The sequence below is a fragment of the Streptomyces sp. NPDC002573 genome, assembly GCF_042889625.1.
Classification (GTDB): Bacteria; Actinomycetota; Actinomycetes; order Streptomycetales; family Streptomycetaceae; genus Streptomyces; species Streptomyces gibsoniae.
In genome coordinates this window covers 125,459-183,129 of record NZ_JBIARC010000006.1, presented here as the reverse complement: position 1 = coordinate 183,129, position 57,671 = coordinate 125,459, and the positions used below count along the sequence as shown (strand labels likewise).

Below are 57,671 nucleotides of genomic sequence, written 5' to 3'. Positions count from 1 at the left end.
CAGCTCGATCTGGTCGGCCCGGCGAACGACCTCGTCCGGCACGGTCTCCCGCTGCCGCACCCCGGTGATGGACTCCACGACATCGCCGAGGGACTCCAGGTGCTGGATGTTGACGGTGGAGACGACGTCGATCCCGGCTGCGAGCAGTTCCTCGACGTCCTGCCAGCGCTTGGTGTTGCGGGAACCGGGGATGTTGGTGTGGGCGAGTTCGTCGACCAGGGCGACGGCGGGAGCGCGCCGCAGCACGGCGTCCACGTCCATCTCGGTGAAGGTGCTGCCCCGGTACTCGATCTCCTTGCGCGAGATCTCCTCCAGGCCGTGCAGCATCACCTCGGTGCGTGGCCGGTGGTGGTGTTCCACGAACGCGACGACACAGTCGGTGCCGCGCTCGATCCTTCGGTGGGCCTCGGAGAGCATGGCGTAGGTCTTGCCGACGCCGGGCGCCGCGCCGAGGTAGATCCGGAGCTTTCCGCGTGCCATGTCATCCCTCGAAGCGGTAGCCCATGCCGGGCTCGGTGATCAGATAGCGGGGGTGGGCGGGGTCCGTCTCCAGTTTGCGTCGCAACTGAGCCATGTAGACCCGCAGGTAGTTGGTCTTGGTGCTCTGGGAGACGCCCCAGACCTCCTGCAGGAGGTGCTTCTGCGTGATCAGCCGGCCGGGGTTGGTCACCAGGATCTCCAGCAGGTGCCATTCGGTCGGCGTCAACCGCACGTCCCGTCCGTCCCGCACGACCTTCTTGGCGAACAGATCGATGCTGAAATCCCCGGTCTCGACCAGTGTCGTCTCCGGGACGAGCGGAGTGTCCTCGGTGCGGCGGACGGCGGCCCGCAGCCGGGCGAGGAGCTCGCTCATGTTGAACGGTTTGGTGATGTAGTCGTCCGCTCCGGCGTCGAGCGCGGCGACCTTCTCATCGGACCCCTGCCGCGCGGACAGGACCAGGATCGGCACCCGGGTCCAGCCGCGCAGGGCCTTGATGACGTCGACGCCGTCCATGTCGGGCAGCCCGAGGTCGAGCATCACCACGTCAGGCTGGCGGGCGGCGGCCAGCCGCAGTGCCGTGGCCCCGTCGGGCGCGGCGTCGACGCCGTACTTGCGCGCCTGCAGGTTGATCACGAGGGCCCGCACGAGCTGCGGGTCGTCCTCCACCACCAACACCCTGGTCATGGGTGCGTGCCTTTCCTGTCGTGCGTCGGGCCGGGCGGCGCCGGACGCGAGGCAACCGACGTCATGACGGCGGGAGTTGACGGACCCGGGATGATTCCAGGCCGCCAACTCCCTCGCATGTCGCGTCATCCCATCAATGCTTTGCCACAAGGTCCTTGAGCGCGATGTTGAGTTCGAGGACGTTCACCCGGGGCTCCCCGATGAAGCCGAGCGTGCGGCCCTCGGTGTGGTCCTTGACCAGCTTCTCCACCGCCGCGACGGACAGGCCGTTCTTCTCGGCGACCCGGTGAACCTGGATCTCCGCGTAGGCCGGGGAGATGTCCGGGTCCAGGCCGGAGCCGGAGGACGTGACCGCGTCGGCGGGGACATCGGAGGCGGTGACCGTGTAGCCGGGCACCGAGTTGTCCTTGACGACGGCGGCCTTGGCGTCCTTGACCTGCTGGATCAGGACTTTGCTGTCGGCCGAGAGGTTCGTCGCGCCGGACAGCAGCAGCTTGTACTGGGTGTTGACGCTGTTGGCGCCGAGCCCGTTGGCCGGGCGGCCCTGGAACCACTTCAGGTCCGGGTCCGGGGTCTGCTGCCCCTTCTTCAGCGGCAGGTTGTACGACTGCCCGATCAGGGACGAGCCGACGACCTTGCCGTCCGCCTTGATCTCGGAGCCGTTGGCCTTGCCTTGGAACAGCGCCTGGGCCACGCCGGTGACGACGAGCGGATAGATGACGCCGGTCACCAGGGTCAGCACGAGGAGGGCACGCAGGCCCGCCCCGAGCAACCGGAGTGTGCTGGATACGGAGTTGTTCATGGCGGTCAGCCGATTCCGGGGATGAGGGAGATGAGCAGGTCGATGATCTTGATGCCGATGAACGGGGCGATCAGTCCGCCGATGCCGTAGATCGTCAGGTTGCGCCGCAGCATCTTGTCGGCGCTGACCGGCCGGTACTGCACGCCCTTCAGGGACAGCGGCACCAGTGCGACGATGATCAGCGCGTTGAAGATGACGGCCGACAGGATCGCGGAGTCGGGTGAGGACAGGCCCATGATGTTGAGCTTGTCCAGGCCCGGGTAGACGGCCGCGAACAGCGCCGGGATGATCGCGAAGTACTTCGCCACGTCGTTGGCGATGGAGAACGTCGTCAACGCACCCCGGGTGATGAGGAGCTGCTTGCCGATCTCGACGATCTCGATGAGCTTGGTCGGGTTGGAGTCGAGGTCGACCATGTTGCCGGCCTCCTTGGCGGCCGACGTGCCCGTGTTCATCGCCACGCCGACGTCCGCCTGGGCGAGGGCGGGGGCGTCGTTGGTGCCGTCACCGGTCATCGCGACCAGCTTGCCCCCGGCCTGCTCCCGCTTGATGAGGGCCATCTTGTCCTCGGGGGTGGCCTCGGCGAGGAAGTCGTCGACGCCCGCCTCCTCGGCGATCGCCTTGGCCGTCAGCGGGTTGTCGCCCGTGATCATGACGGTCTTGATGCCCATCCGGCGCAGTTCGTCGAACCGCTCCCGCATGCCGTCCTTGACGACGTCCTTCAGGTGGATGACACCCAGCACGCGGGCGCCCTGATCGTCCTTGACGGCGACCAGCAGCGGCGTACCGCCCGCCTGCGAGATGGCGTTGGAGAGCGTGTCCGCGTCCTCCGCCACGGTGCCGCCTTCCTCCTTCACCCAGGCGATAACCGAACCGGTCGCGCCCTTGCGGATCTTGCGCCCGTCGACGTCCACACCCGACATGCGGGTCTGGGCGGTGAAGGCGATCCACTCGGCGTGCGCCAGCTCGCCCTGGTGACGCTCGCGCAGGCCGTACTTCTCCTTCGCCAGGACGACGATGGAGCGGCCCTCGGGCGTCTCGTCCGCGAGCGACGACAGCTGGGCCGCGTCCGCGACCTCGGCCTCGGTGGTGCCCAGCACCGGCACGAACTCGGACGCCTGCCGGTTGCCGAGGGTGATGGTGCCGGTCTTGTCGAGCAGCAGGGTCGAGACGTCACCGGCGGCCTCGACCGCCCTGCCGGACATGGCGAGGACGTTGCGCTGGACCAGGCGGTCCATGCCCGCGATGCCGATGGCGGAGAGCAGCGCGCCGATCGTCGTCGGGATGAGGCAGACCAGGAGCGCCACCAGCACGACCATCGTCAGGTGGGTGCCCGCGTAGTCCGCGAACGGCGGCAGGGTCGCCACCGCGAGCAGGAAGACGATGGTCAGCGAGGCGAGCAGGATGTTCAGCGCGATCTCGTTGGGCGTCTTCTGCCGCGAGGCACCCTCAACCAGATTGATCATCCGGTCGATGAAGGTCTCACCCGGCTTCGTCGTGATCTTGATGACGATCCGGTCGGACAGCACCTTCGTCCCGCCGGTCACGGCGCTGCGGTCACCGCCCGACTCACGGATGACGGGCGCCGACTCACCGGTGATCGCCGACTCGTCGACGGAGGCCACCCCCTCGATGACGTCACCGTCACCCGGGATGATGTCGCCGGCCTCGCAGACCACGAGGTCGCCGATGGTCAGGGCGGTCCCCGGCACCTGCTCCTCGCTGTCACCCACCAGTCGGCGGGCGACGGTGTCGGTCTTGGCCTTGCGCAGGGTGTCGGCCTGGGCCTTGCCCCGGCCCTCGGCGACCGCCTCCGCGAGGTTCGCGAAGATCACGGTCAGCCACAGCCAGGCGCTGATCGCCCAGCCGAACCAGTCGCCGGGGTCCTTGAAGGAGAAGACGGTGGTCAGGACGGACCCGATCCACACCACGAACATCACGGGCGACTTGACCATCACCCGCGGGTCGAGCTTGCGGCAGGCGTCCGGCAGCGACTTGACCAGTTGCTTGGGGTCGAAGAGGCCCGCGCCGACACGTCCTTCGGCGGGCTTGTGCCCGGTGGGTACGTCGCTGTGCGGCGCCCGGGTCGGAGTGGCTGTGGACATCGAGTCCTCTGACTTCTCTATACGGGTGGTCATGACGCCAGCCCCTCGGCCAGCGGACCCAGCGCCAGGGCCGGGAAGTAGGTCAGACCGGTGATGATCAGGATCGCGCCGACCAGCAGGCCGGTGAAGAGCGGCTTCTCGGTGCGCAGGGTGCCGGCCGTGGCCGGGACGGGCTTCTGCTCGGCGAGCGAGCCGGCCAGCGCCAGCACGAACACCATCGGCAGGAAGCGCCCGAACAGCATCGCGAGTCCGGTCATGGTGTTGTACCAGTCGGTGTTCGCGTTCAGACCGGCGAACGCCGAGCCGTTGTTGTTGGCCGCCGAGGTGAAGGCGTACAGCACCTCGGAGAACCCGTGCGCCCCGGAGTTGAGCATCGAGTGCGGCGGAGTCGGCAGGGCCATGGACGCTGCCGTGAAGACGAGCGCGAGCGCCGGGGTGATCAGGATGTAGATAGCCGACAGCTTGATCTCGCGGGCGCCGATCTTCTTGCCCAGGTACTCGGGCGTGCGGCCGACCATCAGACCGGCGATGAACACCGCGATGACCGCCATGATCAGGATGCCGTAGAGGCCGGAGCCGGTACCGCCGGGCGCGATCTCGCCCAGCTGCATGCTCAGGATGGTGATGCCGCCGCCGAGGCCGGTGAACGAGGAGTGGAAGGAGTCCACCGCACCGGTCGACGTCAGCGTCGTGGACACCGCGAAGATGGAAGAGGAGCCGACGCCGAAGCGGACCTCCTTGCCCTCGTACGCCCCGCCCGCCAGTTGCAACGCAGGTCCGTGGTGGGCGAACTCGGTCCACATCATCAGCGCGACGAAGCCCAGCCAGATGGTGAACATCGTGGCGAGGATCGCGTAGCCCTGCTTCACCGAGCCGACCATCACGCCGAAGGTGCGGGTCAACGCGAACGGGATCACCAACAGCAGGAAGATCTCGAAGAGGTTGGTGAAGGGCGTCGGGTTCTCGAAGGGGTGGGCGGAGTTGGCGTTGAAGTAGCCGCCGCCGTTGGTGCCGAACTCCTTGATGGCCTCCTGCGAGGCCACCGCGCCGCCGTTCCACTGCTGCGAGCCGCCCATGAACTGGCCGACCTCGTGGATGCCGGAGAAGTTCTGGATGACACCGCACGCCACCAGCACGATCGCGGCGATCGCGGCGCCCGGCACCAGGATCCGGATCGTGCCGCGCACCAGGTCGGCCCAGAAGTTGCCCAGCTCACCGGTACGGGAGCGGGCGAAGCCACGCACCAGCGCCACGGCGACGGCGATGCCGACGGCCGCCGAGACGAAGTTCTGCACAGCCAGACCGGCGGTCTGCACGACGTGACCCATGGTCTGCTCGCCGTAGTACGACTGCCAGTTGGTGTTGGTCACGAAGGACGCGGCGGTGTTGAACGACTGCGCCGGGTTGACCGAGGAGAAGTGCAGCGAGCCGGGCAGAACGCCCTGGAGCCGCTGCAGCAGGTAGAGGAAGACGACACTGACCGCCGAGAAGGCGAGAACACCGCGCAGGTACGCGGGCCAGCGCATCTCGGTGTCGGGGTTGGCACCGATGCCCTTGTAGATCCACTTCTCGACCCGCCAGTGCTTGTCGGAGGAGTAGACCTTGGCCATGTAGTTGCCGAGAGGGATGTAGGCGAGCGCCAGCGCTCCTATGAGGGCGAGCAGCTGGAGGACGCCGGCGAGGACGGGACCCATGTCGTGGCTCAGAACCTCTCCGGGAAGATCAGGGCGAGGACGAGATAACCCAGCAGGGCGACGGCCACGACCAGGCCGACGATGTTCTCGGCGGTCACAGCTTGGTCACCCCCTTGGCGACGAGAGCCACCAGCGCGAAGCACGCGATCGTGGTGACGACGAAGGCCAGGTCGGCCATCGTGAGCTCCTGGGGGAGGTGCGGGAATCCGCGAACGGATCGGACACCTAGAGGAAACCCCGGCCTGTGGCCGGATTCGAGCGCCGTTGACGGCTCCCATACGGCGGCCCGTGCACCTTTGACGGAACTCTTACGGCACCCGTGCCGACCTGGCCAGACCGGCCGTCGACCGCTGCGGGCGATCACTACAGCCGGAAGCGCAGTCAGCAGTTGATCCTGGTACTCGACCGGTACGGCGTCGCCCCTGTGTGCCCTGCACGCCGTCTACGTCACCCGGGGACGTCGTGCACCCGACGGCTCTCTGCGGATCCGCTGCGGTCCCCTGTTCGGCCTCGCCGTACCGCCGGACGCGGTCGCCTCGGTCCCGGGCGACCGGCGCCACCCCGAAGGCCGCCTGATCACCCTCTCCGAGGACGGGGCTTCGATCTGATCGTGGGCAGCCAGACCTCGGTGACCCTGGAGCGCTGAACCGGCCACCCCGACGACCCACGGGCACTGGTCACCACACTCCGTCAGCCCGCCTGAGCACACAGGTCGGTCTTCGCCGCGACGTGCTCAGGCGCCGGCCCGGTTGTATGTGATGCTCAGGAATCGGCGAGCGGTTGCCACATTGAGCCTGGGGCGGTGTCCCTCATACGGGCGGCCAGGTCCGGCAGGGGATACGTCTCGATCGTGGATCCGTCCGCAGCCAGCGTCACGAGCGTATGCCCCGAGTCGCCCCCAGCGGGAAGCACTGCTCCCAGGCGGACGCTTGCGGTCTGCGGGCAGGTGTGAAGTTCGATGTCGACGGGGGCGGATGAGCCGTGGAGCTGCACCCGGTCCACGGACATCGTGGAAGCGCGCACAATCACACCGACCATCCCTGACTCAGTGCCGCTACAGACCCTGAGATGTCGGCCGGGAGGAACTGGCTCGCCACCCATGCCACAGTCGAAAACAGTGTCTCGGCCGCGGAGTATGCGTAGAAAGCTGAAAAGATTGTCACCTTCGGCGCTGGTGATCAATTTCCAGGTCTCGCCTGAGGGCAGGCTGCCCGAAGCGACGATACTCTGTTCGGGCGGCCCCATAATTCACCCTGTCCTGTCAGCGCGTTTCTCAGGCAAAATTCTCAGCGATGCACGGTGCACACGGATAGCCGACGAACCACTCCCAGACGTTGCACAGTGCCCAACTGGTCGCATTTCTCGCTCCCAAGCCGCGGTGTCACGCTGCGCTCGGCATCCCTGACAACAGACTGCCCGTCGCCGAGGGCGAAGTCTGTAGGGTTGGGGCCACATTTCGTGGCCTTCCGAACCCACGACTGAAGCTCGGTGGGTATATGCGACCGCAAGGGCTGCACTGAGTCGCGCCGCGTGTCACAAGTGTGATCATCAGCGCCTTCCGCTAGCGGCCGTGATGTGGTCGTAGCAGGCACTGTACCGAGCCGCCCTCATGGCCCATGCAGTCGTCGTGAGCTTCGGCAGGGTGCAGGTCGCACTGGTATTGGTAGGTGGTGTGCGTAGCCTCGTAGCCGAGCGCGTCGTTGATCGGCCTGATGTGGGCGTTGTTGTCGGCGGTGTCCGTGAGCAGGCCGTCGAGGTGGGGGTACCGTTCGCGGGCGTGCCGGACGGATGCGGCCTTCATCCACAGGCCCAGACCGCGTCCGCGGTGTTCGGGGAGGACGGCGGTGCCGTAGTGCTGGGCGTCGCCCTCGCCAGTGCCGGGAACGGCCAGTTCGGTGTAGCCGGCGATCGCGCCGTCCGTCTCACTGACGGCGGCGACGGTGTGCAGGACGTCGCCCCGTTTCTCGGCCGCCGCCACAGCTGCGCGAACCCGTTCCAGGTCCCACGGCACGGCATGGAAGTCGACACCGCCGGACGGCGTGTCGTTCATGGCGCGGCGGGACGCGACGAACGTGTCGGCGAGGGCGTCCGGGACCATGCCGTCCCAGGACGCGAGTCGGTATCCGGGATGCGGCTCCTCGACGATCCCGGTCAGAGCCGCGATGTCGGCATCGGCCAGAGTGAGCCGTGCGGAGGTAAGGGTCAGGACCGTGCGGAAGCCGCGGGCTGCCAGGAGCGTCTCGGTGGCGGAGCCGGCCTCGACATGCGTGATGACGCGCCGGCGGCCGTGCTCGCACGCTGCGGCCATCGCCGCGTTCAGGAGGCGCAGACCAGTGTCCCCGAGCGGCTCGTCCGGATGCACGTGCAGTTCCAGCCCGGCGAGGTGGTCCTGCCCAGCCCGGGTGAACACGCGGAGGAAAGCCGACCCGACAGGGACGCCCGCGATGTCGGACGCGAGCCACACCAGGCGGTGGCTGGAGGGACCGACGTCGGGGTCGATCAGCGCGATGATGCGGGCGGGCATGGCGTCTCCGTAGAGGGTGGGTGGCGGGGTGGGGCCCGGCTGCATGCCCCCGCGGACAAGGGGCGACTCTGCCCCGGATGCAGCGGCAACGGCGGCCCGGGAGCGGGAGTGACGGTACGTCAGTGCGTGGTGCGGGCCGCGCCGCGCAGCCTGCGCCATGTGTGGCTGACGGACGCCCGGCCGGCACGCCCATCGCCGGATCCACCGGTCTCCCAGTTCCGGGCCGTCTCAGCGAACGTCTCCGGCGGCGTCGTCGCGACCGGCCGCCGCGCCTGTGCGGCCCGGGCGGCACGCCGCAGGTCCTCCGGTTCGATCGTGTCGAGCTTCGCCCGGACGTGGTCGAGCAGGATGGTGCAGGCGTCGGCGATCGCGGTCTCGCCCAGTGGGCGAGCCGGGAGGTTCAGCCCTTCGGACAACCGCTGCTCCAGGGCCGTTTGCAGGTCCTGCAGGGAAATGTCGCGGATCGTCAGCGACAGGTGGGCGGACAATCCGGTGGCACCTACGGCGCGGTGCGCGAAGCCCCGGGGGACGTACAGCACGCTGCCGGGCTCCAGGACGGTGTGCAGGAGCCGCGGGGAGTGCTCGTCGTCCGGGAGCTCTCCCGGCGACCAGTCCGCCACCGCCGGCGCGTCGTGGACGTACCAGGTCTTGTGTCCGGCCGCCTGGAGGACGAAGACGTCGGCGTCGTCGCGGTGTACCGCGAGACCCTGACCGCCGGCGGGCGTGACGAAGAAGAACGCCTCGACGCGTCGGTCGAGTTCCTCCGACAACCGCGCCACCAGGTCGCCCGTCGGGGCGTGCCACTGGTCGACGTACCGCAGGAGCAGCGTCGCTCCGGTCCGCAGGACGGAGACGACCTTCGCGCGGTTGGCGAAGCCGTGGTGCGTCGTGCCGTTGACCACGCGTGACGTGGTGTAGCTCTCGGGCGGGACGACGACCTTGTTGGAGCGGACCATCTCCAGGTAGGGGGTGCGCAGCAGCCCTCCGTCGAAGGCGGCGTCCAACTCGTCGAGGTCGAACGGCGAGGCGAACCGCTCCGGTGTGAAGACCGCGGGCTTGCGCTGCCACTGCCGTCCGGCGAAGCTCTCGACGTCGCCGACCCAGCCGGCCAGCGTGGGCGATTCCATGGTGTTTCCCGGGGTGTCAGGGTGTTCGGTGCTCGCGGCCGAGGCAGTCCACCCGGAACGGGTCCGTGTGCGGGCCCCGGAGCGGGAGGGGTCGTGCGTCGTGGTCGCGCCGCGCTCGTCAGGAACGGGGAGCGGCGCCGGGTCGTGGCGCCGGGTCATGCCCCGGTCTCCGCTTCGAATCGCACGGAGAGCAGGGAACGCAGGGGGATGTGCGTCTCGTGCGGCGTGCCGTGAATGACGAGCCGGTTGTCGAAGGCGATGTCCAGCAGGCGCTCGGCCAGGGGCACGACCAGGTGCTTGGCCCAGCAGCGGGCACCGTCGAACCCGAAGGGCATGAACGCGGGTGTCCTCTCCGGGTCCGCCACGCCGGCCCACCGCTCGGGCCGGAACTCCAGCGGATCGGACCAGTGGTCAGGGTCACGGTGCATCAGGAGCGGGAAAAGCGCGAGGTCGTCCTCGGGGCGGATGTCGGGGTGGAGTCCGGTGTACGCGTCCCCACCCTTGCGGAACAGCATCCACGCGGGTGGGAGCAGCCGCAGCGTCTCCCACAGGGCTGCGGTGAGTTCGGCTCGGGCTCCTTCCTGCGGACGCGCCGGGCCCATGAGCCACAGGGCGTTCGCGGCCAGTGCGGCCACGCCGTCGCAGAGGGTGGCCGTCGCGCGCCGGTACAGCGCGATGGCCTGCTTTCTGTCCTGGGTGTCGGAAGCACCGCGGATCTGCTCGGCCAGCGCGGTGCCCCTGCCCTCGAGGTCGGATCCGGGCCAGACGGTGACGGCGCGGTCGACGATCCGGGAGAGCGTGTTGGAGCGCGTGACGCCGCGCTTCGACAACAGGGAGATGGGCAGGGGGTCGGAGGAGAAGAGCCACTCGCGCAGGTAGGTGGTGGCCGCGTCGGGCCAGGCGCCGGACAGCCCGTGCGCCGGGGGCGGGGGAGTGTGGATGCCCGCCATGACATCCTGCCCCAGCGCGCGGATCGTCCGTGTCGCGCTGTCGTGGTGGATGTCCGCTCCTGCGGCGGGCTTGTAGACCGAGCGCTCCGATGCCAGCACAGGGCGCGCGGCGACGATGTCGGAGATCAGGCGGAAGTCGGAGACGCCGACCGTGGTCGCGTCGATCCGGAAGACCTTCTCTTCCCTCGCCAGCAGGTCCTGGATCCGCGGGGCGTACACGACGCAATGGTCGCGCACCGCTGCCGGCGCCAGTTCTTCCACGAGAAATCCGCCTCCATTGAAGTGGCGATGAAACGCGTCCCCCTCGACCGGCGGAGACTTCCGAGCATGGAACGGGCAGGACCACCGCTTTGCGGCGTGGCCTGCGACAGAGTCCGACACGGTCGCGGCCGTCGTGAACCGCGGCGGCCAGGGGGGACTCTGTACCGCGCCGGCGGAGGTGGCAGCGTGGGCCGCGCCCTCCGCCGGCGGTGATGCGTCAGATGACGTGCAGCGGCCACGCGTTGGCGGCGAGCTCCTCGTCCTGCTTGAACTTCTTCACGAGCGCCTTGATCATCTTCATGACTACTCCATTCCATAGCACGCGGGCACGACAGAGCGAGGGGGCCCGCACCCTCATCGAAATTCGGCATTCCGGTCCGGAAACCGAACGGTGTCATCGAAACCCCGAGCGGAACCGAAAGCAACTGCCCCTGACACCCCCTTGACGAGGGATGACGCGATCTTGGCGGCGCACTCACGCCCCTCTGCACGACAGGGCGATCGTGGCGGCCTTTGCGGCGTAGGGGGAACTGCTTGCGGGCGCACCCCAGCCCTGCAGGGACGCACCCACGGCATCGGCCACGGCCGCTCCGAGATCCGCCGGATCAAGGCCGCCACCGTGCACAACCTCCTCTTCCCCGGAGCCTGCCTGGCCGTCCAGATCAAGCGCCGGCACACCGACCGCAAGACCGGCAAGACCACCCTCAAAACGGTCTACGCCGTCACCAGCCTGACTGCCGAGCAGGCCACCGCGGCCCAGCTCGCGGAACTCATCCGGGACCACTGGAAGATCGAGGCCCTGCATCATGTCCGCGACACCACCTTTGCCGAGGACGCCTCCCAGCTGCGGACCGGCAACGCACCGCGCGCGATGGCCACCTGGTGCACCCTCGCCATCGGAGCCCTCCACATGGCCGGAGTGAAGAACATCGCGGCTGGCCTCCGCCGCAACGCCCGCGACCCTCGCCGCCCCCTCGCACTCCTCGGCCTCGGGTGATCAACCGGACGCCACGCGACTACGCCGAAGCCCTGACCCTGAGGGGACCTTGACCGCCGTGTGATCCCGGTAACCGCCTTCGGATGAGGTCGGGTCAGGGCATCGAGGGCCGCTAGGGATGTGTGAGATTCCTATCAAGGGGCCCGGTCAGGGTTCGCAGGCTCCTTACCGTCGTTGTCATGGCACGCCACGACGAGACACAGGAGGGGCCAGCCGTTGAGGCGGCCAACGACCTGCGGTGGGCACAGGAGCTGATGACCTCCGTCCGCTGCGCGGGCGTACTGCTCGTTCTGCTGCTCCTGGTCGACTGGGGATCGGGGCGGCTCGCCCCGTGGCGCACCGCGCTGTGGCTGACCCTCGCCGGTCTGCTCTTCGTGGTGCTCTATCCCGCCCGGGTGTCTGCCGGCGGGAACTGGCTGGCCTCGCGCCGGCTGGTGCGTGAGCACCGGGTGCGGACGGACCTGCTGGTGTCGGTCCGGTGCCTGGACGACATCTCGCAGAGGCTCCTTCTGCGGGACGCCCTGGGCGGTCGCGTCGAGATCGATCCCGAGGTCCTGGTGCGCAACCCGCAGCTGTGGTTGCGCCTGGACGAGGGCGCACGAAAGGCCGCCGACGACGGGCTACTGCTGTGCGGTGCAACCGCCTTGCGGGGCATCCCCGGCGCGTTGACCGGGAGACCGCCTGCGCCGTGTTCAAAGCCTCCGGCCTGGAGTGAGTTCCGGGTCGGCTCAGCGGGCCGGCCCCGACGTGTCCAAGGCGGCCCCCGTCTGGTCGGCCAGGGTCGCCGCGACCAGCCGGGCCTGAAGCGGGGGTACGGGACCCTGCCCCGGGGTGAGCATAAAGCGGCCGAGGTAACGGGCGTTGCCGTGGACGCGCAGCTCGATCTCACCCTCGGGCCAGCCTTCGGCGTCCACGTCCCAGGAGCGCCTGCCCACCGTCACGCTGCCGTCGTCCTGCAGCCGAGGCGGCTGTCCCAGCAGGGTGCCGTACTGGAAACGGCAGGCGTTCAGGCGGAGCAGTTCGGTGAGTTCGCGGCGGACTTCGTCGACCACGGTGTCCGCGTCGAGGGTTGCGACGTGGTGGATGCGCGCGAGGTGGGCGGCGTCGGTTACCGTGATCACCTCCAGCCGTCGGGCGTGGGCCGCCAGTTGGGACACGATCAGACCTACCACCAGTAGCAGGACCGCCGTCTCGATGTCCCTGGAGGCGGTGATGTCGAACGTCTCGTACGGCCGCGTCAGGAAGAAGTCGAACCAGGCCGCCGCCGACAGCGCGGCCACGACGCCCGCCGTTCGGCTGCCCAGCGCGGCCACCGCGACGACCACCACGACGAGGATCAGGGCGGCGTTGGTGTGCGACACACTCGTGCGGAAGGGGACGAGGGCGAGGGCCACCAGGAAGGGGACGGCGAAACCGGCCGTCAGGGCGATCCGGTCGCGCAGCGGCCAGGTCCGGAGTGTGGCGCGGGCCCTTCCCCTACGGTGCAGCCTCCAGGTGCCGGTCACTGTGCTCATCACGCACCTCCTGCGTTCTGCTCGGTCGGTACGGCGCTCAGGGTCTGCGCGGCGAACGGCAGCGACACCACCATCGTGAGGCCGCCGCCCGGGGTGTCCTCGGGGCCGAGGGTGCCGTTCATGGCCTCGGTCAGACCGCGCGCCAGGGCCAGTCCGAGGCCGAGGCCGGTGGTGTTGTCGGTGTCGCCGAGCCGCTGGAAGGGCTCGAAGAGATGGTCGCGGCCCTGCGCGGGCAGTCCGGGTCCCCGGTCCACGACCCGCAGCTCCACCCGGCCGGCCAGGGCACTGGCGGTCACCAGCACCCTCTTGCCCGCCGGTGTGTGGCGGGCGGCGTTGGAGGCGAGGTTGGCGATCACCCGCTCCAGCAGCGGCGGGTCGGCGAGCACCGCCGGGATCTCCTCCACGTCCGCCACCTCGGCCTCCGGCACGTCCGCGAGCGCCATCGGCAGGACCTCGTCCAGGGAGGTCGGGCGCAGGTTCAGAGTAAGGGCGCCGGCCTCCAGACGGCTGAGGTCGAGGAGGTTCTCCACGAGGCGGTTGAGCTTGGCCATGGACTCGTCGGCGGTGGCGAGGAGTTCGTCGCGGTCTTCCGGTGTGAACTCGACGTCACGGCTGCGCAGAGAGGTGACGGCGGCCCAGCCGGCCGCGAGCGGGGTACGCAAGTCGTGGCCGACGGCCCGCAGCAGCGCCGTGCGCAGCCGATCGGCGGCCTTCACCGGCTCCACCTCCGCCGCCGCCTCAGCCAACCGGGCGCGCTCCACCGCCGAGCCGACGTGCGCGGCAAACGCGGCCAGCACCCGCCGCTCGGAGGAGGAGAGGGTACGGCCCCGAAGCACCAGGTACGCGCCCGGACCGGCCGGCACCGATGTGGCCCCCTCGGTGTCCGGCGGCTCGTCCGCCAGCTCCGCCGACTCCATGCCGAAGGTCTCGCGGGTGCGCTCCAGCAGAGCCGGAATCGTCGCCTCGCCCCGCACGATCGTGCCCGCCAGGGACGACATGGTCTCGGCCTCGGCGGTGGCCCGGGCCGAGCGCCGGGACAGCCGGAGCGAGCGGTCCACGACGCCGGCCACGGTGGCCGCGACGACCGCGAACACGGCGAGGGCGAGCAGTGCGTTCGGGTCGCTGAGCGTGAACCGGCCGATGGGCGGGATGAACCAGTAGTTCAGGAGCAGGGACGCCGTCACCGACGCGATCACCGCCGAGGCGACCCCGCCTATGCAGGCCACTCCCACGACCGCGAGCAGGAACAGCAGCGCCTCGCTGGTCAGGTCCAGCGCCCCGCGCACCTGCGCCAGCACAGCAGTGAGCAGCATTGGCAGGACGAGCCCGGCCACCGGTCCGGCGATCAGCCGGGCGGTGGAGAGCGTGCGACGCCGGGACGGCAGGAGGGTGCCGCGTCCGGCCCGCTCGTGGGTGACCCGGTGGACGTCGATGTCGCCGGACAGCTCGGTCACGGCCTCCCCCGTGCCGGGCCCGGTCAGGAAACGTTGCAGGCGACCGCGTCTGCTGGTGCCGAGGACGAGTTGGGTGGCGTTCTCGGCGCGGGCGAACTCCACCAGGCTGGTGGCCACGTCGTCGCCGACGACGGAGTGGTAGCTGCCCCCGAGGTCCTCCACGAGCCTGCGCTGCCGGGCGAGGGAGGCGGCCGAGACGCCCCCGGCCAGACCGTCGCTGCGGGCCACGTGCACGGCGAGCAGGTCGCCGCCGGCGGACCGTGCGGCGATCCGGGCGGCCCGCCGGACGAGCGTGTCGCCCTCCGGGCCGCCGGTCAGGGCTACGACGACCCGCTCCCGGGTCTCCCACACCCCGCCGATGCCGTGCTGCGAGCGGTACTCCTGCAGCGCCTCGTCCACGCGGTCGGCCACCCACAGCAGGGCCAGCTGCCGCAGCGCGGTCAGGTTGCCGGGCCGGAAGTAGTTGGCGAGGGCCGCGTCGATCTTCTCCGGGGCGTAGATGTTGCCGTGCGCCATCCGGCGGCGCAGCCCGTCGGGCGGCATGTCCACCAGCTCGATCTGCCAGGCCCGGCGCACGACCTCGTCGGGCACGGTCTCGTGCTGCGGGACGTGGGTGATCTTCTCGACCACGTCGTTGAGGGATTCCAGGTGCTGGATGTTCACCGCGGTGATCACGTCGATGCCGGCGGCGAGCAGTTCCTCGATGTCCTGCCACCGCTTGGGGTTGCGGCCGTCACCGGGGACGTTGCTGTGGGCGCACTCGTCCACGATCGCGACCTGCGGGCGGCGGGCGAGGACCGCGGCCAGGTCCATCTCCTCGAAGCCCCCGCCGCGATAGGTGCAGGAGGTACGTGGTACGACCTCGAGACCGTCGATCATGGCCTCCGTGTGCGGGCGCCCGTGGCACTCCACGAAGCCCACCACCACGTCCGCCCCGCGCGAGGCACGGCGCCGTCCCTCGTCGAGCATCCGGTAAGTCTTGCCGACCCCCGGAGCCGCCCCGAGGTAGACCTTCAATCGTCCGGGCCGTACGTCACTCATCGCCGCCGACGCGCTCCGCTCACTGGCTCAACTCCCCCGTGGTCGAGGGGGACTGCTCCTAAGGAAGCCCTTCCGAGGGCCGGGTGGGACGCGTGTTAGCGAATCCTTGGCACCTGCCCCGAGGACATTGACGCTGTCTTGACGTGACCTGGGCCGATAGGGTGACCGCGGTGTGCCGGGAAGTCTGGTCGGCAGGGGAGCCAGGGTGGCTCCCCTTTTCAGCCCCAGGGGGACGGCATGCGCAGCGTCGGTACGGTTCTCGCCTTGGTCATTCTGGCCACCGTGGTGGCGACCTTCGCACGCCGCTGGCGGATGCCCGCACCCTCCCTGCTCGTGGTCGCCGGTCTCGCCGTGGCCCTCCTGCCGGGCACCCCGCAGATCGAGATCAGTCCGGAGATCATCGGGCTGGTCGTCCTCCCGCCGCTGCTCTATGCCAGCGCCGAGGACATGCCCTGGCGTGAGCTGCGCGCGGTGTGGAAACCGGTCGGGATCCTCGCGATAGGGCTCGTGCTGGCCTCGGCAGCAGCCGTCGGCGCAGTGGCCGCGCTGGTGACTCCCCTGTCCTGGCAGATGGCGTTCGTGCTGGGCGCGATCCTGGCCAGCACCGACCCGGTCGCCGTGACCGCGCTCGGCCGGCGCCTCGCCCTGCCGCCCAAGGTGCAGGTCCTGGTCCAAGCGGAGAGCCTGTTCAACGACGCGACCTCCCTGGTGCTGGTCCGGGTGGCGGCGGGCATCGCGGTGGCGTCGGCGGCGGCGAACTGGGGTGCGGCAGGCAGCGAGTTCCTGCTGCTGGCCGGTGGCGGCACGGTGATCGGGGCGGCCGTGGCCGGTGTGGTGGCGCTGATCCGGCGCCGTACCGAGGAACCGGTGCTGGAGACGGTGATCGCCCTGGTCACCCCGTACGCCGCCTACCTGCTGGCAGAGGCCGCGCACACCTCCGGAGTGACCTCGTGCGTGGTCGCGGGGGTGGTGCTGGGCGGCCGGGGCGACCGGCTCACCAACGCCCGCATACGGCTCCAGCTGCACGCGGTGTACGGCACGGTGGTGTTCCTGCTGGAGAGCGTGGTCTTCTCGCTGATCGGTCTGGCGCTGCCCGCGCAGGTTCGGGCCCTGGCCGACGGCGACCGATCCTGGCCGGTGTACGCCCTCGCCGTCGCCGCCACGCTCATCGCCGTGCGGATGCTGTGGCTCGCTCCCCTGTCGGCGGTCGTGCAGCGCAAGGGCGGGATCGGCCGGATGAACTGGCGGGTGCCGGTGGTGCTGACCTGGGCGGGCACGCGCGGGGTGATGCCGCTGGCCGCGGCCCTGTCCATTCCCGAGGTCGCCAAGGACGGCACCGCTCTGGCGGATCGCCCCCTGGTCCTCGTCCTGACCACGTCCGTGGTGGTCGTGACGCTGGTCGTCCAGGGGTTCACCCTCGCCCCGGTCGTCCGCGCCTCCCGCATCGCCCTGGAGCCCGCCCACACCGAACGCGAGGAGGTCGAGGCCCGCTCCCGCCTCGCCCACGCCGGCCTCGCCCGCCTGGAGGAACTCGCGGAGCTGGAGGTCGTGCCGGAGGTCGTCCTGGACCGGCTGCGCCGCGGCCTGAACGCGCGCCTGGACGACGCCCGCGACCGCCTCGCCGAGCGCAACGGCACCGCCGCGGCCACCGAGTCCGCCGACCTCGTCTACCGCCAGCTGCGCCGCGACCTGATCGCTGTGGAGACCGAAGAACTGCAGCGCCTCTACGACACGCACCGCATCAGCGACACGACCCGGCGGCGGCTGCAACGCTCCCTGGACCTGGAGGAGGCACGGCTGGCGGACGCCTAACGGAACTCGGCCAGCCGTGGGCGCAGTCCGAGCAGGGTGAGCACCATCGCCGCGAGGAGCAGTCCGCCCGCCCAGGGGAGCAGGTCGTTCACCGCTGCTCGGCCGTCCTGCACCGAGGACGTGAAGTGGGCCCGGTTGATGTCCGTCACCTTGTCCAGGGCGGCCATCCACGCGCCGAAGTGCGCGTTGGAGGTGTCCGGCTCCCAGTCCATGCAGAACTCCACCGCCTCGTGCTCCTTCCCCGCCGCCAGCAGCGCGCGGATCCTGCGGTCGTCGCGCTGGTAGACGGCGTACGTCTCCACGGTCTTCTCGGCCGCGGCACGCTCCCCGGGGAAGGTGATGTTGTCCAGCTCGCGCCGGAACTCGCCGGTGAAGCGCAGGTCGTGGTGGTCGGTCCGGTACGCCCGCCAGCTGGTGGCCAGCCCGGCGTCGTACGTGTCGAGGGTCGCGCCCTTGATGCCGTACAGCTTCTGCGACTTGGCGAGGAACGACTGCGCGTACTGCTCGCGGCGCTGCGGGTCGAGGAGGTAGCGGCTCTCGTCGGCGTTGGCGTCGTAGGCGATGGCGCGGGCGCGGGAGAGGGCGACGACGGAGTCGAAGGCGTCGCGGCGGGCGCCGCGCAGGTTCCCGGACGACGAGGTGAGCATCTGCGCGCCGAGGACCACCGCGAGCAGGGCGCAGGCGGTCGCGGCGAGGAGGGGCGGGTTCAGGATCCGGTGGAAGCGCCGGGTCAGGTACCACTGGAGGATGCCGAGGGCGGCCAGCAGCGGCACGCCCAGCGCGGCGGTGCCGGCGAGCTGCGCGGAGAGAGTGGAGCGGGCGGCGCTGTACTCGGCGTCGAAGGCGCGGTCGTTGGCGGACACCAGCGTGCGGGACTCGGGCAGCAGCTTGCCCTGCAGCAGGTCGGTCGCCTTGCGGTAGTCGGCCAGGGCGGCCGGCTTGCCGCCGGTGTGCCCGTCATTCTCCAGGGCGCGCCCTATCAGCTCCTGGTACTCAGCGAAGCCGTCGGTCAGGTTCTCCACGGTCTTCTCGTCGGACCGCTCGCCCTGGGCCGCGACGGCGAGGGTCCGGAGGTCGTGGCCGATCTCGCGCCGGGCTTCCCCGTAGAAGCCGACCGCCTTGTCGTACGGGGTCTGCAGGCGGCCCTTCCCGGCGTCGCCGCTGGACAGCAGGATGTTGGCGGCCTGCGCGTCCATGTCGTTCAGGGCGAGGTTGAGGTCGGCGGCGCTGGTGGTACGCGGGGCGTCCCGTTCGGCCACGCTGTCCCAGGTGCCGTTCGCGGCGAGCCCGGCGACGGTCAGCAGCGCCGTCACCGCGGTGGCGAGCAGGAGCGTGGCCGCGCGCAGAAGGCGCAGCCGCGCGGGCACGGTGGCCCAGAAGCGGCGGCGCAGAGCGGCCCGCGCGGCCACGGCCTGCCGCCGCAGGCGCTGCCGCGGGCGCAGCCCCGGACCCGGTCCGGCCGTCCGCGAATACCCTCGTCTTCGCGGTCCGGGGCTGCCCCCGGGCTGGGTGACCACAGTCCGTGGCGGTGCCCCTTGCTCGGTCCGAGGACCCTGCGCTGATCCGGCCGTGAGAGTCACGGTCCCTCCAACGTCACCGCCACGGACGGTCGCCCGTCCCCCGTTGGTGATCAGTCTGCGACCGGATTCGGCCACCCATGGCTCGTCTTGACGCCTCCCTGACGGCGAATCATCTTTGATTGACGGCACTTTGACGGCAGCCCGCGCAGCGCCGTATGAGCGCCGCAAATTCCGTGTCCGCCACGCCGGTCGGAGCGGCGAGCGGGATTAGATTCGCTGTCGGCCGCCGCTGGAGCCACGGGCGTCAGGGCCCACAGACGTCCGTGGCCCCGCACGACGGGCGGAGTCCCCACTCCGCGGTGACGCGAAGGCGGCCCGGCGCGTGTCCGAGGGGGCACGCGCCCGCGCAGGACGCCTCGTCGTCGCCTCTTCGCCGGCGTCCGTGCGCCGCCGTGCGGTGCCGGGGCCCCGGCACCGCACGGACCGCCCGCTCCGTCCGATCCCCGACTGTCCGATTCCCCGACAAGGCACGAAGGTGTCCATGCTTCCCGCTGCCCCCGAGCAGGCTCCCCCGTCCCGTCCCGAGCGCGCGGCCCGGCCCGGACCGGAGGGACGGCGGAGACGCCGCGCGCCGAGCGGGCTGTTCGAACCGGTCCAGCTTGTCCGCTCGTTCCCCGAGGCGGTGCGCAAACTGCTCCCGCGCGCCCTGGTGAAGAACCCGGTCCTGTTCGTGGTGTCCGTCGGGGCGGTCCTGACCACGCTGTCGGCGCTGCTCCATCCCGCCGTCTTCACCTGGGTCATCAGCCTGTGGCTGTGGCTGACGGTGGTCTTCGCCAACCTCGCCGAGGCGGTCGCCGAGGGCCGCGGCAAGGCGCAGGCCGAGTCGCTGCGCAGGGCCCGTACGGACACGGTGGCGCTGCGGCTGCTGCACTGGAGCTACGGCACCGATCCACGGACCGCCCGCACGGAGGCCGTCGCCGCCACCGACCTGAAGCCGCTGGACGTGGTGGTGGTCGAGGCGGGCGAGATGATTCCGGCCGACGGTGATGTGATCGACGGGGTCGCCGCCGTCGACGAGTCCGCGGTGACGGGTGAGTCCGCGCCGGTGATCCGGGAGTCGGGCGGGGACCGCAGCGGGGTCACGGGCGGCACCACGGTCCTGTCCGACCGGATCGTCGTACGGGTCAGCGCACGCCCCGGGCACAGCTTCCTGGACCGGATGATCGCCCTGGTCGAGGGCACCTCCCGGCAGAAGACCCCGAACGAGATAGCCCTGAACATCCTGCTCGCCTCCCTCACGATCATCTTCCTCCTGGTAGTGGTGGCCCTGCAGCCGATGGGCGAGTAAACGGGCGCCGCCCAGACCACGACCGTGCTGGTCGCCCTCCTCGTCACCCTCATCCCGACGACGATCGGCGCCCTGCTCTCCGCGATCGGCATCGCCGGCATGGACCGACTGGTGCAGCGCAACGTGCTCGCCATGTCCGGCCGAGCGGTCGAGGCCGCGGGGGACGTGAACACCCTGCTGCTCGACAAGACCGGCACCATCACCCTCGGCAACCGGGAGGCCGCCGCCTTCGTCCCGCTGCCCGGCATCGACGAACGGCAGCTCGCCGACCCCGCCCAGCTCTCCTCCCTGGCCGACGAGACACCGGAGGGCCGCTCCGTCGTCGTCCTGGCGAAGAACCGGTACGGCCTGCGGGCCCCCGCCGAAGGTGAGTTGGCGAACGCCCGCTGGGTGGCCTTCAGCGCACAGACCCGGATGAGCGGCGTCGACCTGCGCTGGGACAACGGAGCCGTCTGCGCCATCCGCAAGGGGGCCGCGCAGCAGGTGATCGAGTGGGTGCAGATTTACGGCGGCCACGTGCCGCCTGAGGCGCGGCGGTACGCCGACGCCGTGGCCGCCTCCGGCGGGACACCGCTGCTGGTCGCGGTGCACGACTGGGACGGACCGCGCGTCCTCGGCCTGATCCACCTCAAAGACGTCGTCAAGGACGGCATCCGCGAACGCTTCGCCGAACTGCGCCGCATGGGCATCCGCACGGTGATGATCACCGGTGACAACCCGCTCACCGCCCGCGCCATCGCCGAAGAGGCCGGTGTGGACGACTACTTGGCCGAGGCCACCCCCGAGGACAAACTCGCCCTGATCGGACGCGAACAGGCGGGCGGCAAACTGGTCGCCATGACCGGCGACGGTACGAACGACGCGCCCGCGCCCGCGCTCGCGCAGGCGGACGTCGGCGTGGCGATGAACACCGGTACGTCGGCCGCCAAGGAGGCCGGCAACATGGTCGACCTCGACTCCAACCCGACGAAACTCATCGAGATCGTCGAAATCGGCAAACAACTCCTCATCACCCGAGGGGCATTGACCACGTTCTCCATCACCAACGACGTCGCGAAGTACTTCGCCATCATCCCGGCCATGTTCGCGGGCTCGTACCCGGGCCTGGTGTCGCTGAACGTGATGGGCCTGCACAGCCCGACCTCCGCGATCACCTCCGCGATCATCTTCAACGCCCTGATCATCGTGGCGCTGATCCCGCTGGCCCTGCGCGGGGTGCGCTACACCCCCGTCTCCGCCCACGATCTGCTGCGCCGCAACCTGCTCGTCTACGGACTCGGCGGCCTGGCTCTCCCCTTCGTCGGCATCAAGCTGATCGACCTGCTGGTCTCACAGGTGCCCGGCCTTGGCTGAACCCCGCCAGTCCGTCCGGCTCGCCCGTCAAGGACCCGTATGCGCACGTCAGAGGGACGTCATGGTTCGGGGTTTCGGCTTGCCCGGGGTGTGCGGCACGGCTTCCATGGATGACGTGAACAGCGCCTGGCTCCTCCTCGACCGGCCGCCGAGTCCAGCTCGGCCGTCGCGTCGCGAGCCGCGCTGACCGGAAGCGCCGCGCCACGCCCGCATCGCGTCCCGCCGACGCCCTGCCGCGCTGACGCCGCGTCACGCCGACGCCGCTTTCCGAGACCCGAGGGGCGCCGCGATCGGCTCCCGGCGCCCCTCGACCCACCTTCTCCGCCGCATGCCCACCGCCCCTCACCGGGCGGCGTCGGCGTGCCCACAACCCCGGACCGGATCATGCCCACCTCTGCTCTTTCGTCCCGTACCGTCCTGGTCACGGGCGCCACCTCCGGCATCGGTTACGAGACCGCCCGGCAGCTCGCCCAGCGCGGCGCCACCGTGCTGCTGCACGGTCGTACCGCTGAGGAGGCCCGTGCCGCCGCCGACCGTCTCGCCTCCACCGCCGGCGTCAACGGCGGTCAACTGTGCATCTACGCGGCCGACTTCGCGCGCCTGGGCGAGGTCGAGACCCTCGCGCACAAGGTGGTCGCCGAACACCCGCACCTGGACGTCCTCGTCAACAACGCCGGCATGGCCGCGCCCGAGCGGCACACCGTCACCGCCGACGGCAACGAGATCGCCTTCCAGGTCAACTTCCTCGCCCACTACCTCCTCACCTGCCTGCTGGAACCGGCCCTCACCAGCGACCCGGGCGGCCGCGTCGTCAACGTCTCCTCCTCCCTGCACCGCACCGCCTCCATCCAGTGGGCCGACCCCAACCGCGCCCGCCGCTACTCCCGCCTCGCCGCCTACGCCCAGTCGCAGCTCGCCCTGACGGTGTTCGCGGCCGACCCACGCGTCACCGCCGTATCCGTCCACCCGGGTGTCTGCGACACCGCGCTCCTGCCCCTGTACTCGCACGAGGGCGTCTCCGCGGCCGAGGGCGCCGCGCACGTGGTCCGGCTGTGCGACCCGGCCGTGGAGATCGTCAACGGCGCCTACTACGACCGCGACGAGCGAGTCGAACCGTCCCCGGCCGCGACCGAGGACCGCACGGTCAAACGCCTCAACAAGCTGGCGGACCTGCTGGTCGGCCGCAACGCCTGAAAAACGTTCGGGACAGAGGGAGTTGTACATGTCGAAGCGCGCCCGTAAGAAGAAGGACCGCCGCAGGAAGAGTGCCAACCACGGCAGCAAGGCCGGCCAGGGCTGACCGCGGCACCACCGGGGCGGGCGACAGGGAGCGGCAATCCCTGTCGCCCGTCCGATCCGTGTCCCATCTCCCACCCTCTACGAGGCATTGACGATCCCGATCTCTCCGCCGGACCGCCGGGCACTCGCGCGCTGGTTCCCCACGAACTCACCCGGCCCCGCCACCATCGGCGAACACGTGCTGGCCACGGGCGTCGGCCGGTGGTGGGCCGACCGGCCCGTCCAACCGAGCACGGTCGCCGTCTCCTTTGCTGGCCACGTCGTGCTCCGCGGCAGCCCGGAAGAGCTGACGCCGGAACTCCTCGCCCCGCTGGCCGGCAACCGCGTCGAAGCCCCGGCCCGGCTCCTGCCCGCCCTCGGTGCCGCCTTCGACCGGCTCACCCCCTGGGAGCGCATGATCTGGACCTCCAGGCCACGCCCCAGCCCGCCACCGTCCCGCACTCCGTGACCGTACGGCGCCTGGAGCCGGCGGACACAGACGCGGTGCAGGAACTCGGCCCGGACGCCTCCTGGCTCTCGGCCAGCTGGGGTGGCCCGCGCGGCTTCACTGCCTCCGGCCACGCCTGGGCCGCAGTGGGCCGCAACGGCTGCATCCTCGCTGTGGCTTGCACCTACTTCCGTGGCACCGGCTACGAGGACGTGGCCGTCTACACCGTCCCCGACCGCAGACGCCACCACCTCGCGCTGGCCTGCGTCACCTCCCTGTGCGCGGACATCACGTCCCGCGGCCACACACCCAGCTGGAACTGCTCCCTCCACAACCGCGCCAGCCGCCTCCTGGCCTGGAACGCCGGTTTCCGCCTGGTCCGCGAATACGTCCACTACGCGGCGGGGAGCCCGGTGTCACACCATCGGCTCAGCGCCTAGCGATCACCCCGGAAAGAAGGAGACTCCCATGACCAGGAAGCCCCTGCTCCTCACTCTGCCGATCCTCGAAGGCCGCCACGAGCTCACGATCACCCGGCTGAAGCGCGGTGAGGACTCCTTCACGCTCCACTACCGGATCACGCCCCCGCTGCCAGAGTCCGGCGACGAGCTCCCCGTACTCCCGGTCCTGAAGGCCGTGGACGACCTCGGCAACGAGTACGACGACCGCGGCGGCGCCTATGGCACCCACCCGGACGGCACCTGCACCGACGGGAGCCTCAGTGGACATCCGTCCCCGCATCCGGACGCCAGCAGCCTGCGGATCCGCATCACCTTGCTGCGGGGCGGCAGGGAAACGTCGTACGACATGACGCTGGGTGTCCGGCCCTGAAGGCGCGGCGCGCGACACGCTCGGCCTTAACGCGGTCTTGACGCGTTAAGCGGACATACATGTGGGCCCAGGCGTCACTCCCTGCTTACGCTGGTGCGGCCGTCCGTGTGATGGCCGGAACCCCACGCTGAGCCGCACACCAGGAGAGCACGTCCATGGCCACCACCGAACACCCTCCCAGTACCAGCCGCCTGCGCACCTGGATGCTGGAGGGCCTGTCCGACATGGGCAAGCACGGCGGCCACACCGGCCCGCACGCCGAGCCCGAGCCCCCGCACAAGGGCCAGCGCTGGTACCGGGTGATGTGCCTGACTGGCGTCGACTACTTCTCCACCCTCGGCTACCAGCCCGGTATCGCCGCCCTCGCGGCCGGCCTGCTCTCCCCCATCGCCACCCTCGTCCTCGTCGTCGTCACCCTGGCGGGCGCCCTCCCGGTGTACCGCCGGGTGGCGGAGGAGAGCCCCCACGGCGAGGGCTCCATCGCGATGCTGGAGCGGCTGCTGTCCTTCTGGAAGGGCAAACTCTTCGTCCTGACCCTGCTGGGCTTCGCCGCCACCGACTTCCTGATCACCATCACGCTGTCGGCCGCGGACGCCTCCACCCATCTCATCGAGAACCCGCACCTGACCAACGTCCTGCACGGCCAGCAGATGCTGATCACGCTGCTGCTAGTGGCGCTGCTGGGCGCGGTGTTCCTCAAGGGGTTCATGGAGGCGATCGGCGTCGCGGTCGTCCTGGTCGTGGTCTACCTCGCCCTGAACGCCGTGGTCGTGGTCGCCGGCTTCTGGCACGTCCTGACCGCCGGGCACGTGGTCACCGACTGGACCAGCGCCCTGACCACCCAGCACGGCAACGTCTTCGCCATGATCGGCGTGTCCCTGCTGGTCTTCCCCAAGCTCGCCCTCGGCCTGTCCGGCTTCGAGACCGGCGTCGCCGTCATGCCGCACGTCCAGGGCGACCCGGACGACACCGAGGAGAAGCCGACCGGCCGGATCCGGGACGCCAAGAAGCTGCTGACGGCCGCCGCGCTGATCATGAGCGTGTTCCTGATCGCCACCGCCTTCATTACCACGGTGCTCATCCCGGCGAACGAGTTCAAGACGGGTGGCCAGGCCAACGGCCGCGCACTCGCCTATCTCGCCCACGAGTACCTGGGCAACGCCTTCGGCACGGTCTACGACCTCTCGACGATCGCCATCCTGTGGTTCGCCGGCGCGTCCGCGATGGCCGGCCTGCTCAACCTCATGCCGCGCTACCTGCCCCGCTACGGCATGGCCCCGCACTGGGCCCGCGCCGTACGCCCGATGGTCATCGTCTTCACCCTGGTCGCCTTCCTGGTCACCTGGATCTTCGACGCCAACGTCGACGCGCAGGGCGGCGCCTACGCCACCGGGGTCCTGGTCCTGATGTCCTCCGCCGCCATCGCGGTGACCATCGCCTCCCGCCGCGCTGCCCAGCGCGGCTGGACAATCGGCTTTGCCATCGTCTCGGCCGTCCTCCTCTACGTGACCGTCGCCAACGTCGTCGAACGCCCCGACGGCGTGAAGATCGGCGCCTGCTTCATCGTCGGCATCATCCTCATCTCCCTGGCGTCCCGGCTGGCCCGCGCCTTCGAGCTGCGCGTCACACACGTCGAACTGGACGCCATGGCGGAACGATTCATCCGTGACATGTCCAGCCGCAAAATCCGGTTCATCGCCAAGGAGCCCGACGTTCGGGACAAGGCCGAGTACCGCGACAAGGTCGAGCAGATCCGCGCCGACAACGACATGCCCGAGCAGGAGGACTTCGTCTTCGTCGAGGTCACGGTCACCGACCCCTCCGAGTTCGAGGCGGGCCTTACCGTGCGCGGCGAGGTCCTCCACAACCGCTACCGCGTCCTGACGGTGGAGTCCTCCTCCATCCCCAACGCCCTCGCAGCGCTCCTCCTCCACGTCCGGGACATGACGGGCTGCACCCCGCACATCTACTTCGAGTGGACCGAGGGCAGCCCTTTCGCCAACTTCCTGCGTTTCTTCCTCTTCGGCCAGGGCGAGGTCGCCCCGGTCACCCGAGAGGTGCTGCGCGAGGCGGAACCGAACCGCGTCAGGCGCCCGCGCGTGCACACCGGCTGAGGACCGGCCCCGCGGCCGCGTCAGGATCCCGTCAAGATTCACCCGTACGCGTTAGGAGCCCGTAAGCAGCGGTCGCCGCACCGGGTGCGGGCGCCTAGCGTCGGCGTCATGCGACGGAGCGGACCGCCAGGCTCGGCCGGCGACCGCCACTGGCGCGGCAGCGCCCGGCTGGCGCTCATCTGCGCCCTGGCCTTCTGCACCCTGAGCCTTCTCGTCGACTGGGACGCGGGAAGCCTGACGCCCCTGCGCGCCCTGCTCTGGCTCACCCTGTCAGCCGTGGTGGGCGCCGTCCTGCTCCCCCAGCGGGTGTGCGCGGGACCCGGCTGGCTCGCGGTACGCACACCCTGGCGCCGGCGCGTGGTCCACACGGACGCGCTGACCGCCGTACGGCAGTACGACGGCCCCTCCTCCCACCTGGTCCTCCGGGACGCCCACGGCAACCGCCTGGAACTCGACCCCCGCATCCTCGCCGCGAATCCGCTCCTCTGGCACGAACTCGACACCGGCGTCCGCCGCTCCCTGGAACGCGGAACCCTGCGCCAGGGAGCGGAAGTCCTGCACCGGCTGGGCGAACGCATCGACGACGAGACGGTACAGGCCGTGCTCCGGGCGTCGGGACTCTCCTGACCTCACCCGAGCACCACGATGAACTTCATGCACGTGGCATGGAAGGTCCGTACTTCTGCCTCCTCCCGGCACGCCTCCTGCGCAGGAAGCCTGGACGCTGCATCCTCACGGCCAACGGAGTTCAGGCGGCCGATGAGTTCCCGAGCCGGCGTACAGGCCGGCGGCGCGGAGACGCCGTTGAGACGAAGAGGCCCCACCTACCGGTATTCGCGCTGGTGATCGGTATTGTCCGCACCGATGCACCGAGCCCGTGGACAGCGGTCCGCAACGAGGAGGATCACCATGGCCGCTCGTCGGCAGGGAACCGCGCCGAATGACGGATTCCCATCGCGGACACCCGAGGCTCATCATGCGAACGCGCACGACACGGCACGCCTGGCTCTGGTGATCGGTGCTCTCGGTGTGGTCTTCGGTGACATCGGCACCAGCCCGATCTACACCCTCCAGACGGTGTTCAACCCGAGCGATCCGCACCCCGTCCCCGTCACGACGCAGAACGTGTACGGGGTGGTGTCACTGGTGTTCTGGTCGGTGGTGGTCATCGTCCTGGTCACCTACGTGCTCTTGGCGATGCGCGCCGACAACGGCGGCGAGGGCGGCATCATGGCGCTGATCACCCTCGTACGGCGATACACCTCGCGGCCGGCCGGAAAAACCGCCGCCGTACTGGCCGCGCTGGGCATCTTCGGCGCGTCGCTGTTCTTCGGCGACAGCATGATCACCCCGGCGATCTCGGTGCTGTCAGCGGTGGAGGGCCTCAAGGTCGTCCAGCCGTCGCTGGACAGCGCGGTCGTGCCCATCACCGCCGTGATCATCGTGCTGCTGTTCCTGGTGCAGCGCAGGGGAACCGCGGCGGTGGGCCGGGTGTTCGGACCGGTCATGATCGCCTGGTTCACGGCCATCGGCGCCTGCGGGGTCGCAGGCATCGCCGACCATCCGGCCATCCTCAGGGCACTGTCTCCGACCTACGCCCTGGGCTTCCTGTTCGGCCATTTCGGCACGGCCTTCTTCGCCCTGGCCGCGGTCGTGCTGGCGGTCACCGGCGCCGAGGCGCTGTACGCCGACATGGGGCACTTCGGGCGCCGGGCGATCACCCGTGCCTGGATGTTCCTCGTCTTCCCCGCCTGCATCCTGAGCTACCTCGGGCAGGGCGCGCTGATCCTCGCCGATCCGGACAGCACCAGCAGTCCGTTCTTCCTGCTCACGCCCGGCTGGGGACGGCTGCCGATGGTCGTGCTGGCCACGGCGGCCACCGTGATCGCCTCCCAGGCCGTGATCACGGGCGCGTACTCGGTGACCTCCCAGGCAGCCCAGCTGGGTTACCTGCCGAGGCTGCGGATCGCGCACACCTCCGAGTCCACCATCGGCCAGATCTACGTCCCCTGGATCAACTGGCTGCTGATGGTCTCGGTCCTCACCCTGGTCTTCGCCTTCCGCAGCTCCGCGGCGCTGGCCTTCGCGTTCGGCATGGCGGTGACCGGGACCATCACCATCACCACCCTGCTGTTCTTCTACGTCGCCCGGGCGAAGTGGCGTACGCCCAGGTGGCTGGTCGCCATCGGCGCCGCCGTGCTGCTCTTCGTGGACCTGCTGTTCGTGGCGGCCAACATGACCAAGCTCGTCCACGGCGCGTGGCTGCCGCTGCTGATCGGCATCACCGCGTTCACCGTCATGGCGACCTGGCAACGCGGCCGCGAGATCGTCACCGCCGAACGGGCACAACTCGAGGGGCCGCTCCCCGAGTTCGTCGAGGACCTCCGCTCGGCGAAGGTGTCGACGCTCCGGATCCCGGGCACGGCCGTGTTCCTCAACCGGGGCAAGCAGACCGCGCCCCTGGCCATGCGGGCCAACGTCGAGCACAACCACGTACGCCACGACCAGGTCGTGATCCTCTCGCTCGAGACCGAGCCCGTGCCCCGCGTGCCAGCCGAGCAGCGGATCGTCGTCGACGACCTCGGTTACGCCGACGACGGGATCATCCACGTGACCGCCCGGTTCGGCTACATGGAGACACCGGACGTGCCCAGCACCCTGGCCATGCTCACCCCGGCTCAGACCGAAGGGCCGTTGGACCTCGACCAGGCGTCCTATTTCCTGTCGAAGATCGATCTCCGGCGCGGCAAGTCACCGACGATGGCGCCCTGGCGCAAGCGGCTCTTCATCGCCACCTCCTACATCACGGCCGACGCCGCCGAGTACTTCGGCCTCCCCCGCGACCGCACCGTCATCATGGGTTCCCACATCGAGGTGTAGACGCGCTCCGGCCGCTGATCGTCCGGCGTGCCGTCCACCGCCAGGTCGAGCCATGCCGCGTGGTGGCGCGGGAGGAGGGCGGTGCCGCACCACCGAAGCGCAACCCCCGACGAACGGGTCGGCAATCGTCCACACCGACGGGCAGTGGCCACTCACTGACCACAGCCCGGTGCGCAGGTCGCTCGTACCGACGTGCTCCAGCAGCCCCGGCGGCACCGGACCGCCGTTCATCTTCTTGATGCGGGCGCCCATTGCCGTGCTCCGTGCAACTCGACGCACGAACCGCACCCCGGGCCTCACACACAGCCTGACGCTCCATCAGGGCGAGCGTCACACTGCCCCTATGACGAGGGTTGCGACTGCACAGGTCTGACCAGGTGGAAGGCCTCCCGTGCCGCGTAGCGTTTGAGGCGTCGGACGATTTCGCGCCGGGTCTTGCCCTCCTTGATCCGGCGCTCGTAGTAGTTCTGGGTGCGCGGGTCGACCCGCAGACGGGTGAACACGATGCGGTGCAGGCGGCGTTGGCCTGCCGGTCGCCGCCGCGGTTGAGGCGACGGAACTGCCGGCGTCCCGAGGAGCGCTCGACAGGACTGACCCCGCACAGCGCAGCGAAGGACGCCTCACTGTCCAGGCGTTCCGGGTTGTCCCCCACCGTGATCAGCAACGTGACCGCCGTGTCCGGACCGATCCCCACCACGTCGAGCAGCTGCGGGGCGTGGCACTCCACGAGCCGGGCAAGACGAGTCTCCACACCCCGGATCTGCTCGGAGAGCTGACCGATCCGGTGAGCCAGCCAGCCCAACGTGATCCGAGTCGCCTGCTGCACCGACTCCTCACCGGCCTCCTCGTGACCGCTCACGTCCGCGAACCGCGCACAGGTACGGAAGAGTTCTGCATTGCCCAGCCCGGACAGTTCCTCCCGCAAGGCGGGGTCAGCAGTAACGAGGATGGACTTGAGCTGGTTGATGGCCTGGGTGCGGGCTTTGACGGCCGACGTTTTCCTGAGTTTGTACATTCTCGCCATCTGCACCGGCCCGTCGCCCGTTTTGGCCCGGGCGCGGGCTCGCCCGCTCAACACGGCTCGCGCCGCGTTCTGGGCATCAAGCGGATCTGATTTGCCGCGCCGCCGACGATCCGCCTGGTCCATCCAATTCAAGCCCTCTTGGGGAAGCGCCCCGGCATCTCGACATCATCGCCGCGACTTACTCGGCGGACGATCCCTACGGGCGACCGGTGTACGTCGTGCACTACGACAGCCGATCGCCGGACGGCACCATCAACATGAGCCGGCACAGCCAGACCGGTATGGGCTTCGGGTTCGTGGAGGTGATGGTCCTGGAGCTCGACCGGCTGGCGCCCGTGTACAAGCGTGTGGTGGTCGGGGTGGCCATCCACCAGAACAGCGGGCCCCGGACGTTCGGGGACATCTCCAACGCCGGGGTGGTCGTCGTCCAGGGGTACCGGCAGCTGATTGCGGACAACTTCGAGCAGGTCGCCGATGCCACTGCCGCGACGGTGGTCGAGTTCACCCGGGACTCCTCCGGTGTGTGGGAGCTGCGCGAGATGGTCCGGGGCTTCGACAGTGACCCGGTGCTCTTCACCGCGGAGATGGGCAGCCCGCAGCAATAACCGCTCCCCGAGTCTTTCGATCAGCGGAAGCTTTCCTTACGGTTCCGGACAACACCACGGAAAGGTGCTGGTGCTCGTGAGGGGGGTGTCGGCCCATGGCGATGATGTCGGGACGGTGCGAGGAGTTCCGTGCGGGGCTGTGGCGGTGGCGGCGCAGTCCGCTTCGGCGGACCAGTGATCTCATCGAGGCGTGGCTGCTGCTCGCCGCGTGGATCGTGGGCGTGTTGGGTGGCGCGACCGCGGGCATGGTGGCCGCAGTGGCCGCCGATCGGGGCTTCGAAGAGGACCGCTCCGGCCGCCGACAGGTCGTGGCGATCCTCCTGGAGCGCGTCACGGACGCGGCGCCCACACACGCGGACGTGAGCAACAACGCCAGCGCGACGGTCCGGTGGACGACGCCCGACGGCCGGCTGCGCACCGGGCGGGTCGCGGTGCCTGCGCACACTCCTGTGGGGACTCGCGTGCGGGTATGGACCACTTCCCGCGGGGACCTGGTGCCCCGGCCTCCGGACCGGTCCGACGCGATGCTGAGGTCCTCTCTCGCAGGTGCGGGTGCGGCCGTGGCCGTGGGAGGGACGGTCTGGGGCTCCGCGCGAGCCGTACGTGCTCTGCTGGACCGGCGCCGGATGAAGCAGTGTGCGCTGGAGTGGGAGCGAGCCGACACCCAATGGGGTGGCAGGACCGCCTGATCCGCGACCGCGCGCGGGTCCCACCCGTCGGGTCAGTCCGCCTCAGCCTGGGCCTCGACGTCCTCGATGCCGCTGGGTCGGCCGGCCCGGTTCCAGCGGACGTACAGACCGGCGGCGATGAGGAGCGTGGCCACCATCGACAGCACCGGCCACCCGCGGAGCAGGTTCACCACGAGGGTGAACGCCACCGCGGCGGCTGCGATCCCGTTGACCCAGGCCAGTGCGGGCTTGTTCTCGGTGCGGGCGAAGCGGGTCATGGCGAGCAGGCCCACCAGGAAACTGACGAAGACCGCGACGGCGTAGAAGAGGACGAGTTCCTGCTCCTGGCCGGCCGCCGCCACGATGATGAGCGCGGCTGCGGCCAGGTAGATCACCACGGACCAGTACGGGGTGTGGTGACGGTTGGTCCGGCCGAGCACCGGCGGCAGCACGCCCGGCCGCTCGGGGGTGCCGGACAGGGCCTTGAGCAGGCCGGGGCCGGCCTGGAAGGAGGAGCTGGCAGCGGCGAGCAGCAGCAGCGAGCTGGTCAGCTGGAAGGCGCCGTAGAGCCAGCCTGGTCCGGCGGCGGCGTGGGCGATGTCGGCGATCTGCGTGGAGTCGGCGCCCGGGATGCCGATGTGCAGCTGGACGGCGAGCGCGGTCAGCGCGAGCGTGAGGCCGCCGACGATCACCACGAGCAGGGCCAGGGTGCCGCGGCCGAAACGGCGGCGGTGGGTGTCGTCGAGCTGGCCGAGCTGCGCGATCGCGGTCGACGGCGCCTCGACACCGGTGGCCAGTGCCATGGCGACTGGGAAGGCCAGCACCACGGCGAGCATCGCCGGCCGGCCGGGGTCGTGCGTGGCGGCCGCGTGGCCCGTGGCGTGGGGTGCGGCGAAGCCGAGGACCAGCACGGCCACCGAGACCACCACGAACGCCACGGTCATGACGGCGAACAGCAGCCGTCCACCGTGCCCGAACCAGGTCAGCCCGGCCACCACGAGCAGGAGCACCAGAGCCAGCGGGATACGGAAGGCCGACAGGCCCGGGAAGAGGGCGATCACCGCACTTGACGCTGCAGCGATCGAGATACCGATGGTGAGGACGAAGTCGACCACCAGCGCCCCGATGGGCAGGAACGTCCACCTCGGGCCGAAAGCCCGTGCCGCCGCTGCGGCCGCGCCGCCGCCCTTAGGGAAGCGGCGCACCAGTTGCCAGTAGTTGGCGGTGACCACGACGACCAGCCCGATTACCAGGCTCATCGTCGGCAGCAGCAGCGCCAGGTCCCCGTGCAGAGCACGCAGCGCCGCCTCAATCGCGTACGCCACGGAGGACACCGGGTCGGCGATGACCGCGAAGGCGAACGCGAAGAAGAGGACCGAACGGCGCGGGGCACGGCCGCGTAAGGCGACGGGGGCCGCCGATGTGACGGCGACGTGGCTGGTGGCGGGCATGCGAAGACCTCTCGGACCTCTCGGAAAGGAAACGATGAAGGGAACTTCGCCGACCAGACTTCCCGGCACACCGACGACAACGGTACGTCAGGAACTCGCCACCACACCATCAGGATCCCGTCAAGGACGTGTCATAGTCGGTGGTCAGTGCTTGCATTTCGGGCCTTGTTCGCGCGCCTCTCTTTATCGTCGTCGGCATGCGACGGCGCACCCCTGGTGAGAATGCCTGGTCGACCGCTTCGAGCCCTGAGGTGGCTGCGGAGGGAACCGCGGCCGATGAGCGGTGGGCTGGCGACATGTGGTCGGCCTGCTCGTGCACGGCAGTGTGCCTGGGGATGCTGTTCACCTTCGACGCGTGGGCCGGAACCCTCGATCCGGCTCGGGGTGTTGTCTGGTGCTCGCTGGGACTGCTGTTCTTCCTGCTCCTTGCACCGTCGCGCGTAGTGGCCGGGCCGGGATGGCTGAGATCGCGCTGGCTGCTGAGCACACGCTCCGTACAGACCGACCGTCTCGTCTCGGTCCGCTGGACACAGGGCGGCGAGCGACGACTGATCCTGCGGGACACCTGCGGGGCCGGGTCGAGGTCGACCCGGAGGTCTTGGTCGCCAACCCGGCTCTCTGGAATCTGGTGCGCACCGGCGTGCGTGCGTCGCTGGAGCGGGGGAAGCTGCGCCGAGGGCATTCGGTGCTGCGAGAGGTGTCCCGGCGCATAGAAGCGCGGACCGCTCTGGCCATCCTGCAGGCGTCGGGACTGTGTGAGAGCGAGCGTGTGTAGCACGACGAGGTGCCAAGCCGTCGCGCCATTGCCTCGGGCAGCGCCCTCGGCGGCCGATCACTACGCCGTCGACCGGCTGCTTGGGCCGGCTGCCTCACGGCCCAGGTGCGGAGGCTCAGGCTGAGCGGCAAGCTGGTGCCGTAGGCCACACCTGTCGAAGGAGTGTCATGGTGGCGGTGACCGCAGGTGTGATCGCCGGAGCGTCGGCCCGGTGGCGGACGACCCTGCCGGCTCGGGCGTGATCGTGGCAATCCTGCTGACGCCAGTGAGGCGCGCCAGGCTGATGCATGCGGCTTCTGGGCAGGTGCCGTGACCGAGAACGCGTCGCGACCTGCGACCGGCGCGCGGCGGCCCTACCTGATCGTGAACCCGCGTTCGGGCGGAGGGAAAGCGAGCCGGTTCCGGATCGCGGAACGCGCCCGTGCGTTCGGAGCTCAGGTTTTCCTGATCGATCATTCCCTGCCCCAGGACCTGGCGGCTGTCGCCCGACGCGCGGTGGACGACGGTGCGGATCTGCTGGGAGTGGCCGGCGGAGACGGCACCCAGGCACTTGTCGCCGAGGTAGCCGCGGAAAGCGGCCTGCCTTTCCTCGTCGTTCCGGCGGGTACCCGCAACCACTTCGCGATGGATCTCGGCCTGGACCGTGAGGACCCTTCGGCCGCGCTGGAGGCCCTGACGGACGGCGTCGAGCTGCGCGTGGATCTCGGGTACGCAGGCGAGCGGGCGTTCGTCAACAACGTGTCGTTCGGGGCGTATGCCGCCCTGGTGCAGGACCCGGCCTACCGGGAAGACAAGATCGGCACGATGGTACGGATCCTCCCGGAATTCCTGGCCCGCCACGAGGGCCCGGAGCTGGTGGTACGCACAGGGCTGCTCACCGTGGACCGGCCGGACGCCGTGCTGGTGAGCAACAATCCCTACCGGATCGACGACCCGGCCGGGCTCGACAGGCGTGCGCAGCTCGACTCCGGACTCCTGGGAGTACTGGCCGCCAGGGCGGAGACACCCGCCGAAACGGCTGCCAGGCTGCGAAGCGGGCAGACGCACGGACTGGCCCGTCTGGCGACACCTGACGACGTCGTCATCCACGCCGATGCCCCGGTCGTCCCCGTCGGACTGGACGGCGAGGCCGTCACCCTGCCCACTCCCGTACGGTGCCGGATCAGTCCCCGGACGCTGCGGGTATGGGTTCCCCGCCATCGGCCGGGCGTCGCGCGCACTGGATGGCGACCGCCGGGACGGGCCGTCATCCAGCGGGCTGCCTCACTCGTCGGGCGGTCTCATGGCCGTCACACGTCGGAGCACGCCGCACGGTGGGCAGCACGTCCCCTAGACAGGGCCCGAATGACCATCGGGGCGTGAGCGGCGAAGGGTGGAAGGTGGGAGTGTGAGGCCACTGCCGGATAGTCCGTGCACGGGGCCGTCCCCCGGCTTGCTCAGCACTGCCGGACGTTCGTCCGGCTCTGCGCCCACGCGTTCCCCCGTGTGGGAGGGCACACGCCCGGGCGGTGGTCGCTGATGGTGACCGCTGTCGGGGCGAGGCCGGTGGCCGGGGGGCGTGCCGTCTCGGCGGCCGCCCTGCCCACCGCGCAGGTGCTCCGTGATCTCCAGGTGCCTGAAGGCGGCCTGTCGTCGGAGGAGGCGGCAAGACGGCTGAAGCGCTGGGGACCGAACGCCGTCCACTCACACCGGGCCCGGGCGTGGCTGGTGCTGTGGCATCAGCTGCGGTCCCCGCTGCTCGGTCTGCTGCTGGCCGCGGCCGCGGTGTCGTACTTCGTCGGGGAGCGCGGCGACGCCATGATCATCGGGGTGATCGTGGCGCTCTCCGTCGGTCTGGGTTTCGTCAACGAGTTCCGGGCGGAGAAGACCGCCCAGTCGCTCCACGCGAAGATCCGGCACCGGGCGGTCGTACTGCGCGACGGGCGACCACGGGAGGTGGATGTCACCGCCCTGGTCCCGGGTGATGTGGTCGAGTTGCGGCTCGGCGACATCGTGCCCGCGGATCTGCGGTTGCTTGCGACCGCGGGGCTGGAGTGCAGCGAGTCGGTGCTGACCGGTGAGTCACTGCCGGTCGCGAAGGACACCGCTGCCGTGCCGGCCGGCACGCCACTGGCGGACCTGACCGGCTGCGCCCTGATGGGCACCGTGGTGCACTGCGGAAGCGGCCGCGGTGTCGTGGTCGCCACCGGCGCCGAGGCCGAGTTCGGGAAGATCGCCGCCGGTCTGAGCGGACACCAGCTGGAGACCGAATTCCAGGTGGGCCTGCGGCGCTTCTCCATGCTCCTGGTCTACGTCGCCGGGGCACTGACCACGTCGATCTTCATCATCAACGTCGCACTGCACAAGCCGCTGATCGACGCCCTGCTGTTCTCCCTCGCCATCGCGGTCGGCATCACCCCGCAACTGCTGCCCGCCGTGGTCTCCACCAGCCTGGCCGCGGGCTCCCGGCGCATGAGCCGGCGCAAGGTGCTGGTCAAGCGGCTGGTGTGCATCGAGGACCTCGGCGATGTCGATGTGCTGTTCACCGACAAGACCGGCACCCTCACCCAGGGACGCATCGACTTCATGCGGGCCGTACCCGTCCCCGGCACCTCCGCGGAAGAAGTGCTGCGCCTCGGCCTGCTGTGCACCGAGACGGACGTGGACGACCGGGGCCGGCCCGTGGGCGGAAACCCGCTCGACGACGCTCTGTGGGACTCCCCGGCCGCGGCCGCCCAGCGCTCGTTGCTGAGCGGCTGGACGCGGACCGCCGTCCTGCCCTTCGACCATGAGCGGCGGATGGTCACCGTCACCGTCACCGATACCGCAGGTGACGCCGTGCTGATCACCAAAGGCGCTCCGGAAACGGTACTGGAACGCTGCGTACAGGTGCCTGGGCCTACCCGCCACGCCCTGGAAACCGAGTTCGCCGCCGGCAACCGCGTCGTCGCGGTGGCCAGCCGTCCCGCCGAGGCCGGTACCGCACCCGCTGCTGCCGACGAACACAACCTGCGCCTGACTGGACTGCTGGTCTTCCTCGACCCGCCCAAACCCGACGCGGCCGAGGCACTGAAGCGGCTGAACGCGCTCGGCATCACGGTGAAGATCGTCACCGGGGACAACCCCGCAGTCGCCGCCAAGGTCTGCCACGACCTGGGGCTCACCGACGCCGCCGTGCTGACCGGGACCGACCTGGACGCCATGGACGACGAGCGGCTCACCGCCGCCATCGGCCGCACGACCGTCTTCGCCCGGGTCAGCCCCGAGCACAAAGCCCGCATCGTGCGGATCCAGCGAAAGACCGGCGGCGACGTCGCCTTCCTCGGCGACGGCGTGAACGACGCCCTCGCGCTGCACGCCGCCGACGTGGGCATCTCGGTGGACTCGGCCACCGACGTGGCCAAGGACGCGGCCGACGTGATCCTGCTGGAGAAGGACCTCGGAGTCCTGGCCGACGGAGTCGCCGAGGGACGGCGCATCTTCGCCAACACCATCAAGTACGTCCTGATGGGCACCTCGAGCAACTTCGGCAACATGTTCAGCGCGGCCGGAGCCTCACTCTTCCTGCCCTTCCTGCCGATGCTGCCCTCTCAGATCCTGCTCAACAACCTGCTGTACGACACCAGCCAGCTCGCCATCCCCACCGACGAGGTCGACGAGGAGCAGGTGCGGCGGCCCGCGCACTGGGACATCGCCTTCATCCGGCGCTTCATGATCTGCTTCGGACCGATCAGCTCCCTGTTCGACTTCGTCACCTTCGCCGTGATGCTGGGCGTCTTCCACGCCGGCGCCGCCCAGTTCCACACCGGCTGGTTCGTGGAGTCCCTCGCCACACAAACCCTGGTCATCTTCGCCATCCGCACCCGTCGCGTCCCCTTCTGGCACAGCCGTCCGAGCCTGCCCCTCACGCTCACGGCGTTCGGTGTCGTCGCCCTCGGTGCCGCCCTGCCGGCCACCCCACTGGCCCGCGTCCTCGGCTTCCAACTGCTCCCGGCCGGCTTCTTCGCCGCCGTGGCCGCCATGGTCGTCGTCTACCTGCTCCTCGTCGAGTTCGCCAAGCGGATCTTCTACCGGACCGCGCGTGCACCGGCACGCCCGCAACCGGCCCCCGGTCACCGGCACCTACGCCGCCGCGCAGCACGGTTCAGCACCATCACCCGGCTGCCGCACCCGCAAGCCTCCGCCCCCCGCCAGTGAACGGTCCACACCCGACGGGCATCACCGCGTCACAGCACTCGCCGACTTCTCGAACGCCCGGTGGGCCTCTACGGCCGACGCACTCGACGGCGGGCCGACGTCAAGATCTTCGACAGCATTGGCGTCCGCGCCGCCAGCAGCCTCGGAACGAGCCGGCTGGCCGAGACCGCAAGGCCCCTTGTGAGGCCGCATCGGTTGTTGTCCAAACACTGCCCGGGCTGTGGCCCGCTGTACCGCTTTCCCCACGAACCGCGAGTGGCCGGCGATCCCGGTGACAATCTTGCACTCGCCGCCGTCCGCCAGGAACACGACCCCGGCCATGTCCAGGGCAGGACGAGGGCGAGGGCCGTGACCGATCCAAGACGTGACTGATGCAAGAGGCATGGATGAGGCCGGCCCGGGGTTGCAGAGACGCAGCAGTGACGTGCGTTGGGGCAGACTCCCTCCTCTGCGGAGCGAACTCCTGATCCTGAAGGTGGACCAACGCCTCTTCGTCAAGCATCTACTGGAACGCTGCCTGCAACTCCAACCCTCCACGGCCTCGTGGGTTCCTTCCGGGAAGCCTTCAACAAGACGCACCGTCCTGACGGACCGCTGGATCACGAACGCCTGCCAACGACCTCGCCCCGCTCATCCGCTTCGCCGCTGGCCTGCTGGACGGCCTCGACGCGGTGCACGCCGCCGTGACTCTGCCCTACAGCTCGGGCGTCGCCGAGGGCAGAATCACGGACCTGAAAGACTCTGTTGCTCAATTCGTCCTGGCTCGGGGACCGCTGATGCGCGAGGGTGCCTTTCCCGATTCTTGACGTACTGATCGTGAGACTGAGGGCACGGGAGGTGCTGACGAACCGGATGCTCAGGCATAGAGAGTTGGGGGCGGCCAACGCGGCTGATCGAGGCGCTTGTAGTCCCGTTGCCGCGTTGTAGGCCGTTAGCCTGTCGGTATGTCAGAGCGTGTCATGCCCGGTCGCACGGACGGCCTGATCGCCCTGGGTGCCGCGGACGCTCTGTGGGTCGATTTGACGGCCGACGGTGCTGTGCCGACGGCTTCTGGGGCATTCACCTGCCCTCCTGCCCATGCCCGGGCGGGGTACGTCCTGCTCGGCGGCCATGTGGTGGCGACGGTGAGGGCGAGCGGCGGTCAGTGGAGTGTTCCGGAGGTTGAGGTGCGCCGGGCGGCCGCGGAACTGAGAGCAGTTGGGATGGATCGGCAGGACCTGGTCCGCATCGGTCCGTTTCGTGGGGCGCCGAGGCGGAAGTGCAACGAGGAGACGCCGCTGCGTTGGCGTCAGCGCATCACGCGGGAACTGCAGGAGCTGGGCGGCCCCCAGCGCACAGCACGACGTGAAGACGGTCGGCCGTACCATCTGGCGGGGATCGACTGGCCACAGATACTCGTGGAGCAGACCCGCGACGATACGCAGCGGACGTGGTGGCTGCCGCGCGCTGTGGTCAGGCTGCTCGACGCGGCCGAGCACACCGAAACGCAATGGGTGCAAGCCGCGCGGACCCGCCAGCCAAGCGCAGCCGCCATCGAGCCGCCCTCCCACCCCCGGCAGGCCAAAGACGCCGACAGCCGGCAAACGACGAGTCCCCGGGACCCCACCGCCTCACTTCGCCCGTACAACGGAGAGCTGGAAGGCCAGCTGTACTCAGTGCTCAGCAGGAGGCCCGGTACCTCCCGCAGGGTGGCCGGGTGGGCGTGCGCCGTCTGCCGCACCGCGCCCGCCACCGTACTCGACCACTGCCACGAACACGGCTACGTCCGCGCCCCCGTCTGCCAGTCCTGCAACACACTGGAACGCCCCGACCACCTGTACAGCAACGACATCCGCGTGGCGAACCGCTACACACGCCTCTTCCACACCGACATCGACCACTGGCTCCGCCACTGGCACCGCTGCCCCGGATGCCGCGCACGCACCATCTTGCCCCTGCCGCACCTCGCCGCATGGACCGCCCACATAGCCTGCCGATCGCTACGCCCCACCCACCACGCCCCCCGGGGACGCAAGCCCTGCGGCATGCTGCGCGTGTCCTGGACAGGAAGCCAGAACGCCCCCCGTTCCTGCCTGCTCACAGTCGCCGTCGACTTCTGCCCCTCCGGCGAGCACCGTGTCCTGGCGCAAGTCCCCTACCGCGCAGCCACCGAGCGGTTTCGTATCTGGCTGGCCGAGACGGCCCCTGCCGTGGCCACCGCGGCCGGTCCTGATCGCCTGGACGACCTCCCCACCCAGTCCCGGCCAGTCATCGCGGACACCAGCGGCGAGGGCCTGGCACTGTTCTGATCGGGCACCGGAAGACCTGACACCCCAGCATCACCTCGCAGCTACTGGCCCCCGACGCGCGACGCCACCCCGCCACACGCGGCGGCCGCTGCGGTCGCTGCGGTTGCCCTCCCGTCTTGGGGCCGGGGCAGCGGGCAGATGAGACGGATGCCGACCTGAGCGCCAGTACGTCTCCGGCGTCGGGTCGTATCGAGCGCCCGCTGGATCACACAGACAATGGATCACCCTGCCCCCTCTCCGGGTACCGTCAGGGTATGAGTCATCCGCACCCCGAGCTGAAAGCCGCCCCGCCCCTTCCCGAAGGAGGGCTGCGGGTCGTCGCCCTGGGCGGCCTGGGTGAGATCGGCCGCAACATGACCGTCTTCGAGTACGCGGGCAAGCTGCTCATCGTCGACTGCGGCGTGCTGTTCCCCGAGGAGACCCAGCCTGGCGTGGACGTGATCCTGCCGGACTTCACCTCGATCCGGGACCGCCTGGACGACATCGTGGCCGTGGTCCTCACCCACGGCCACGAGGACCACATCGGCGGCGTGCCGTACCTGCTGCGCGAGCGGTCCGACATTCCCGTCGTCGGCTCCAAGCTGACGCTGGCGTTCCTGGAGGCCAAGCTCAAGGAACACGGCATCCGGCCGCGCACGGTGCGGGTGCGGGAGGGCGACCGGCGTGGTTTCGGGCCTTTCGACTGCGAGTTCGTGGCGGTCAACCACTCCATCCCCGACAGCCTCGCGGTCGCGATCCGCACCCGGGCCGGGATGGTGCTGCACACCGGCGACTTCAAGATGGACCAGTTCCCTCTCGACGACCGCATCACCGATCTGCGCGCCTTCGCCCGCCTCGGCGAGGAGGGCGTGGACCTGTTCCTCACCGACTCCACCAACGCCGAAGTACCTGGCTTCACCACCTCCGAGCGTGAGCTGAATCCGGCGATCGAGCAGGTGATGCGCACCGCGCCGCGCCGGGTCATCGTCTCCAGCTTCGCCAGCCACGTGCACCGTATCCAGCAGGTCCTGGACGCCGCCCACCAGCACGGCCGCAAGGTCGCCTTCGTCGGCCGGTCGATGGTCCGCAACATGGGCATCGCCCGTGACCTGGGCTATCTGAAGGTCCCCTCCGGTCTGGTCGTGAGCACGAAGGAGCTGGAGAAGCTCCCGGACCACAAGATCACTCTGGTGTGCACCGGCTCCCAGGGCGAACCGATGGCCGCGCTGTCACGGATGGCCAACCGTGACCACATGATCCGCATCGGAAAGGACGACACCGTCCTGCTCGCCAGCTCCCTCATCCCCGGCAACGAGAACGCCATCTACCGGGTGATCAACGGACTCACCCGGTGGGGCGCCCACGTGGTCCACAAGGGCAACGCCAAGGTGCACGTCTCCGGGCACGCCAGCGCCGGCGAACTCGTCTACTGCTACAACATCGTCAAGCCCCGCAACGTCATGCCCGTGCACGGCGAATGGCGCCACCTGCGGGCCAACGCCGACCTCGCCATCCGTACCGGTGTCGACCCCGAACGGGTCGTCATCGCCGAGGACGGCGTCGTCGTCGACCTGGTCGACGGGCGCGCGTCCATCACCGGCAAGGTCCCCGCCGGCAACGTCTACGTAGACGGCATGGAAGTCGGCGGCGCCACCGAAGCATCCCTCAAGGACCGCCTCACCCTCGCAGCCGAAGGCGTGGTCACGGTGGTGGCGATCGTCGACGCGGACACCGGCGCCCTCGCCGAAGCCCCCGACTTCCTGGCCCGGGGCTTCGTCCACGACGACACCACCTTCGAGCCGGTCATCCCCGTCATCGAGAAGACCCTGGCCACCGCCGCCGAGGAAGGCGTCGGGGACGCGCGCCAACTCGAACAACTCCTCGCCCGCGCCGTGGCGAACTGGGCGTTCCGCACCCACCGCCGCAAGCCCCTCATCATCCCCGTCATCATCGACGCCTGAACCACAGCCCGGCAGCACGATCCCGGTTCCGGCCCTGGCCCCGCCGGCATCGAGGCCGGGCACGGAGTCAGCGGCCACCCCGGCAGGACGGGGTGGCAACGCACTCCACATGATGAGTCATCGGGAACACGTCCCAAGGACAGGAAGCGCGAAAACCCGCAGTTCAACGGAGGTTCTCCCACCTTGGGAGGACGTTGGCGGCGGCGGAGACCGCAGCGCCCGTGCAGTCACTCGACGTGGTGGCGCGCATGCTCGACGTGCAGCTCGGGGCGCGTCGGTGTCGTTCCTCATCACCGACTTCACCGCCGGCTCGGTCGGACGGCTGGGGGCGGCGCGCAGCGTCGAGGGCACGGAGAGCCTTCCTCGACACCTGGACGAGCGTCTGAACGTCGGCTCCTCCAAGCTGCGCGGTAGCCGCGCAGGACATGCGGCTCACGTGCCCGGCGACGCTTGCAGCGACTGAGGTCAGAAAGTTTCGGGCCGAAGACGCACCGGCCCGGGCTTCCACAGATCAGGGGCCGCGCAGCCATTGCTGCGCGGCCCCTGATCTTGTGCCGGCCCAGCACGAGATCAGGCGCCTTCGTCCACGTGGGCGGCAGGGCCCGCACGGGCGGCGGCCACCGGACGCGGCGTGCGCGATCCCTCGGGCAGGTCTGCGAGGTCAGGCCGGGTTGATGTTCTCGGCCTGCGGGCCCTTCTGGCCCTGGGTGACGTCGAACGTCACGGCCTGGCCCTCCCGGAGCTCACGAAAGCCGGTGGAGTTGATCGCGGAGTAGTGCGCGAAGACATCCGGGCCGCCGCCGTCCTGGGCGATGAAGCCGAAGCCCTTCTCCGCGTTGAACCACTTCACAGTTCCCGTTGCCATGTCTTATGCCTTCCAGTCGATGAACGCCTCCCACTCCATGTGGCAGACGGAGGTGATCGCCCTGGTCCCTGCGGCACAGCACAGCAAAACGCCCACACCAGAGGCGTGGGCAAGAGGGAATTCCGAACCACGACAGCTGACACAGACGTTACACGCCCACACACCGCGTCACCACAGGAAAGGATCACGCCGCACACCGAGACCGTGCGTGCGATGCCCGCCGGCGCTGACGAGCACGCTCATCTCATTCTGCTGCCGTCGGGTTCACCGATTCGGCGGCGCGGCGATATTCGGCGTTGATGCGCTGGGCTTCCTCGAGCTGGTCTTCGAGGATGACGATCCGGCAGGCAGCCTCGATGGGGGTGCCCCGATCGACGAGTTCCCGGGCGCGGGCGGCGATACGCAGTTGGTAGCGGGAGTAGCGGCGGTGGCCGCCTTCGGAGCGCAGGGGGGTGATCAGGCGGGCTTCGCCGAGGGCACGGAGGAAGGCAGGGGTAGTGCCAAGCAACTCGGCGGCCCGGCCCATGGTGTACGCAGGGTAATCGTCGTCGTCGAGACGGCCGAACGTGTCGTCTGCTGTCATTGCACCTCTCTGTGGAACGCGTTGAGGGGCCCTGGCGCCGTAGTGGCACCAGGGCCCCGAAGGAACTACTACACCATCTGCCGGCCCTGATACTGCACCGGCCCTCTGTTTCCGCAGACCCGACCGAGACGCTGTCGGGGGCGCGGGGATCGCGGTTGCTTGACCGGAGACCACCTCACTATCGATGTCCTGCGGTACCCGGGTCCAAGACTTCCGCCCGGGCGATCCTGATGGCGCTCGGCTCCTCCGTTCTTCCCTCTTGATCAACTACTCACTGACGGAAACTGCGAACTGCTGATACCGCAAACTGCTGGTGGCCTCGAACAGCGCCACTCTTCGGCAGCCAGCCCCGTCGCCCGTCCTGCGTCTGCTCCGGCTTGGAACCCCACTGCCGAACCTCCCGGTGCGCGCGCCCGCAGCCGACGCCTTCACCGAGGTACCGCTCACTGACTTCACTGCTGGGTACTGCGGGTACTGCCACTGCGGTACTGCTCATGGTGGCCCCTGATCACTGCGGGCCACCCGGTCCGGTCGTCAGTCCCGTCACCGTCCTGCAACCGCCTTGGCTTCGGAACTCCACCACCGCACCGTCCTGCGAACTGCAACTGCGTTACTGCTGCCCGGCAGTTCATCTCTGCCGGGCCTCTCTCGATCTCGGCTACGAGAGAAACCATAACCACACCGCCACCCAATGTCTACTCCGGCTGGCATAGATTTTCGCGCGCTCGAAGATGAGGTAATCCACCTCGACCGGTCCATGGGCGGTTCAAGCAGCTCCGAGGCTCAGTCCGGCGCTCACAGTCACCCACCGCCGCGCAGCAGTCGGGCTGAGCGTGACGTCGCCGACTGCGCCGCGACTGTCGTCGGCAGGCACCGGCCAACACTGCGTCTCGCGAAGAACACCACCGCCCGGGACGGACGCTTCCAGCCGCGACGCCTCGCAGGTCGGCCGTTGACGGGCGCGGCACGAGGGGCTGCACCGCCCTCGACGATCCCGGGATGATCGAGCAGTCCGACCAGAGCAGTCAGAGTCCCTGACCGTGGTCACCAGTGGCGCTGTCATCACCGGTCGACTGGTTCTCGCAGCCACCCGGAGGCAGAGGGTGTCTGATGTGCTGACGGATTCCGCCCGCTTGGGCGAGTTCGCCGCCGTCTTCGACTCCCCGCGAAGAAGGACGGGCCGCCCAGGCGTCTGCACTTCCATGTCGCCCGACTCCTGGCGGGCACCCTGGGGAGCCCGGAGACGGGTGGGATGTACCGGGTTGCGATCGAGGACGTCAGCGCCTGGACCGGGGGCGACTTCAGCTATTCCGACCACTGAGCGACAGCGACGGGAACCCGCTGCGCGCAGTGTGGGCCCGACCGGCGTACCGGTCGGGCCCACACTGCTGGTCAGATGCCGGCTCGTGCCTGTTTACCCGGTCAGACCGTCACGGGGGTGCCGAGCATCGCGGAGGCGTGCTGCAGCGAGCCGGCGATGCCCGCAGGCGCGGCCTTGGGGAGGGCTCGGCAGGTGAAGCCGAGCTGAGTCATAGCCCGGAGGACTTCGGCGGCGCTGAAGTCACGGCGGTCCTGGCGGGTGATGACTTGGCCGACTTGCTTGACGGGGTAGTGGCGGCGGCCGATGATCACCGATTCTCCGGTGACCGGTTCGGGCTTGATGCCCTTCATCGATTCCAGCACTCCGCCCTTGGTGAGCTCGAAGGGGAAGCGGGCGATGACGCAGCGCATGTGGCCTCACAGGGAGAGGGAAGAACGGTCCGCCCCGGGGCGACGCGTTTCAGCGGGTGGCGAGGATGCCCGGGGCGCTGCCTTGCTCGTCTACGACTCGCAGAGCGCCGAGCCGACGGGAGCGCATCGCGTGCTCGGCTTCGCCGTCGCGGTCACGGGTGAGGTTGACGATCCGTGTCGCCGAGGATGTCACGCAGGCGGACCCGGTCCGTGTGAGCGCCGCTGTCGCGGACGGCGGTGAGGTCGGTTCGGGTCACCAGGCCGATGCGCTGGTCGTCCTGGTCGCCGACGACCAGACGGCCCGTGCGTGCGGCGGCCATGACGGCCAGCGCCACCTCGACGCTCATGTCGTCACAGACCTGCGGTCCGGCCGCGTCCATGACCTCCACCGCCGTCCTGTACACGGGGTTGGCGTCCGCCGAGCGGGGCTGCATCTGAATCAGCGTCAAAGGGTGCCTCCTAGAGATGGGTCAACTTTCCGATCACGAAGGTTCTAGGCCACCGCGTCGAGGACGGGCCGGCGTACGGGGGCGCGCCGGGTCGCCGAGGAAGGGCGGCGTCGGCCTCGGGAGGAGGCGCTGCGCTTGGGGCGTTCGACCACCGGTGCGGTGATGACGACCGGGATGCCGGACGGGGCCTGGGCGCCGGTGATCCGGCTCAGGGCCTCGTCTCCCGAGCGGATCTGGGTGGTCTGCGGCCGGATTCCGGCGTCCGCCATGAGGCGGACCATGCCGCGGCGCTGGTTCGGTGTGACGAGGGTGACGACTCTGCCGGACTCGCCGGCGCGGGCGGTACGGCCGCTGCGGTGGAGGTAGTCCTTGTGGTCGGTCGGCGGATCGACGTTGACGACCAGGTCGAGGTTGTCGACGTGGATGCCGCGCGCTGCGACATTGGTTGCCACCAGCACGGTGACGTGCCCCGTCTTGAACTGCGCCAGCGTGCGGGTGCGTTGCGGCTGCGACTTGCCGCCGTGCAACGCGGCGGCGCGTACCCCGCTGTTGAGCAGGTCCTGGGTCAGCCGGTCGACGGCGTGTTTGGTGTCCAGGAACATGATCACGCGGCCGTCGCGGGCTGCGATCTCGGTCGTGGCGGCGTGCTTGTCGGCGCCATGGACGTGCAGGACGTGGTGCTCCATCGTCGCGACCGTACCGGCCGACGGGTCGACCGAATGCACGACGGGGTCAGTCAGATAGCGGCGAACCAGCAGGTCGACGTTACGGTCCAAGGTGGCGGAGAACAGCATCCGCTGCCCCTCCGGACGCACCTGGTCGAGCAGCGCGGTGACCTGCGGCATGAAACCCATGTCGGCCATCTGGTCGGCCTCGTCCAGCACCGTGATGCCCACGTGGTTCAGCCTGCAGTCGCCACGGTCGATGAGGTCCTTGAGCCGCCCGGGGGTCGCGACAACGACCTCGGCCCCGCCGCCCAGCGCGCCGGCCTGTCGGCCGATCGACATCCCGCCCACCACCGTGGCCAGCCGCAGCCTGACGGAACAGGCGTACGGTGTGAGCGCGTCGGTCACCTGCTGCGCCAGCTCACGCGTCGGTACGAGGATCAGCCCCAGCGGCTGGCGGGGTTCAGCACGCTGTCCAGCGGTACGGGCGAGCAGGGCGAGGCCGAAGGCGAGGGTCTTGCCGGAACCGGTGCGCCCGCGGCCCAGTACGTCACGGCCCGCCAGGGAGTTCGGCAGCGTCGCTCCCTGGATCGGGAACGGTGCGGTCACACCCTGCTTGCCGAGTTCGGTCAGCAGGTGCTCGGGCATGTCGAGTTCGGCGAAGCCCTCAACAGGAGGCAGCGAGGGCGTGATCGTCCTGGGGAGCGCGAACTCACCTTGCACTGTGGCTGGCCGGCGGCCGTAACCGCCGGAACGGGCAGGGCCGCCGGAACGGTGCGGCGCCTGCGAGCCCGTGCGACTGCCGCCCTTTCCGGCGGCGGCTCTGCCGTGACGGGAGCGGTCGAAGCGATCGTTCGTGCGTGTGCGGTTCATGCGGAACCTTCCTCGATGTGGCGCATATCAAGGAATTCCCGCAGCAATGAGCGGCATGGAGAATTACAAGTATGGACCGGTGGCAAAAAACAGATTTGGGCCGGCGGAAATACCCGGGGGTACAGGTGCTGAAATGGGTGACGTGATGGGGACGCAAGATCCGGGCGTCGGCTGCGGCGCAGCTCTTCAGGACGCTCCTGCATCACTGAAGGAGGAGCCGCGCGTGGTGAGACTGCGGATTCCTCCGGGTCACCCCGCAGTTGAAACTGCTGCGGGGGATGTGTGTAGCTGGGGCCCGCACCCCGAAGGATGCGGGCCCCAGCTACAAAATGTGCGTCAGCGTCAGGCCGGAACGATGTTCTCGGCCGTCGGGCCCTTCTGGCCCTGCGCGATGTCGAAGGTTACCTTCTGGCCTTCCAGCAGCTCACGAAAGCCCTGCGCGGCAATGTTCGAGTAGTGGGCGAACACGTCGGCGCCGCCACCGTCCTGCTCGATGAAGCCGAAGCCCTTTTCCGCGTTGAACCACTTCACGGTACCAGTAGCCATGCCATATCTCCTTCGGGGCAGTACATCGGGATCCGCACTGCGCGGACGCCGTGTCGCCGCAATGATTACCCCGCCCGGAAATGACCGGAAATACAGAAGCGCCCCCAACCGACAGAACCGGGTGGGGCACTCGAAGTTTCGGGAACCACGACTGCAACCGAGATCGACAGTAGCACACTGCAACGACCCGTACACATTACACAATTCCGCTCCACTCAGTGCGACACAAACTCTCACTACGCGGTCCGCCAAAGCCTCACTTCGCAAGCACAGATATTGATCCATTCGGAGTGCCACGTTTCAGGAAGAGCGGTCTCACAAAGTGCAACCCTGACGCCAGGGGGCGACGACGTACGCGGCTGTCCGTAAGACGCCTTCGAAAGGCGCCCAGCAGCACCCTCGCCTCGCTCCTGCTGCGGGGGAGAGGCCGCCGGCGCAGACGATCCCCCGCCAGGGCAGAGACGACGGCACACACGCAGCGCGCCATGCTGGCGAAGCCGGTAGCCCTGCGAACCGGCGCACCGCGTTATTCCGAAGGAATGCGAAACTCGAATTCGGGACGGTCCCACGGCACGGCGGGCGGGTTCGCGAGCGCAGTCCCGGTCCGCACTGCACCGACGCGGTGGTAGAAGTCCTCGGCGGGAACATGCGACACGACCTTGACACGGTCGAGCCCGGCGGCACGAGCCTCGGACTGCATGTGCGCGACGAGCAGCCGTCCAATGCCACGTCCTTGCGCTTCGTCGGCGACGAACAGCAGGTCGAGCTCCGGCGGAGCGAGGACGAGCGAGTAGAACCCGAGGACCCGGCCTCCATGCTCGTCGGCGCCGACGGCTACGAAGGCGCGGTGGGCTTCGATGTAATCAGGACCGACCCGGTAGCCCGCCACTGCGGATGCGTACTTACCCTCGTAGGCGCCTGAGCCACGCACGAGCCGCGTGAGCCGTTTGGCATCATGCGCGACTGCCCTCCGTATCGTGATCGGCTGGCTGATCGGGGAAGTGCGTGAACTCATCGGGAGAGTATTTCGCACCGGGGAGCGCCTTCGTGCGGCGGGTCGGCTGCTCAGACAGGCGTTCCTGCACCGCTCCCGGGAACCACTCGCCCAGGCCCCGATCGACCACGTCACTGCCGCGGAACAGGCCACCCGCCAGCAGCGGGTGGACGCCCACACCGCTGCGGAGAAGCCGACACCAGGCGAGACACCACCCACTCGGAAGCCTCGCGATGCTGTCGGCCCCGGCGAGCATCGCCGCGACCAGCGACATCACCTTCGCGTCCGCGGCGGCCCCGGCCCCGTTCGCGGCCCCGGCCAGGCGGACCTTCTCGCGGACCAGGCCGGGCAGGCCGCACCGCCGGGGCCAGGCGCACCGCCGGGGCCAGGCCGCCGTGCGCCAGCAGGTTCGCGTCGTCGAACGCGGCGAAGGTCGCCGCGGGGCTGTGGGAGGATTTCACCTAGGACGTGCCTTGTCTTGCTGCGGGTTGGAAGCCTAGAGAACTCCCATCCTCACAGGTCACAAGGCACGTCCTCTCCATGGGGGCACCGTCAGCCGGTCACCGATCGATGGATCCAGGCTCAGCCATAACTCAAGGCTATGTGGATATGTGCAAGTCTCCTCTACTGCCCGCCGGTGGACCGCTCTCCGGTTGGGGCCCTGTGCCGCTATGAACCGCGAGACAGCCGACGTATTCCCGTCGCCCGCTTTGAAATGCCGGTGAATTCCCTGTCGCAGCTCAACCATTCTCGTCAGGGTGATGTGCGCGTTCCAGGAGAGTCGCCGAGTTGACCGTGCCGCGCAGGTGGCCGAGCAGGGCGGGCCCATGCTCGTGGCGCCCGTGGCCGCCGGCCCGGACCGGACGAGGCGTGCCTGGAATGTCGTGGCGCCGGGGATCTGCGGGGCCGACGCCGGCATGGCCGCCGACCGCTCCCCGGCCAAGGGATTCCCATCACGACGGCCCACGTGGCGGCCGGTATGGTCGACGAGAGGGGCCCGGGCGTGCGGGGCTGGGAGATCGGCGAGCGGGCAGGCGCAGGCTCGTTCGGCGGCCACGGCGGCGCCTGTACCGCATGCCGTCCGACGATGTCGTCCACTGCCCGCGGCGCCGCATCCCGGCGTGCCCTACCACAGCGGCTGGGCGTCCACCATCACCGTCCCGGCTGGCGCCCTCGTCCGGATCCGCGACGGAATCATGGCGGAGGCCGCACCCTTCGGCCGCGCGGGAGTGATCTTCGGCCCGGCCGCCGCCGAGCCCGAGACGCTCCACACGCAGGACTGGAGCAGCGAGCGGTGGACCGCTCCGCCTGCCGTGCACTGCCTGACCGGCGACTCCTTGTCGGGGCACCTCCGGCCCGCAGGCTGCACCGGGCGTCAACTGAGACGGCCGCCCGCCGTCTGAGTACGGGTACTCATGCCCGACTCGGCCGTCCTGGTGGACAGTGACGGTCGGGCCGGGCGTACGACGATGGAGAGTCAGCTGCCGATGAGAGGCGGACAAGCATGAGGGCCTTCGCGCGGCGTGCCGCCGGCTCGAAGAGCGTGTGGGGCTCGTTGGCGGTGATCGTCCTGTTCGCCGTCTCGGCCTGTTCCACGACCCCGGACCGTGCTGTCAGCGACAAGCAGCTGCGCAAGCTCGGGGAGAGCAGCCAGGCGGTGCGGGCCCGGGAGCGTGCGGAGCAAAGGCTTCGGGGCGTGGCGCGGGCGTACGCCGACCGCACGCCCCTGTCGCTCGGCCTGGTCGTGGTGCACGACGTGTGCGTGCCGGGATCGGGACCGGGCTGGTTCTTCCAGCAGAAGATCGACGACTACAAGGTCGTCTGCTCGATGAACACCACCGCCTACTACGGCGCCGCCCCCAGGCACGTGGGCGACACCCTCGACGGGATCCTGACCGCGGGCGACCACACCCGTTCCGGGCCGGCCGGATCCGGAAGTCCCATCCCGTTCACGCACGACGACCACGGAAGGCGGCTCGTCGCCTACTACCGGGGGCACGGCCCGAACCCCCAGGGCTCGCAGGCCACGGAACCGACCCGGCTGGCCGTCTCCGGACAGACGCTGACCTGGGACACGACACGCGGCGGCGCCCCGCGCCGGCTGGTCGAGGAGCCCTACGCCGGTCTCGTCGACGATCCGCCGGTGTCCCGCGTGGTCCGTGACCCGAAGACCGCCACGGTCGCCGCCATCCGGAAACGGTACGGCCTGGTGTTCAAGCTGGAACTCCCCTACAGCGACTATTACGGGGTGCTCAAGAACGGCCGGACGCGCACGGAGTGACGTCGGTGCCGGCCGGGCACGGCTCCATCAGCTCCCGCACGCACGCGCGCAGCCAGGCGGGCGCGGGGGGTCGGCCTCGAGGCGGGGGTGCCAGGCGAACCCGCAGGCATCAGATCCGGTCTGAACTGGGAGCGCCTGATCCTCCTGTCGACGACGGGTCTCCGGGGCGTGGCCTTCTTCTCGGTAACGGTCTTCAGGTGGTTCGGGTTGCGTCGCGTGGCCGGGGGCTTCGGCGGGGGGTGAAGGCGTAGAGGTCGAGGATGTCGGGGCGGGGAGCGATGCCGGGGCCGCCGGCCCGTACCCATGCGGCGATGTCCTCGGTGGCGGCCGGGTCGTTGACGAGGCCGAGCCAGACGGGACGGGCGCCGGCGGCGCGTCCCGCGGCGGAGGGCTGGACGACGATCACATTGGCCTGGTCGCACACGTCCAGGCAGGTGGAGACCCGTAGGGGCGCGTGCTCGGCGAGGCGGGCGGTCTGTTCCGTGTGGTCGACCCCGGTCACCTTCGGGCTTCCGCAGCAGCAGTCCCTGCACACCACGATCCGGCACGGTGCCAGGCCGGCGGAGCCGGTTCCCACCGGTTCATCGGTTCGTGTCTCGGGCATGGCACGTCACGCTCCTCCTCCGGGGAGATCCGCCCCGGTCTGGGTCGAGGAGGCGACGACGTGAGTCTCCTGGCTCTCGGGTCGCTGCTGGTCCCGTTCTTCCCGCCCGTTGCCGGGCAGTGGTCTGTTCGGGATCCGCTCGCCGATCACAGTGGCGGGACCGCGCCGGACTTTCACCGGCTTCCTCGTTCCGCCGTCGCCTTGTTCGTCGGGCATCGTCGCATCCCGGGTCACGGCGCGTCATCACCGCCGCCGGTGGGGCCGGTCGGGCGCCCTGCACCAGGCGCGGTGGTGGACGGGCGCGGATGTCTGCGGTGCGTCAGGTGCCGGGTGGGAGGGTGAAGTCGTAGACGGCCGAGTCGAAGGCCGAGTAGTCGGCGTAGCCGAGGAGTTCGTAGAGGCGGGAGCGGGTCTGCATACGGGGCAGCAGGGGCTGCTGGGTGCCCTCGACCGCCAGGGTGCGCAGACCCTCCTCGACGGCGCCCATGGCCAGGCGCAGCAGGGTGACCGGGTAGAGGGCGATGTCGTAGCCCAGGTTCTCCAGGGTGCGGGTGTTCAGCAGGGGGCCCTTGCCGAACTCCGTCATGTTGGCCAGGAGGGGGACGGGGACCGCCTGGCGGAACGCCTCGAACTCGGCCTCGTCCGGGAGGGCTTCGGGGAAGATCGCGTCGGCGCCCGCGTCGACGTACGCCTTCGCCCGGTCGATCGCCGCCGCCAGGCCCTCCACCGCGCGGGCGTCGGTACGGGCCATCAGGAGGAAGTCGGGGTCGCGGCGGGCGTCGACCGCGGCCCGGATCCGGCGGGTCATCTCCTCGCGCGGCACGACGGACTTGCCGTCGAGGTGGCCGCAGCGCTTGGGATTGACCTGGTCCTCCAGATGAAGCCCGGCCAGGCCCGCGTCCTCCATCAACTGCACGGTGCGCGCGGCGTTCATCGGCTCGCCGAAGCCGGTGTCCGCATCGATCAGGACGGGCAGGTCGGTGACCCGGGTCGTCTGCTGGGCGCGGGCGGCGATCTCGGTGGAGGTGGTCAGGCCGATGTCGGGCAGGCCGAGGTCGGCGGCGAGGGCCGCGCCGGAGAGGTAGGCGGCCTCGAAGCCGGTGTCCTGGATGAGGCGGGCGGAGAGCGGGTTGAGGGCGCCGGGCATGGGCAGCAGTCGGCCGGTGGCCAGGCGCTCACGCAGGGCGCGGCGGCGTTCGGCGGGAGTGGTGCGGGTGTGGAGCATCAGAACAGGCCCTTCGGCAGGTGTGCGTCGTACGCGGCCACGGACGTGGTGCTCGATCACGGGACTGCTCGCCTTCTCGGGCGGCAGTTCCTGAAGCGGACACCTGGAAGCCTGGCGGTGGCCTGTGCGCGTGCCACCCGTGGTGGAAATTTCACTCGATCGTGTGACTCGCAAGGACCGAGTCGACCATGAACCGCCATACGAGCGTGCGGTGTTACCGGGCCGGCCGTCGCGGGCACCACGGAACTCATCGACGACCCATAGGAGTTCGCATGAACAGCCTCGACCGCTACGATCACGACCCGGACGCCCTGGCCTGGGCCCGCGCCAAGATCCGCAGAGCCGTCGACCGGGCCGAACGCGCCGCCGGCAACGGCTCTCTCAGTGCCGAGGAGCGCGAGGAGTGGCGGCGCATCGCCTCCTATGTGCGGCGCGAACTCCTCACCCGCGACGATGTCGCCCACGCCGCGTTCGACGAGCGCCTGCCCGCCTTTCTCGGCGCGATCCCGGTACGGCACGCTGAGGGACACGAGGATCCGGAAGCCACACTCAACACCCTCTCCCCCGCCGAACGCCTCAAGACCGCGGGGGCCGTCGCCAGGATCCGGGCCTGGATCGCCAGCGAACCCGTCACCGCCGACACCGGCTTCGGGGACGGTTATCGCGAGGCCCTCCGCGACATACAGGTCCTCATCGGGCCGGCACCCGAGGAACATCCTGAGCAGGATCACGAGGAGCCCGCTCGATGAAACCGCCGGTGCCCGTCCGTCACGGGTGTGTGGGATGCGACGTGCTGCTGTTGCTCCGTTGCAGGGCTTCCTGCCCTCGCTGGTTCGCGACCTGCAAAGCCTTCAGATAGTCGGCCTGCGGCAGGCGAGCACACTCCGGTGCTCCTATCCCGCCGTGCCGCCCGGTGACCATCCTGTCGGTGCAGGCGGCGATCTGACCGGCGCTCGCGTGGGTGGCCTTGGCGGTCGGGCGCGCGGGCGTGCCGTGGCCCGGGGCCGAGCAGGCCGTCAGAGCGAGGGCGACGGCGGCGAGTACGACAACGGTGGTGCGGGACAAGGGGTCTCCCGAAGGCACGGTGGCCGGTCTGCGCGGCAGACGGCCTGGAGGTACGGCGGCACGAGGACGGACACCGCGCGCCGCGCCGCCACGCTATCGGACCGTCAGGTCTTCGACGACCGCACTCGGCGCGGACCTGAGAGCCGTTGATCTGACGGCCGTTGACCGGGCCGTCGGCCTGACGGACCGCTCACCGCTCGGCGCCGCTCGCCCCTTGGTGCCGTCACCGCCCGGTGTCGCTCAGCGCTCGGTCGGAGCCCCCAGTCCCGTCAGTGCGCCGACCGGGTCCGGGTCGGGGGTGCCTCGGGGCCACCAGTCCTCCTGGCCCGGTTCCGACTCGTAGGCGTACCACAGTCCGTCGCGGCCGAGCCGGAGCTGGGCGTGCCCGTCCGGGTGGGTGAGGCGGTTGCGCCAAGGCCGGAACGCGGGCAGGTCCGCGGCCAGGAGCTGGGGACGGGCGCGGTCGAAGCGGCCGGCCGGCGGGTCCCACGGTTCCTCCAGGACGGCGAGGGCCTCCGGTCCGCCCTGCCGCCACGCGGCCACCGCGCGCCCCAGGTCGGCCGTGGTCCGCCCGGTCGCGGCGGCCAGCGAGGAGTACAGCGGCCGGGTCGCCGCCGTGAGGCCCGAACCCGGACGGGCCGCGGCCAGCCGTACCGCGTCCTGCCACAGCGTCAGGTCCGCGACCGGATCCTGCCCGGTGGTGAGCAGGGCGTGCGCCCGGGCCGCCGCATCGGTGGCCAGCTGGTCCAGGGCGAGCGGGTCCGGGCCGCCGGGCGCCGCCGGGTACGCCGGTGGCTGCTCGGGGTGGGCGGGCGGGCGCAGCGGGGCGGGAAGCGGCGGCAGTGCGCGCCGGGCGACGGCCTCACTGGCCCGCACTCCGGGCACGGGCGCGGGCTGCTGTTCCCGAGCCGCGCGGGCCGCGCGGGCCGCGTTGCGCCGGGACAGCGCGTCGATCAGTTCACGCTCGCCCCGGCCGCGAAGCAGGAGCAGTACGAAGGGGTCCTGGTCCAGCAGCCGGGCGGTCTGATAGCAGACCGCGGCGGCGTGCTTGCAGGGGCGGCCGTCGTCGGGGCAGTTGCAGTGCGGTTCGAGGTCGCCGGGCCCGGGGAGCAGCCGGATGCCGCACTCGGCGAGGGAGTGCGGCACCTGTTTGTCCAGCAGCGCCGCGATATGGCCCGGCCGCTCGGCGGCGGCGTCCAGGAAGCGGTCCCACTCCTCGTCGGAGAACGCCCGCAGCCGCACCTGCACCCGGTACGGACGCGGACGACTCCCCTGGACATAGGCGAGGACGAGCCCCGGGGTGACGGTGATGGCGTCCACGTGCCCCCGGTCCGCGTACGCCCGTCCCCGGGTCAGCCGGGCCGCGTCGAGGGCGCCCTCCTCCAGCGCCGCGACCCAGGCGTTGCCCCACCACGTCCCGGCGAACCGGTCGGAGGCGTCCTCCCCGGACTTCGGCTTCGACGTGCGCGTCGGCAGGGAGGCGAAGGTGCGCCGCAGGTCGCTGTCGCGGCCCGGGGCGGCCATGGAACGCGGGTAGCGCGCAGCCGGGGGCGCGGCGGGCAGCGTGTCCCGGGGCTCCTCGGGCGGATCCGGCTTCACCTGCCGGCGTTTCGAGAACAGGTCCACCACCTCGGGGAGGGAGCGGGTGGACGCCTCCTCCCTCTTGCCGCCGGTGGACGGCGGAGTGGCGGCGGTCCCGCCTCGCGGTGCCACCGACGGCGGGAGCCCGAAGGCCCCGGCGATCAGATCCCGGACCTCTCTGCTCCGGACACCGGCCGCCCGCGTACGGGCGTCCCGGCGCCGCCGGGCCCCGGACAACCGGACGACACGGGACGGCTCTGTGCCGCCGCCGGGCGGCCCCGGTTCGGCGGGTGATCTCCGGGTGCCGGGCGCAGTCTGGCTGCCGGGTGTGCTGGAGGGGCCGGGCGGACGCCGCGGTTCGCGGTCCTCTGCCGCCCTCGTGTTCCGCACCCGTTCCGCTTCTGCCTCGGCCCGGGCGGCTTCCGCCCGGGCGGCGCGCAGGGCCTCGCGGGCGGCGTCGCCGGGGCGAGTGGCGCGGGCGGGTTCCGAGGGCGCGCCTGTCGCCGCGTCTCCCCCGGTGCCTTCTCCGGTCCCTCCGCCAGGCCCGGTCCAAGTCCCAGTCCCAGTCCCAGTCCCAGTCCCAGTCCCAGCCGGAGTTTCGTTCCCGGGCCCGTCCGGCGTCACCGCGCCCGTCCCGGGCTCCGTACCGCTGCGGCGGTCCGCGTTCGCCCGTCGTAGGGCCGCGCGTGCCGCGTCGCCCGGTCGGGAGGGCTTCGCCGCCCTCTCCTCGGGCACGGTGACCTCCGCGTCCTCGGCGGGCGGCTCGCCGTCCCGGCGCTGCTCCGCTGCCCGCTCCCGTTCCCGTGCGGCGCGCAGTGCGCGTCGCGCCGCGTCGGACGGGCGCCCGTCCGCGCCCGGCGTCTCCTCGGGACGCGTCTCCTTCTCCGCCCCGTTCACTCCGCCCTCCTCAGCGACACCAGGTCCTTCAGCTCACGGTCGGTCAGTTCGGTCAGGGACGACTCGCCGGCGCCCAGGATCGCGTCGGCCAGCGCGCGCTTGGACTCCAGCATCTCGGCGATACGGTCCTCGACCGTGCCCTCGGTGATCAGTCGGTGGACCTGGACCGGCTGGGTCTGGCCGATGCGGTAGGCCCGGTCCGTGGCCTGTTCCTCCACCGCCGGGTTCCACCAGCGGTCGAAGTGGATGACATGGCCCGCGCGGGTGAGGTTCAGGCCGGTGCCCGCCGCCTTCAGGGAGAGGACCAGAACCGGGGTCGCCCCGCTCTGGAAGCGGTCCACCATCCGCTCGCGGTCGGGCACGGCGGTGCCGCCGTGCAGCAGTTCGACAGGCACCGCCCGGGAGGCCAGGTGCGTGGTGATCAGACGGGCCATGCGGACGTACTGCGTGAAGACCAGTGCCGAGCCGTCCTCCGTCAGCAGCGTGTCCACCAGTTCGTCGAGCAGGGCGAGTTTTCCGGAGCGCGCGATGAGGCCGGCCGCCGTCCCGGTGTCCTCCTTCAGATAGAGCGCGGGGTGGTCGCAGATCTGCTTGAGCGAGCCGAGGAGCTTGAGGACCAGGCCCCGGCGGGCGATGCCCTCCGCCGTCTCGATCGCCAGCATGGATTCCCGGACCACCGCCTCGTAGAGCGCGGCCTGTTCATGGCTGAGCGGCACCGGGTGGTCGGTCTCCGTCTTCGGCGGGAGCTCCGGGACGATCCCCGGGTCGGACTTCTTGCGGCGCAGGAGGAAGGGACGGACCAGGCGGGCCAGGCGCTCCGCGGCCTGCGCGTCCTCGCCGTTCTCCACGGCGCGTGCGTGCCGGGCGCGGAAGGACTTCAGCGGCCCGAGCAGTCCGGGGGTCGTCCAGTCGAGCAGGGCCCACAGCTCGGAGAGGTTGTTCTCCACGGGAGTGCCGGTGAGGGCCACACGGGCGGGCGACGAAATCGTGCGCAGGGCCTTCGCCGTCGCCGAGTAGGGGTTCTTGACGTGCTGCGCCTCGTCCGCGACGACCAGGCCCCAGGGCTGTTCGGCGAGCCGGGGGGCGGCCGTGCGCATCGTCCCGTACGTGGTGAGCACGAACCCTCCCTCCAGGCCGTCCAGGGTGCGCTCGGGGCCGTGGAAGCGG

Annotated in this window: 46 protein-coding genes, 4 pseudogenes and 1 riboswitch (2 of these 51 running past the window's edge); of the genes and pseudogenes, 22 read left to right on the top strand and 28 right to left on the bottom strand. The window is 70.1% G+C overall.

Annotated elements, in window-relative coordinates; translation table 11 throughout:
* The 9 genes from ACFYX0_RS08755 to ACFYX0_RS08715 all read right to left on the bottom strand — a co-directional run.
* On the bottom strand, nucleotides 1–480 hold the 5' end (the start) of the coding sequence (locus ACFYX0_RS08755) for an ATP-binding protein (protein ID WP_388968050.1). The gene continues 2,064 nt to the left of window position 1, outside the view; only the first 480 of its 2,544 coding nucleotides appear in the window; its start codon is at nucleotides 478–480; its stop codon lies off the left edge, out of view.
* Nucleotide 481: 1 nt separating this feature from the next.
* Nucleotides 482–1,165, bottom strand: a complete 684-nt coding sequence (locus ACFYX0_RS08750) for a response regulator (protein ID WP_388968047.1) — start codon at nucleotides 1,163–1,165, stop codon at nucleotides 482–484.
* A 133-nt stretch (nucleotides 1,166–1,298) separates the two neighbouring features.
* The gene (locus ACFYX0_RS08745; protein ID WP_388968044.1) at nucleotides 1,299–1,967 is read right to left on the bottom strand and encodes a potassium-transporting ATPase subunit C; all 669 of its coding nucleotides are present in this window, start codon (nucleotides 1,965–1,967) and stop codon (nucleotides 1,299–1,301) included.
* Nucleotides 1,968–1,972: 5 nt separating this feature from the next.
* Nucleotides 1,973–4,105, bottom strand: a complete 2,133-nt coding sequence (kdpB, locus tag ACFYX0_RS08740) for a potassium-transporting ATPase subunit KdpB (protein WP_388968041.1) — start codon at nucleotides 4,103–4,105, stop codon at nucleotides 1,973–1,975.
* A complete protein-coding gene (gene kdpA / locus ACFYX0_RS08735; RefSeq protein ID WP_388968038.1) occupies nucleotides 4,102–5,766 on the bottom strand; it encodes a potassium-transporting ATPase subunit KdpA in 1,665 nt (554 codons plus the stop codon). The genes kdpB (ACFYX0_RS08740) and kdpA overlap by 4 nt, the downstream gene beginning before the upstream one ends.
* 8 nt (nucleotides 5,767–5,774) lie before the next feature.
* The gene (kdpF, locus tag ACFYX0_RS08730) at nucleotides 5,775–5,864 is read right to left on the bottom strand and encodes a K(+)-transporting ATPase subunit F (RefSeq protein WP_016434100.1); all 90 of its coding nucleotides are present in this window, start codon (nucleotides 5,862–5,864) and stop codon (nucleotides 5,775–5,777) included.
* Nucleotides 5,865–7,327: 1,463 nt separating this feature from the next.
* The gene (locus ACFYX0_RS08725; protein WP_388968035.1) at nucleotides 7,328–8,290 is read right to left on the bottom strand and encodes a GNAT family N-acetyltransferase; all 963 of its coding nucleotides are present in this window, start codon (nucleotides 8,288–8,290) and stop codon (nucleotides 7,328–7,330) included.
* Nucleotides 8,291–8,409: 119 nt separating this feature from the next.
* A complete protein-coding gene (locus ACFYX0_RS08720; protein ID WP_388968033.1) occupies nucleotides 8,410–9,417 on the bottom strand; it encodes a cupin domain-containing protein in 1,008 nt (335 codons plus the stop codon).
* A gap of 155 nt (nucleotides 9,418–9,572) precedes the next feature.
* Nucleotides 9,573–10,628 (bottom strand): cytochrome P450, encoded by a 1,056-nt coding sequence (locus ACFYX0_RS08715; protein ID WP_388968029.1) that lies wholly within the window; start codon nucleotides 10,626–10,628, stop codon nucleotides 9,573–9,575.
* A 391-nt stretch (nucleotides 10,629–11,019) separates the two neighbouring features.
* Here ACFYX0_RS08715 and ACFYX0_RS08710 point away from each other — a divergent pair, with 391 nt between their 5' ends.
* On the top strand, nucleotides 11,020–11,625 hold the full coding sequence (locus tag ACFYX0_RS08710) for a transposase (RefSeq protein WP_388968026.1): 606 nt from the start codon (nucleotides 11,020–11,022) through the stop codon (nucleotides 11,623–11,625).
* Between the two features lie 728 nt (nucleotides 11,626–12,353).
* On the opposite strand, the gene ACFYX0_RS08705 is transcribed toward ACFYX0_RS08710, so the two are convergent.
* Both ACFYX0_RS08705 and ACFYX0_RS08700 read right to left on the bottom strand, forming a co-directional pair.
* On the bottom strand, nucleotides 12,354–13,139 hold the full coding sequence (locus ACFYX0_RS08705; RefSeq protein WP_388968023.1) for a DUF4118 domain-containing protein: 786 nt from the start codon (nucleotides 13,137–13,139) through the stop codon (nucleotides 12,354–12,356).
* Entirely contained in the window at nucleotides 13,139–15,634 is a 2,496-nt protein-coding gene (locus ACFYX0_RS08700) for an ATP-binding protein (RefSeq protein ID WP_388968020.1), read from the bottom strand. The genes ACFYX0_RS08705 and ACFYX0_RS08700 overlap by 1 nt, the downstream gene beginning before the upstream one ends.
* A gap of 237 nt (nucleotides 15,635–15,871) precedes the next feature.
* On the opposite strand from ACFYX0_RS08700, the gene ACFYX0_RS08695 reads away from it, so the two are divergent.
* On the top strand, nucleotides 15,872–17,446 hold the full coding sequence (locus ACFYX0_RS08695) for a Na+/H+ antiporter (protein ID WP_388968017.1): 1,575 nt from the start codon (nucleotides 15,872–15,874) through the stop codon (nucleotides 17,444–17,446).
* Here ACFYX0_RS08695 and ACFYX0_RS08690 read toward each other — a convergent pair.
* Nucleotides 17,443–18,855 (bottom strand): hypothetical protein, encoded by a 1,413-nt coding sequence (locus tag ACFYX0_RS08690; protein ID WP_388968014.1) that lies wholly within the window; start codon nucleotides 18,853–18,855, stop codon nucleotides 17,443–17,445. The genes ACFYX0_RS08695 and ACFYX0_RS08690 overlap by 4 nt on opposite strands.
* A 652-nt stretch (nucleotides 18,856–19,507) precedes the next feature.
* On the opposite strand from ACFYX0_RS08690, the pseudogene kdpB (ACFYX0_RS08685) reads away from it, so the two are divergent.
* From kdpB (ACFYX0_RS08685) to ACFYX0_RS08650, 8 genes and pseudogenes are all read left to right on the top strand, one after another.
* Nucleotides 19,508–21,667: pseudogene (gene kdpB / locus ACFYX0_RS08685) on the top strand (potassium-transporting ATPase subunit KdpB).
* 384 nt (nucleotides 21,668–22,051) lie between these two features.
* A complete protein-coding gene (locus ACFYX0_RS08680; protein WP_388968011.1) occupies nucleotides 22,052–22,861 on the top strand; it encodes an SDR family NAD(P)-dependent oxidoreductase in 810 nt (269 codons plus the stop codon).
* A gap of 193 nt (nucleotides 22,862–23,054) precedes the next feature.
* Complete coding sequence (locus tag ACFYX0_RS08675; protein ID WP_388968008.1) at nucleotides 23,055–23,414, top strand: hypothetical protein; 360 nt, start codon at nucleotides 23,055–23,057, stop codon at nucleotides 23,412–23,414.
* Nucleotides 23,411–23,833: a GNAT family N-acetyltransferase gene (locus tag ACFYX0_RS08670; RefSeq protein ID WP_388968005.1), complete on the top strand. Its 423-nt coding sequence runs from the start codon at nucleotides 23,411–23,413 to the stop codon at nucleotides 23,831–23,833. The genes ACFYX0_RS08675 and ACFYX0_RS08670 overlap by 4 nt, the downstream gene beginning before the upstream one ends.
* A 28-nt stretch (nucleotides 23,834–23,861) precedes the next feature.
* Nucleotides 23,862–24,224 carry a hypothetical protein gene (locus ACFYX0_RS08665; protein WP_388968003.1) on the top strand — a complete coding sequence of 121 codons (363 nt, stop codon included), beginning with the start codon at nucleotides 23,862–23,864 and terminating at the stop codon, nucleotides 24,222–24,224.
* A gap of 155 nt (nucleotides 24,225–24,379) precedes the next feature.
* Nucleotides 24,380–26,338, top strand: coding sequence for an amino acid transporter (locus tag ACFYX0_RS08660; RefSeq protein ID WP_388968000.1), 1,959 nt, complete (start codon nucleotides 24,380–24,382; stop codon nucleotides 26,336–26,338).
* A gap of 108 nt (nucleotides 26,339–26,446) precedes the next feature.
* On the top strand, nucleotides 26,447–26,965 hold the full coding sequence (locus ACFYX0_RS08655) for a hypothetical protein (RefSeq protein WP_388967998.1): 519 nt from the start codon (nucleotides 26,447–26,449) through the stop codon (nucleotides 26,963–26,965).
* A gap of 282 nt (nucleotides 26,966–27,247) precedes the next feature.
* The gene (locus ACFYX0_RS08650; protein WP_388967996.1) at nucleotides 27,248–29,218 is read left to right on the top strand and encodes a potassium transporter Kup; all 1,971 of its coding nucleotides are present in this window, start codon (nucleotides 27,248–27,250) and stop codon (nucleotides 29,216–29,218) included.
* Nucleotides 29,219–29,559: 341 nt separating this feature from the next.
* Here ACFYX0_RS08650 and ACFYX0_RS08645 read toward each other — a convergent pair whose 3' ends face one another.
* Nucleotides 29,560–29,721 (bottom strand): hypothetical protein, encoded by a 162-nt coding sequence (locus ACFYX0_RS08645; protein WP_388968245.1) that lies wholly within the window; start codon nucleotides 29,719–29,721, stop codon nucleotides 29,560–29,562.
* Nucleotides 29,722–29,792: 71 nt separating this feature from the next.
* A pseudogene (locus ACFYX0_RS08640) lies at nucleotides 29,793–29,870 on the bottom strand (hypothetical protein); the annotation flags it as partial.
* A gap of 63 nt (nucleotides 29,871–29,933) precedes the next feature.
* Between ACFYX0_RS08640 and ACFYX0_RS08635 the strand changes: the two are divergent.
* From ACFYX0_RS08635 to ACFYX0_RS08625, 3 genes are all read left to right on the top strand, one after another.
* The gene (locus ACFYX0_RS08635; RefSeq protein WP_388968243.1) at nucleotides 29,934–30,332 is read left to right on the top strand and encodes a hypothetical protein; all 399 of its coding nucleotides are present in this window, start codon (nucleotides 29,934–29,936) and stop codon (nucleotides 30,330–30,332) included.
* The gene (locus ACFYX0_RS08630) at nucleotides 30,332–30,847 is read left to right on the top strand and encodes a TerD family protein (RefSeq protein ID WP_388968226.1); all 516 of its coding nucleotides are present in this window, start codon (nucleotides 30,332–30,334) and stop codon (nucleotides 30,845–30,847) included. Before ACFYX0_RS08635 ends, ACFYX0_RS08630 begins: the two co-directional genes overlap by 1 nt.
* A 95-nt stretch (nucleotides 30,848–30,942) precedes the next feature.
* Entirely contained in the window at nucleotides 30,943–31,536 is a 594-nt protein-coding gene (locus ACFYX0_RS08625) for a hypothetical protein (RefSeq protein WP_388967994.1), read from the top strand.
* A 32-nt stretch (nucleotides 31,537–31,568) separates the two neighbouring features.
* On the opposite strand, the gene ACFYX0_RS08620 is transcribed toward ACFYX0_RS08625, so the two are convergent.
* Nucleotides 31,569–32,966 carry an amino acid permease gene (locus ACFYX0_RS08620; RefSeq protein WP_388967991.1) on the bottom strand — a complete coding sequence of 466 codons (1,398 nt, stop codon included), beginning with the start codon at nucleotides 32,964–32,966 and terminating at the stop codon, nucleotides 31,569–31,571.
* Nucleotides 32,967–34,050: 1,084 nt separating this feature from the next.
* Between ACFYX0_RS08620 and ACFYX0_RS08615 the strand changes: the two genes are divergently transcribed.
* The 5 genes from ACFYX0_RS08615 (at nucleotide 34,051) to ACFYX0_RS08595 (ending at nucleotide 42,608) form a co-directional block, all read left to right on the top strand.
* Nucleotides 34,051–35,103, top strand: a complete 1,053-nt coding sequence (locus tag ACFYX0_RS08615) for a diacylglycerol/lipid kinase family protein (RefSeq protein WP_388967988.1) — start codon at nucleotides 34,051–34,053, stop codon at nucleotides 35,101–35,103.
* A gap of 156 nt (nucleotides 35,104–35,259) precedes the next feature.
* Nucleotides 35,260–37,917, top strand: coding sequence for a magnesium-translocating P-type ATPase (mgtA, locus tag ACFYX0_RS08610; protein WP_388967986.1), 2,658 nt, complete (start codon nucleotides 35,260–35,262; stop codon nucleotides 37,915–37,917).
* Nucleotides 37,918–38,861: 944 nt separating this feature from the next.
* Entirely contained in the window at nucleotides 38,862–40,205 is a 1,344-nt protein-coding gene (locus ACFYX0_RS08605) for an endonuclease domain-containing protein (RefSeq protein WP_388967983.1), read from the top strand.
* A gap of 254 nt (nucleotides 40,206–40,459) precedes the next feature.
* Nucleotides 40,460–42,145, top strand: coding sequence for a ribonuclease J (locus ACFYX0_RS08600; RefSeq protein ID WP_388967980.1), 1,686 nt, complete (start codon nucleotides 40,460–40,462; stop codon nucleotides 42,143–42,145).
* Between the two features lie 277 nt (nucleotides 42,146–42,422).
* Nucleotides 42,423–42,608: a hypothetical protein gene (locus tag ACFYX0_RS08595; RefSeq protein WP_388967977.1), complete on the top strand. Its 186-nt coding sequence runs from the start codon at nucleotides 42,423–42,425 to the stop codon at nucleotides 42,606–42,608.
* 198 nt (nucleotides 42,609–42,806) lie between these two features.
* Here ACFYX0_RS08595 and ACFYX0_RS08590 read toward each other — a convergent pair whose 3' ends face one another.
* Entirely contained in the window at nucleotides 42,807–43,010 is a 204-nt protein-coding gene (locus ACFYX0_RS08590; RefSeq protein WP_362642644.1) for a cold-shock protein, read from the bottom strand.
* 244 nt (nucleotides 43,011–43,254) lie between these two features.
* Complete coding sequence (locus tag ACFYX0_RS08585; protein ID WP_150944300.1) at nucleotides 43,255–43,593, bottom strand: MerR family transcriptional regulator; 339 nt, start codon at nucleotides 43,591–43,593, stop codon at nucleotides 43,255–43,257.
* A gap of 974 nt (nucleotides 43,594–44,567) precedes the next feature.
* Here ACFYX0_RS08585 and ACFYX0_RS08580 point away from each other — a divergent pair.
* Nucleotides 44,568–44,914, top strand: a pseudogene (locus ACFYX0_RS08580) (hypothetical protein).
* Between the two features lie 101 nt (nucleotides 44,915–45,015).
* Here the strand turns inward: ACFYX0_RS08580 and ACFYX0_RS08575 are convergent.
* The 6 genes and pseudogenes from ACFYX0_RS08575 to ACFYX0_RS08550 form a co-directional block, all read right to left on the bottom strand.
* Nucleotides 45,016–45,324, bottom strand: coding sequence for an SCO5918 family protein (locus ACFYX0_RS08575; RefSeq protein ID WP_388967975.1), 309 nt, complete (start codon nucleotides 45,322–45,324; stop codon nucleotides 45,016–45,018).
* Nucleotides 45,325–45,373: 49 nt separating this feature from the next.
* Nucleotides 45,374–45,773, bottom strand: a pseudogene (locus ACFYX0_RS08570) (CBS domain-containing protein).
* Between the two features lie 44 nt (nucleotides 45,774–45,817).
* Nucleotides 45,818–47,311, bottom strand: coding sequence for a DEAD/DEAH box helicase (locus tag ACFYX0_RS08565; protein ID WP_388967972.1), 1,494 nt, complete (start codon nucleotides 47,309–47,311; stop codon nucleotides 45,818–45,820).
* 342 nt (nucleotides 47,312–47,653) lie between these two features.
* Nucleotides 47,654–47,857, bottom strand: coding sequence for a cold-shock protein (locus ACFYX0_RS08560; RefSeq protein ID WP_006136369.1), 204 nt, complete (start codon nucleotides 47,855–47,857; stop codon nucleotides 47,654–47,656).
* Nucleotides 47,858–48,383: 526 nt separating this feature from the next.
* The gene (locus tag ACFYX0_RS08555) at nucleotides 48,384–48,872 is read right to left on the bottom strand and encodes a GNAT family N-acetyltransferase (RefSeq protein WP_388967969.1); all 489 of its coding nucleotides are present in this window, start codon (nucleotides 48,870–48,872) and stop codon (nucleotides 48,384–48,386) included.
* Nucleotides 48,811–49,125, bottom strand: a complete 315-nt coding sequence (locus ACFYX0_RS08550) for a hypothetical protein (protein ID WP_388968241.1) — start codon at nucleotides 49,123–49,125, stop codon at nucleotides 48,811–48,813. The genes ACFYX0_RS08555 and ACFYX0_RS08550 overlap by 62 nt, the downstream gene beginning before the upstream one ends.
* A gap of 847 nt (nucleotides 49,126–49,972) precedes the next feature.
* Between ACFYX0_RS08550 and ACFYX0_RS08545 the strand changes: the two genes are divergently transcribed.
* Entirely contained in the window at nucleotides 49,973–50,254 is a 282-nt protein-coding gene (locus ACFYX0_RS08545) for a hypothetical protein (protein WP_388967966.1), read from the top strand.
* A 101-nt stretch (nucleotides 50,255–50,355) separates the two neighbouring features.
* Nucleotides 50,356–51,132, top strand: coding sequence for a hypothetical protein (locus ACFYX0_RS08540; RefSeq protein ID WP_388967963.1), 777 nt, complete (start codon nucleotides 50,356–50,358; stop codon nucleotides 51,130–51,132).
* A gap of 193 nt (nucleotides 51,133–51,325) precedes the next feature.
* Here ACFYX0_RS08540 and ACFYX0_RS08535 read toward each other — a convergent pair whose 3' ends face one another.
* Nucleotides 51,326–51,736 carry a (2Fe-2S) ferredoxin domain-containing protein gene (locus ACFYX0_RS08535; protein WP_388967961.1) on the bottom strand — a complete coding sequence of 137 codons (411 nt, stop codon included), beginning with the start codon at nucleotides 51,734–51,736 and terminating at the stop codon, nucleotides 51,326–51,328.
* A 41-nt stretch (nucleotides 51,737–51,777) separates the two neighbouring features.
* Nucleotides 51,778–51,969: riboswitch (cobalamin riboswitch) on the bottom strand.
* An 86-nt stretch (nucleotides 51,970–52,055) separates the two neighbouring features.
* On the bottom strand, nucleotides 52,056–52,961 hold the full coding sequence (gene prpB, locus ACFYX0_RS08530; RefSeq protein ID WP_388967959.1) for a methylisocitrate lyase: 906 nt from the start codon (nucleotides 52,959–52,961) through the stop codon (nucleotides 52,056–52,058).
* 272 nt (nucleotides 52,962–53,233) lie between these two features.
* Between prpB and ACFYX0_RS08525 the strand changes: the two genes are divergently transcribed.
* The gene (locus ACFYX0_RS08525; RefSeq protein WP_388967956.1) at nucleotides 53,234–53,710 is read left to right on the top strand and encodes a hypothetical protein; all 477 of its coding nucleotides are present in this window, start codon (nucleotides 53,234–53,236) and stop codon (nucleotides 53,708–53,710) included.
* 19 nt (nucleotides 53,711–53,729) lie between these two features.
* On the opposite strand, the gene ACFYX0_RS08520 is transcribed toward ACFYX0_RS08525, so the two are convergent.
* The 3 genes from ACFYX0_RS08520 to ACFYX0_RS08510 all read right to left on the bottom strand — a co-directional run.
* On the bottom strand, nucleotides 53,730–54,026 hold the full coding sequence (locus ACFYX0_RS08520) for a hypothetical protein (RefSeq protein WP_388967954.1): 297 nt from the start codon (nucleotides 54,024–54,026) through the stop codon (nucleotides 53,730–53,732).
* 240 nt (nucleotides 54,027–54,266) lie between these two features.
* On the bottom strand, nucleotides 54,267–56,504 hold the full coding sequence (locus ACFYX0_RS08515; RefSeq protein WP_388967951.1) for an SWIM zinc finger family protein: 2,238 nt from the start codon (nucleotides 56,502–56,504) through the stop codon (nucleotides 54,267–54,269).
* A protein-coding gene (locus ACFYX0_RS08510; RefSeq protein ID WP_388967948.1) for a DEAD/DEAH box helicase crosses the window boundary here: on the bottom strand, nucleotides 56,501–57,671 show its 3' end. 1,634 nt of this gene lie beyond the right edge of the window; only the last 1,171 of its 2,805 coding nucleotides appear in the window; the start codon falls outside the window, past its right edge; the stop codon is at nucleotides 56,501–56,503. The genes ACFYX0_RS08515 and ACFYX0_RS08510 overlap by 4 nt, the downstream gene beginning before the upstream one ends.

Bases quoted from the DNA above. Each gene is read 5' to 3' on its own strand.
- ACFYX0_RS08750 (WP_388968047.1), bottom strand. From the start codon at position 1,165: ATGACCAGGGTGTTGGTGGTGGAGGACGACCCGCAGCTCGTGCGGGCC.
- ACFYX0_RS08745 (WP_388968044.1), bottom strand. From the start codon at position 1,967: ATGAACAACTCCGTATCCAGCACACTCCGGTTGCTCGGGGCGGGCCTG.
- kdpB (WP_388968041.1), bottom strand. From the start codon at position 4,105: ATGACCACCCGTATAGAGAAGTCAGAGGACTCGATGTCCACAGCCACT.
- kdpA (WP_388968038.1), bottom strand. From the start codon at position 5,766: ATGGGTCCCGTCCTCGCCGGCGTCCTCCAGCTGCTCGCCCTCATAGGA.
- ACFYX0_RS08725 (WP_388968035.1), bottom strand. From the start codon at position 8,290: ATGCCCGCCCGCATCATCGCGCTGATCGACCCCGACGTCGGTCCCTCC.
- ACFYX0_RS08720 (WP_388968033.1), bottom strand. From the start codon at position 9,417: ATGGAATCGCCCACGCTGGCCGGCTGGGTCGGCGACGTCGAGAGCTTC.
- ACFYX0_RS08705 (WP_388968023.1), bottom strand. From the start codon at position 13,139: ATGAGCACAGTGACCGGCACCTGGAGGCTGCACCGTAGGGGAAGGGCC.
- ACFYX0_RS08700 (WP_388968020.1), bottom strand. From the start codon at position 15,634: ATGAGTGACGTACGGCCCGGACGATTGAAGGTCTACCTCGGGGCGGCT.
- ACFYX0_RS08695 (WP_388968017.1), top strand. From the start codon at position 15,872: ATGCGCAGCGTCGGTACGGTTCTCGCCTTGGTCATTCTGGCCACCGTG.
- ACFYX0_RS08680 (WP_388968011.1), top strand. From the start codon at position 22,052: ATGCCCACCTCTGCTCTTTCGTCCCGTACCGTCCTGGTCACGGGCGCC.
- ACFYX0_RS08665 (WP_388968003.1), top strand. From the start codon at position 23,862: ATGACCAGGAAGCCCCTGCTCCTCACTCTGCCGATCCTCGAAGGCCGC.
- ACFYX0_RS08660 (WP_388968000.1), top strand. From the start codon at position 24,380: ATGGCCACCACCGAACACCCTCCCAGTACCAGCCGCCTGCGCACCTGG.
- ACFYX0_RS08655 (WP_388967998.1), top strand. From the start codon at position 26,447: ATGCGACGGAGCGGACCGCCAGGCTCGGCCGGCGACCGCCACTGGCGC.
- ACFYX0_RS08650 (WP_388967996.1), top strand. From the start codon at position 27,248: ATGGCCGCTCGTCGGCAGGGAACCGCGCCGAATGACGGATTCCCATCG.
- ACFYX0_RS08625 (WP_388967994.1), top strand. From the start codon at position 30,943: ATGGCGATGATGTCGGGACGGTGCGAGGAGTTCCGTGCGGGGCTGTGG.
- ACFYX0_RS08620 (WP_388967991.1), bottom strand. From the start codon at position 32,966: ATGCCCGCCACCAGCCACGTCGCCGTCACATCGGCGGCCCCCGTCGCC.
- mgtA (WP_388967986.1), top strand. From the start codon at position 35,260: ATGGTGACCGCTGTCGGGGCGAGGCCGGTGGCCGGGGGGCGTGCCGTC.
- ACFYX0_RS08605 (WP_388967983.1), top strand. From the start codon at position 38,862: ATGTCAGAGCGTGTCATGCCCGGTCGCACGGACGGCCTGATCGCCCTG.
- ACFYX0_RS08600 (WP_388967980.1), top strand. From the start codon at position 40,460: ATGAGTCATCCGCACCCCGAGCTGAAAGCCGCCCCGCCCCTTCCCGAA.
- ACFYX0_RS08590 (WP_362642644.1), bottom strand. From the start codon at position 43,010: ATGGCAACGGGAACTGTGAAGTGGTTCAACGCGGAGAAGGGCTTCGGC.
- ACFYX0_RS08585 (WP_150944300.1), bottom strand. From the start codon at position 43,593: ATGACAGCAGACGACACGTTCGGCCGTCTCGACGACGACGATTACCCT.
- ACFYX0_RS08575 (WP_388967975.1), bottom strand. From the start codon at position 45,324: ATGCGCTGCGTCATCGCCCGCTTCCCCTTCGAGCTCACCAAGGGCGGA.
- ACFYX0_RS08565 (WP_388967972.1), bottom strand. From the start codon at position 47,311: ATGAACCGCACACGCACGAACGATCGCTTCGACCGCTCCCGTCACGGC.
- ACFYX0_RS08560 (WP_006136369.1), bottom strand. From the start codon at position 47,857: ATGGCTACTGGTACCGTGAAGTGGTTCAACGCGGAAAAGGGCTTCGGC.
- ACFYX0_RS08555 (WP_388967969.1), bottom strand. From the start codon at position 48,872: ATGAGTTCACGCACTTCCCCGATCAGCCAGCCGATCACGATACGGAGG.
- ACFYX0_RS08550 (WP_388968241.1), bottom strand. From the start codon at position 49,125: ATGTCGCTGGTCGCGGCGATGCTCGCCGGGGCCGACAGCATCGCGAGG.
- ACFYX0_RS08540 (WP_388967963.1), top strand. From the start codon at position 50,356: ATGAGGGCCTTCGCGCGGCGTGCCGCCGGCTCGAAGAGCGTGTGGGGC.
- ACFYX0_RS08535 (WP_388967961.1), bottom strand. From the start codon at position 51,736: ATGCCCGAGACACGAACCGATGAACCGGTGGGAACCGGCTCCGCCGGC.
- prpB (WP_388967959.1), bottom strand. From the start codon at position 52,961: ATGCTCCACACCCGCACCACTCCCGCCGAACGCCGCCGCGCCCTGCGT.
- ACFYX0_RS08525 (WP_388967956.1), top strand. From the start codon at position 53,234: ATGAACAGCCTCGACCGCTACGATCACGACCCGGACGCCCTGGCCTGG.